This window comes from Frankia sp. CgMI4, assembly GCF_001756285.1.
GTDB lineage: Bacteria > Actinomycetota > Actinomycetes > Frankiales > Frankiaceae > Frankia > Frankia casuarinae.
Genome location: NZ_MAQZ01000043.1, coordinates 1 through 57,671, shown reverse-complemented (window position 1 = coordinate 57,671; position 57,671 = coordinate 1). Strand labels below are relative to the sequence as shown.

The following is a 57,671-nucleotide window of genomic DNA, read 5'->3' as shown; positions in this document are numbered from 1 at the left end:
AGTCCGAGTACCTCTCGAAGCAGCTTCGCAAGCGTGGTGTGCCGCACGAGGTGCTCAACGCCAAGCACCACGAGCGGGAGGCGGCCATCATCGCCGAGGCGGGCCGCAAGGGCGCCGTCACGGTGGCGACGAACATGGCCGGTCGTGGTACGGACATCATGCTCGGCGGTAACCCGGAGTTCATTGCCCAGGCCGAGCTGCGCCAGCGCGGCCTCTCGCCGATCGAGACCCCCGAGGACTATGAGGCGGCCTGGCAGGAGGCCCTGGAGAAGGCCAGGCAGTCGGTGAAGGCCGAGCACGAGGAGGTCGTCGACGCCGGCGGCCTGTACGTGCTCGGCACCGAGCGGCACGAGTCCCGGCGCATCGACAACCAGCTGCGTGGCCGGGCCGGCCGGCAGGGCGACCGCGGTGAGTCGCGCTTCTACCTCTCCCTCGGTGACGATCTCATGCGGTTGTTCAACGCGGCCGCGGTCGAGGGCATCATGGATCGGCTGAACATCCCCGAGGACGTCCCGATCGAATCGAAGATCGTGACTCGGGCGATCCGGTCGGCCCAGACCCAGGTCGAGGGGCAGAACTTCGAGATCCGCAAGAACGTCCTCAAGTACGACGAGGTCATGAACAAGCAGCGCACCGTGATCTATGAGGAGCGCCGCAAGGTTCTCGGCGGTGCCGATCTCCACGAGCAGGTGCGTCACTTCGTTGACGACACCGTCGAGGGATACGTGCGCGGCGCCACCGCCGACGGGTACCCGGAGGAGTGGGATCTCGACACGCTCTGGACGGCGCTCGGGCAGCTCTACCCGGTCGGTGTGGTGGCACCCGATGTCGATGATCGAGACGGGCTCACTGCCGATCACCTGCTCGAGGACATCCAGGTCGACGCGCAGGAGGCGTACGACCGGCGGGAACTCGACCTCGGCGACGGCCCCGACAGCGAACCGATCATGCGGGAGCTGGAGCGACGGGTCGTCCTCGCGGTCTTGGACCGCAAGTGGCGCGAGCACCTCTACGAGATGGACTACCTGCAGGAGGGCATCGGGCTGCGGGCGATGGGACAGCGGGACCCGCTGGTCGAGTACCAGCGTGAGGGTTTCGACATGTTCCAGACGATGATGGAGGGCATCAAGGAGGAGTCCGTCCGGCTGCTGTTCAACGTCGAGGTCCAGGTTGCGGGGCAGGAGGAGGCCGCCACGTCGGTGGGCGTCGAGYCGGCCGTGTCCGCTGCTYCCRCACCGCCGGCCGCAGCCGCGACCCTGCCCGCTCCGGCGGTGCCGACGATTCCGGACGGCGCCGGTCCCGTCGCGGACGCGCAGCCCGTTCGCCCCGCGGCGGCCCGTCAGACTCCGCCACCCCCTTCACCGGTTCCGTCCGCACCGCTGCCGGTCTTCGTCAAGGGGCTCGAGCCGCGGCGGCCGACCGGTGGCCTGCGCTACACCGCGCCGTCGGTCGACGGTGGATCCGGGCCGGTCACGACGGTGGATGGCAGGTCGGGACTGGGCCGCCCGGCTGGAGACGGTGCGCTCAGCGCCGCCCGCGGCGAGGCCGGCACGGCGCAGCCCGGTGCGGGCACGCGTCCCGCTCGCAATGCGCCCTGCCCGTGTGGGTCGGGCCGCAAGTACAAGCGCTGCCACGGCGACCCGGCGCGCCGCAACACCGAGTGATCCATCTCCGGGACCGGTGGCCGCACTAACCCACCTGCAGGGTCGTCACCCGCCAGCGTCCGCTGGACGACTCCATGCGCAGCGCGAGTGCGGCCACCCGGGCACCTCGGCTGATGACCGCCGAGACCTCGGCGACTCCGGGGCGCGGTTCGCTGACCCGTACGCTGCGGACCTGACCCCGCCTGCGATCCGTGGTCTGGGCGACRATGCGTTCGAGATCGTTCTGCAGGCGGGGCGTCGTCCATCCGGCGAGATGCGAGGCCGGGCGCACCCCGCCGAGCGTCTCGACGATCGCTCTGACGATGACCACCGCCGTTTCCCGGGGCGGTGGGTTCGTCCGGCTCCCGGCGGGGTGTCCCGGCCGCGGACCGGCTACCGGATCGAGACCCGGCACCGCGTGTGACGCCGCTGATCCCATGCCTGTGCCCGTGACCGTGCGCTCGGGCATGGCGAGGTGCCGAGGAGTCCGATCGACCGTCGTGCCACCGGGCTCGGTCTGGCCGTCCGCACCGCCACGGCCGCGTGGCGGCCCGCCGGGTCCCGACGGGCCGCCACGGCGGCGTCCGCCGCCTCCCGGGGCGGTCACGGGCCGGCCTGGACGATCGGCGGTGGTGCGTCCGGCCGGCCGCACCCGGGGTCGGGGCGGCCTTGTCGACGAGCCGGTCGGGGCGCCGGCCGACGAGGAGCCGGCCTCGTCGTCATAGGGCGGTTCGTGGGGGGTGATGGGAAGGCGGCGCATTCCGGGGGCCGGAACTGGACGCCGGGGCAGGGTCAGGGCGTAGGTGGCGGTCACGGCAGGCTCCGGAAGTGGTGGGCGGGGTCAGGGCCCGGGGGGTGGTTTCAGGCGTTGGCCGGGGAAGATCAGATTCGGGTCGTGGCCGATCAGGTCGGAGTTGGCGGCCCACCACCGTGGCCACTCGGCCGCGATCTGCTCCTGCGTCGCGTTCGGGCCGAGATGACGGGCCGCGATGGACCAGAGACTGTCGCCGCGGAGGACGACGATTTCCGCCGCCTCGACGCCGGGAGAGGTCCGGTCGGTACCCGGGAGGCTCATGGGCCTGCCCGTTCCACGAGGGGCCGGCGGCACGATCGGATCCCGGGCCGGTACCGATGCGATCGGRGCCGCCGGTCCGGACGATGTCGGGTTGGACGATGTCGGTCCGGACGATGTCGGGTTGAACGATGTCGGGTTGAACGGTGTCGGAGTGATGGCCGCGCCGGGCGCGGCCGGRCTGCTCGGGGAGGTGGTGGCGGGTCGGTCCAGGTCCGGCCAGCCGGCTGTGGTCGTGCGAGCCGTGGTGAGCCGAGTGAGGGCGCCGGGGTCAGGGGCGGTGTGCACCGGGTTTCCGCCGGCGGCGGAAACCGGGGCTGGGGGCGGCGTTGGCGAGCCGGCCGCCGAGGTGGTCTCGTGCAGGTCCACGACGGGGATCGCCTCACCGAGACCGGGAACCGAGATCGTTGGGGTGGGGCTGGTCGCCGGGACGGCACCGGCACCGGGTTCGGGAGAGGACGTGGAGCCGGCAGGGGAGACGGGGCCGGCAGGGGAGACGGGGCCGGTGGAGGAGACGGGGCCGGTGGAGGAGACGGGGGGTGTCGCGGGGGCGTGACCGGCGGAGGTGCCGGCCGGGGGGCGATCGAGGTCGGGGAAGCCGGCTATCGGGTTCGGGGGATGGCCGACGGTGGTGGGCCGGTCCAGATCGGGCAGTGCGGCGGTGGCGCCCGCACTGACACCGGTCCCCGCAGGTCCGGTGGCCGCGGAGGCCGGGACCGCGGCGATGATCGGCGCCACCCCGGTGACGAGTGTCACTCCGAGGCTGATCTCGAGCATCCGCCGGATCGTGCGGGGAACGATCCGGCGGGCCAGCGCCGCGCTGAGCCGGCCGACTCCGCCGGGGATAGCCGACAGCGCGCCGAGCAGAACCCCCAGGCACAGCCAGAGCAGGCACACCCAGGCGACGCCCCCGATGATCGTGGCCAGCGCCTGCTCGGGCGCGGCGGCGAACCATTCCGGGGCGGCCTCGACGCTCTCCGGCAGGTCGGCCAGCCGGGGGCCGAAAACGATCAATATGATCGCCGTGATTGCGGCCGCGGTCGCGCCGGCGAACCGCGCCAGCGTCTGTCGAGCCGCCCTCGCGATCATTGTGGGTGCTCCTGTCCGCCGGATGCTGTCGAACTCGTTCGTTTGCCTATGTTTGCTTGTGTAAACCCCTGAAATCTCGCTGTCAACCCTGCTTGTGTAGGGAGTGAGGGGCAACTGGGGGAAGTGGGCGAAATCTACCTTTATGGGAAGGGGTATCGATGCGATGGGAGGATCTGTTCGCCGACCTGGAGCTGCAGTGGGAGGCGAACGAGGCCGCCGAGCTCTCCGCCGAGCTCGCGGACCGCAGCCGACGGGAGGCTGYCTACCTGCGGTTGATCGATCGGATGCGACCCGTCGTCGGACACCCGACACGTTGCCGGGTGGTGGGTGGTCAGCGCGCTCCCGAGATCCTGCACGGCACCCTGGCGGCCCTCGGGATGGACTGGTTGCTCATCACCGAGCCCGGCGCGACGGAGGTTCTGGTACCGGTGCGGTCGCTGCTGGCCGTGGAGAACCTGCCGGTGGTCTCGGCCCAGCCGGGTCATGAGGGTCCGCTGGCGGCCAARCTGGATCTGCGGTACGTCCTGCGCGGGCTCGTCCGGGACCGCTCGGCGTGYACGCTCATGCTGGTGGACGGGGTGACCCTGCACGGGACGCCGGTGCGGGTCGGCTCGGACTTCCTGGAGGTGGCCGAACACGCCGTCGGCGAGTTCGCCCGGCGCGGCCAGATCCGCTCCGGCTGGACCATCCCCCTCGACGCGATCGCCTACGTTCGTCGGATCCACTGACCTCGCCGCGCCTACTGTGCCTAGTCCTCGGGCGGAGCCTCGTTACGGCYCATCGGATTGGCTGCGACGAAGGCCCGGGTCTGTTCATAGGCGCGCTGGATGTACGCCTCCAGCTCGGTGCGCTCCACCCGCCACTGGCCCCTCCCCCCGATCTTGATGGCGGGGAGCTCGCCCGAGCGGACAAGCGCGTAGGTCTGACTGGAGGAGATGTTGAGGATGTCCGCCACATCGCTGAGTTGAAGGAAGCGGTCGTTCATCAAAGTCCTCCTTCTGAGGGCGGATGTCTCTCCTCATGTGTGTATCAGAGATACCACCGCTCATCGCGTCCGGATGCGTGTGCTTGTGGATAAGTGCACGCGGATACCRCCAAAAGCCCGTGCTCGCAGGTACTGGACTGGTCCGCCACCCGCGCCTGCATGGCCCAGATGTCGACGGATCCCGTTCGGTCCGCAGCCGATTCCTCGCTGGTTTGGCTGGGCTCAGGGCCGACGACCGCGTACGCTCTGCGACCGGAAGGTGCGAACATGTACCAATGGTCCGGCTAGGAGAAGAGGGAGGTCTCCCGGTGACCGAGCTCGCCGCGGCACCGGCCCGCCCGGAGGCGTCCCCGCCACCGACATCACCCCCGGCCCGTCGGTTGACCCGCCGACGGTGGCGCGACTCCCGGCTGCTCGTCGGGGTGTTGCTCGTGCTCGTCTCGGTGGTCGTCGGGGCGCGGCTGTTCGCCAGCGCGGACGCGACCCGCCAGTGGGTGGTCGCCAAGGTGGACCTGCCGGCCGGGCACATCATCGTTGCCGGGGATCTCGCCACGGTATCGGCCAGGCTCGACGAGAGGACCTCGGGTCATTACTACCCGGGAAGCCGTCTCGACGACCTGATCGGCGCCACCCTGGCGCGGCCGGTGGACACCGGCGAGCTGGTGAGCGGACCCGACTTCGCCGGCCAGAACACCCAGCCGACGCGGCTGGTGCCGATCATTGTGAAGGCCGGGCGGCTGCCGACCCTCGGACCGGGTGACCATGTGGACGTCTTCGTGTTCCAGAGCGGCGCCGCAGCGCCGAGCACTACCGGGGGCGATCAGCAGGCCGGCCGGAGCACACCGGCCGCGCCCGCGGGTGCGGGGGCCGAGGCGCTGGTCCTGCACGACGTCGAGTTCGTCAGCCTCGAGAAGCTGACCAGCGGGGACCGTTCGCTGACGCTGCGCGTGCCGGTGGACAACGCCATCCAGGCCGTCGCGGCCTCGCAGAGCGAGCGGGTCGACGTCGTGAAGCTTGAGCGCGACTCCCGCGGTGAGGTCGGCTCGACGGGACCGACCACTGTGCCGGGGTACGGCCGGTGAGCCTGCCGATCCTCACCGCTGTCACCGATGCGATGGTCGAGGCCGGCCTGGTCTCGGCCTTCGATCGTCGCGACCTCGGGGTTACGGTGGTGCGCCGCTGCGTCGACCTGCCGGACCTGCTGGCCGCGGCGACCACCGGCGCGGCCCGGGCCGCCCTGCTGTCCGCGGACCTGCGCCGGCTCGACCGGGATGCGCTGACCCGCCTGGCCATGGCGGGCATCGCGGTGGTCGGGCTGACCGCCCCCGGCGACGAGGACGGCGACCGGCGGCTGCGGCAACTCGGCGTGGCCGCGGTCATCCCCTCGGACGCCACCGCGGAGGTCATCGCGGGAGCGGTCGTCGAGGCATCCCGGGCGCTGGCGACGAACGCGGCCGCGCCGGCGACCTGGGCGTCCGGTTCGTACAGYGAACCACTCGTCGGGTTCGGGCCGCTCGCCCCGGCCATCGACGTCACCGACGGTGTGGGGCCGATCGAACCGGGCGACGGCCGGGTGGGCCGGGTGATTGCGGTATGGGGTCCGGCCGGCGCGCCGGGACGCACCACGATCGCGCTGTGCCTGGCCGCCGAACTCGCCGGGCTGGGGACCTCCACCCTGCTGGTGGACGCCGACTCCTACGGCGGCGCGGTCGGGCAGCTCGTCGGCCTGCTCGAGGAGGCCCCCGGTCTGGCCGCGGCGGCCCGGTCGGCCAACCAGGGGCTGCTGGACGTGCCCCGGCTCGCCGTACTGTGCCGGGATCTGGGCGGCGGCCTGCGAGTGCTGCCCGGCATCTCCCGCCCCTCGCGGTGGCCCGAGCTACGCCCGGCATCCGTTGAGACCGTGCTGTCGATGGCCCGGCGTCTGGCGTCCTTCGTCGTCGTGGACTGCGGGTTCTGCCTGGAGACGGACGAGGAACTGTCGTTCGACACCTCCGCGCCCCGGCGTAACGGAGCGACGCTAGCCGTGCTGGGCGCGGCCGACGTCGTGCTGGCGGTGGCGTCCGCCGAACCGGTCGGTCTGGTCCGGTTCGTGCGGGGACTGTCCGACCTGCGGGAGACCGTCCCCGCCGTCGACCCGCTTGTCGTGGTGAACCGGCTGCGCGCCTCGGTTGTGGGCGCGGACCCGGCCCGCGAGGTCAGTCGGGCGATTCTGCGCCACACCGGGACCGAGCCGGTGGCCCTGGTGCCCTACGACCTCGCCGGGCTGGACGCCGCCCAGGTGGCCGGACAGCTCCTGCGTGACATCGCTCCGACCTCCCCGGCCCGGCTGGCGATCAGGGAGCTGGCTGGCCGGCTGCTTGGCCGCCCGGCGGCTCCCCGCCGTCGGCGGGGGAGCCTGCGGCGCCAGGCCCGGTGATCTTGGTGGGCGGGTGGGCCGTCCCGACGTACGAGCCAGAGCCGCATCCCCTGCTGGGCCTGCCGCTGGGCCTGCTGCCGTTCGGCTGATCGCTCGCGCGGTGTCGGCAACTCACGGTTACGCCCTTGGCGTAACCGTGACATAAAGTATTCGCACCATCATCCCGGCGTAGTGGGAGCGGTTACGGCGAGCAATTTAGGGGCATCGCTATGTGGAGGGACTTCGGTCAAGTCGTGAGAGGGATCTTGCTGATAGCTTTCGATCTTATAAGATTTACTACATAGAGTAACTTTCTTAATTCATAGAGTCTGAGATGCGAGAGAAGTCGCACAAGAAAGTCGCGCAACGTAGCATCGTATATGTATCTGTGAGCGGTCTCTTTCGGCAACGTTACGTTAGTGGGAGCATGCCTCGCCAGCGCCACACGAGTCGTACCTTGATCTCCTATGGGCGCGACGAGAGGTACGTGATGCTCGTTCGAGACGGCTGGGGGTGTGTCGGGTGAGCCGAGAGTACGCGAAGGCCGTGGGCGCCCGGTTGCGGGCGATTCGGATACAGCAGGGTCTGTCGCTGCAGGGAGTGGAGCAGAAGTCGCGGGGGCGGTGGAAGACCGCTGCCGTTGGTTCCTATGAGCGCGGTGACCGCATGATCAGCGTGCATCAGCTCTCCGAACTCGCGGGATTCTACGGAGTCCCGGTCTCGGCGCTGTTGCCCAACGAGGATCAGCTGCCGCCGCGGGAGCGTCGCCCACGTACGGTGCTCAACCTGGAGAAGCTGAGCGAGGCTCCGCCGGACTCCTCTGCTCTCGTTCGTCGGTGGGTCGCCCAGATCCAGCGCCAACGGGACGACTACGCCGGCCGCGTGCTGTCCATCCGGGATGGCGACGTGCGTGCGCTCGCCCTGCTCCACGACACGACCCCCCAGGAGTTCGCCGAGCGGCTGCGGACCTGGGGAGTGCTGGAGACCAGTTTCCCCGAAGAGAGTAGCGAGGAGCCGCCGGAGTAGTCCGGTGGACTGCCCGGGCGCTTCGAGCGCCGAGAGCAGCAAGGTACGGTCAACGCGGACCGTGGACTGCTACTGGCCCATCCCCGGCCGTCCCGACGCGGCGGGCACGCCGTTCGTGGGCGGCCCGGCCCAGGTGCGACCGGGCGGCCCACATGGCAGCGAGCATGCCGGGCGGCGGGCATCCCAGCGCGATGCGTCTCCCTTCCCGGTCGCCGCGCCGGGAGGTGGACTATGACCAGGAAACGGGCCCCACGCAGAGGTCTGGTCCTGGGGGCCGGTGGAGTGCTCGGCTCCGCCTGGATGATCGGCGCGATGCGGGCGGTCGAGACCGCGACCGGCCGCGACCTGAGCGGAGCCGACCTGGTGGTCGGCACGTCCGCCGGCTCGGTGGTCGCGGCCCTGCTCGGTCTGGGGATCGGCATCGACGTGATGGCCAATTCCGAGCGGGGGATCTACGAGGCGGGTGATCCCGTTCTTGACTACCGCGACCTCGGTGCCTCCCTACCCCCGCGCCCCCGGATGCGCATGGGCTCACCGAGGCTGCTGACGGCCAGCGCCCGGCACCCCCGGCGGTCCTCGCCGATGGTCACGCTGGCGGCGATGCTTCCACAGGGCCGTGGGAAGATCTCCGCGGTCGGCGATCTGGTGACCGCGGCGATGGACCGCAAGGGCCTCGATCCGACCGAATGGCCGACCAGGCCCGCGCTGCGGGTGGTGGCCATGAACTTCGACACCGGTGAGCGCGTGCTGTTCGGCGTGGCCGATGCGCCTCGGGCGACCTTGTCCGAGGCGGTGATGGCGTCGTGTGCCATTCCCGGCTGGTACGCCCCGGTCACGGTGGACGGCCAGCGGTTCGTCGACGGCGGAACCCGATCGCCCGCATCAGTCGATCTTCTTGCCGACGCGGGCCTCGCGGAGATCCTGGTGCTCGCCCCGGCCTGCTCGTTCCAACTCGACCGACCCCGTGGCACGGTGGCCCGGGTCGAACGCCAGGTCCGCCGGGCCGCCACCCGCCGGCTGATGCGGGAGGTMGAGATGGTGGAGGCGGCGGGCACCCGGGTGACGGTGCTCTGCCCAGGTCCGGAGGACCTCGAGGTCATCGGCGGAAACGTGATGGATCTGACCCGGCGGGCCCAGGTGTTCGAGACGGCGCTGCGTACGACGGGCGAGGCCCTACATGTCGCCGCCCGTTCCGCCCGTTCCGGCGTGGCCGGGGCCACCGACGACGGGGCCACCGACGACGCCGAGGCGAGGGGGGGCCGGCTCGGGCTCGGCCTGGCTGGCTGACCGGGTTCTCGTGGCTGACTGGGTTCTCGTGGCTGACTGGGTTCTCGTGGCTGACCGGGTCCTCGTGGCCGGCTCGCCCCGGTTGGTTGCACACTGAGCGGGTGCGCATCTATCTCCCGTCCACGCTGGCCGTCGCCCGATCGGTCTGGGAATCCGCGCGCATCCCCCCAGGCACCGGATTCGCGGTCACCCCCGCGACGCGTGAGTGGTACGCCCAGTCGGAGTCCGAGGAGGAGTTGGAGTACGCGGCGCTGCACGACGCCGGCCGGGCGAGCCTGCGACTGCTGGACGCCGACCCGTCCGCGCCGCGCCGGCGCGTGGTCTTCGTGGCCGATGTCGYGGACGGCGAGGTGCGGGTACGCGACGATCTTGAGYGGGGTGCCGTCGAGGTGGACTTCCCGGTGCCGTGGTCGGCCGCGCAGGCCATCCATGTCGACGACGGAGACGACGAGGAGGTCGTCGCGGCGGTCGCGGCGGCGGCGAAGTGCATCGTCGAGGCCGATCTCGGTGGGGATGACGCCGCCTTCACCGTGGACAGCGTCGAGGGCTTCGAACTGCTGTGGTTCGCGCCTCAGGAGCTTCCCGATCTTCTCTGACCCCGGCGGAGACGCGGATGTTGAGTGCGCGGGGGTGACCCCCGCGCGGTGGAGGTCACCCCCGCACGGGGGAGGAGACCACGCACGTTGACGGCTCGTTGGGGCATGCTGTCTGGACTGGTGACCAGCTGGCGTGAAATGTTCCCGACGGGCGGCCCTCGTGGTTGTCTTTCCAGGCTCCTCCCTGGGGTGCTGTTCGTCGTCTGACGTCCGTGAACGGTGATTTCCCACCCAGGGAGATCGACGTGGCCAACGGTTGAACCTCCCCGGGTGCGGCCGATGTCGGGCGTTGCGAATAATGCTGGGGAGCCTTGCGGCGGCGACCGGGTCACCACCTGGATGGCGCCGAGGGGGCTCCACTTTCCACAACCTTCGTACCGAGATGTCACCCCCGCTGGCAGGTGTGATCTCGACCGACCCACCGCGGTAAGGAGGCTGGCAGCCCATGCTGTACCTCGCCGGGCAGATCCTGGCGTACGTGCTGGTGGCGATGCTCATTGGTGCGGCGCTGGCATGGGTCTTCCTGATCGCGCCGCTGCGCCGGCAGGCCCGCAACGCCGACGCCGACGCCGCGCGAAATCGGGYGGGATCGGGGGAGACACCGGCCGGCACCGGACCGGACCTCGACGAATCCCGCCCCGGCGCGGTCCCGTCGGCCGATCGGGCGGCAGCCGCGAACGACGTGAACCGGGTAAACGCCGGGCCGGCGGGCACCGGCGACGCCGACACGGGTGTCCCCGATTCGGGCGCCCGCGGCACGGGCACAGGGCAGGCCGCCGAGCTGATCGCCCGGTTGCGCCGGCAGCGTGACGACGTCGCCCTGGAGAAGGCGGATCTAACTGCCCGGCTCGCTGTCGCCGAACAGCGTGCCGCGGAGTCCGAACGGCGAATCGCCGAGGCGGAGCGCCATGCTGTGATCGCAGGCGCCCGGGTCGAGGAGATCGAAACGGCGCTGCGGGCCCGGGCGTACGCCGTGACACCCGGCGCGGCCCAGGCCCTCCCGGCCGGTTCGGGTGCCGCCGGTTCGGGTGCCGCCGGTTCGGGTGCCGCCGGCCCGGTGCCGGCGGGCTCTCCGGGGGCGGGCGGTGATCCCGTCGGCCCCTCGGCTGCGCAGCTCGCCCATGAGGCCGAGCTGCTGCGCAGACAGCTCGTCGAGGCCGAGGGCCGGGCGGCCAAGTTCTCCTCCCGGCTGGCCATGGCCCGTACGGAGGCGGAGGACGCGCAACGCCAGGTGGCCACCATGACCACCCGGCTGGATCGGCACCAGGCCGAATGGGCGGCCGAACGGCTCAGTCTGCTGGGGCGGATCGCGAAATCCGAGGCGCTTCTGGGCCAGGCCTCCTCCGACGAGGAAGCCGGTGCCGAGCATCCCGAGGCCGCCCCCACTGCCGAGGCCGCCCCCACTGCCGAGGCCGCCCCCACTGCCGAGGCGGTCGGGGTTGCTGCCGCGGGCGGCGTGGTCCCGTCGAACCTCGCGGTCACCCCGAACGACGCGGGGCCGTCGAAGAGCGCGCTGCCCGCGCACGGCCTGGCCCTGTCGCCCGAGCCGAACGTCTCGGGGGCGACGGTCCAGGCGAGCGGCGTTGCCACGAAGAACYGGCCACCGGCCCTGGGCGGACCGCCGTCGAGTGGTCAGGGGAGTGGCGGCGGCGTGAAGAGCACCGGTGGCAGGAGCACCGGTGGAACGAACGGGGCCAGCGGCCAGCCGGGCACGGGTAGCCGGGTCGTGCTGGAACCCGCGCCGCGGTGGAACGGTCTCCTCGATCCCGTGCGGTCGGGCGGCGACAACCTCAAGGAGATTGTCGGCGTGGGCCCGGTGATCGAGGCCCGGCTGCGGGCGTTGGGCATCACAACCTTCAGCCAGCTGGCCGAAATGGGTGATACCGACGTCGAGCGGCTCGCTYACCGGCTGGATGGCTTCGGTGACCGCATCGTCTCCGACGATTGGGTCGGCCAGGCCCAGGATCTGCAGGCCCGGCACTACGGCGGCGTCTACTGACCGGACCGCCCTCCACCCCGCTCGGTCACAGTCCGGAGATGAGTCCCTCGATCTCAGCCTCCAGGATCCGGCGGTCGGTGACGTCGCAGTAGAGCCAGACATGGCCGCGGTAGCCGTCGGCCGCGGTCAGCGGGATGTGGCTACGCTCGAACACCCGTCCGTCGGCGAACATCACCGTCTCCCGGCGTAGCGTCCGCCGTCGGCGGAGCAGGATGTCCAGGCGCGTCGCGAATCCGGATGGATCGTCCACCAGCCCGGGCCGGGGACGCAGCTGCAGCCGGCAGTCCGTTCCGACCAGGTCGACGGGCAGGTCCRCCAGATCGAACAGATCGCAGTACACCTGGTTCACCGCCACCACACGCCCGTCCCGGTCGGCGATGAGCACGGCGGTCGTCAGTTCGGCGAGCAGGGTCGTCAGCCAGCGTTCCCGGTCCCGGCATGCCTCCTCGATCCGTCGGGCCTCGGAGAACAGGCAGCCACAGGTGTGGTTCGAGCCCCTGGCGCGTCCGAAGGGACGCAGGTCGTCGTTCTCGCTGCGATGCAGGGCCACGGCCGCGCGCCACTCCGCTCCAGGCGGGAGCGTCCCGCGGGGAAACCCGACCGTGGGCCGATCCTCGGTGGATTCACGGGATGTCGCCCGGCCTGGCGTCGGTTCGCCGGGAACCGGCCGGCGGGGAAGCGGAACAGACCATTCCCAGCCCCGATCGCCCCGATCGGACTGGTCCGGCAGATCACAGGGGTCCGGTCCGTCGAACGGGTCCGGTCCGTCGAACGGGTCCGGTCCGTCGAACACGCCGAACCYGTCGAGATCGCCCGCGGGCACCCCATCGGCGGCGAGGGCCTGGAGGCCGAGGAGATCATGACCGAGCAGGTGTCCGTCGAGGAGGTCGGGATCGAGAGCTGCGAGTTCGAAAGCCGCCTCGCGACGGTGAAGGCGGTCGAGTTCGGCCTGCTCGTCGTCAAGGTGTTCGAGATCGGCCGCTTCGTGAGGCGCCGGTTCGCGGGAGGCGACGTCGGGTTCGGCTCGTTCCCGGACAGCGACGTCGTCGGTATCGGGCTGGTCCGCGGACGATGGGCCGATCGGGGAGCGACGCCCCTGGACCCGCGGCGAGGACACTGGCACACCCTTCATCGGCACACCCGTCACCGGCCCGGCGGCGTTCTCGAACGCACTGGCCGACGGCACGGTGAGGGTGCCGACGATCCGTCGTCTACCGTCCCCTGCCGAGGTCACCACCGTCTGCATGACCGCGTCGCAGGGTGGTTCGCCCGGTCGGATCAACCGGACCTGGATCGAAAACCCGTCGCCGTGCGTGACGAGGTGCCGCCATCGGCTGCCGACGTTCGCTACGTCGCCGGGATGGACAATGCGTTGCCATCCCCGTCCGACCGCCTCGTCGCGGGTAACGCCGGTCAACTCGGACCACAGCCGGTTCACAAAGAGATACCGGCCTGCCGTATCGGTGGCGAATACCGCGACCGGGCAGTTTTCGACAATCCGCCAGAACATTTTCCAAGCGGTCGTGTCGAACATGTCTGACGATCGGGGATCCCGGGCGCCACTCATCGTGATGCCCCTTTCCCCCCCGGGGGATCGTGCCGGGGATGCGTCGGGGGCAACGCCGCCCTGGTGGCCGAATGAGGTTCTCGCGAGCGGCTGACGACCGCGCTGGTTGTTGGCTGACYGGACACGGAAGGGACCCCCGAGGCAGGCGTTGGTGGGACGCTGGATGAGACCGGCGGGGTGGGGGGGTTCCGCCTGTCGACCCAGCGATGCGATATCGACTACAGGGATGTTCGGGTTAGGGACCGCCGAAAGGCTATCGCCTCGGCGTCGTTTCGAGGGAGAAATCGCGCGGGCGTTTCCGGGGCGGTTGGTGCACCGTCGGTGCAGTCGATATGCGCGCAGAGCGAGGATGAATGTCCGGTCCGCGGCCGCTTTTTGACTGCGGAGAGTAGCAGTCTTGGTGGTCAAGGTGGGACCCTGTACGGGCTGTGGCCTACCTGAGTCCTACCCGCTCCACACCCTCGGTGGGGGTTGTGCGAACGTTGTTGCGTCTGCCCCCGACGTCGGGGGTTGCTTACCAGTGACCTTCTTTCTACGCTTCGTGGCAATTGTTGGGGCGGGAAGAGACGAAAGTCGGAGGAGCAGCGGTTTTCGTGGYGGTGGCACGCGGCAGTTGGCTGGACGCGACATCGTTCGTGGAGGACGAGGTCAGAGAGCTTGTCCGGCGGCGTTCTCTCGATCCCGTGCGGGACCCGGCGCAGGTGCGTCAGCTCGTTCACGAGGTGCTCGCCGACTATGAGGAACGGGCTCTCGTCAGCGACCTTCCCCCGGTCGTCGACCGGGACGTCACCGCCCGGCTGGTCTATGACGCGGTTGCCGGGTTCGGGCCGCTGCAACRCCACCTCGACGACCCGACTGTGGAGGAGGTCTGGATCAACGAGCCGGGCCGGGTATTCGTCGCCCGGGCCGGTCGCAGCGAGCTGACGACGACCATTCTGACCGCCGATCAGGTCCAGGACCTCGTCGAGCGGATGCTGAAGTCCTCGGGCCGGCGGGTGGACCTCTCGACCCCGTTCGTCGACGCCATGCTTCCGGATGGTTCCCGGCTGCACGTGGTCATCCCCGATGTCACCCGGGTGCACTGGTCGATCAACATCCGTAAGTTTGTGCTGTCCGCGTCGAGCCTGGACGAACTGGTCGGTCTTGGGACGATCACGCTGGCAGCGGCCGCCTTTCTGGACGCCGCGGTCGTCRCCGGCCTCAACATCATCGTTGCGGGCGGCACCCAGGCCGGCAAGACGACCATGCTCAACTGTCTCGGCTCGGCCATCCCGGCCCGGGAACGGGTGATCAGCTGCGAGGAGGTGTTCGAGCTGAAGCTGCGGGCCGCCGACTGGGTGGCGATGCAGACCCGGCAGGCCAACCTGGAGGGCAGCGGGGAAATCCGGCYGCGCCGRCTGGTCAAGGAGGCYCTGCGGATGCGCCCGGACCGGCTCCTGGTCGGCGAGGTTCGCCAAGAGGAGGCGCTCGACCTGCTGATCGCGCTCAACTCCGGGCTGCCCGGTATGTGCAGCCTGCACGCGAACTCGGCTCGCGAGGCCGTGACGAAGCTGTGCACCCTGCCCCTGCTCGCCGGCGAGAACGTCAGCCATGCCTTCGTGGTGCCCACCGTCGCCGCCAGCGTGGACCTCGTCGTCCATCTGGAGAAGGACGTCTCGGGCCGGCGCCGCGTCACCGAGGTCGTCGCGCTGCCCGGCCGGACGGAGGGGGATGTCATCGAGATTGCCCAGATCTACCGCTCGCGCGCGGAYGGACTGGTCCGCGCCGACGGCTTCCCGCCACATCCCGAACGGTTCGCCCGCGCCGGCTACGACCTGCCCGCCCTGCTGGCCCAGAGCGACCATGATTACCATCATCATCGGCCCGGCGGGGGCTGGCCCGAGATCGCCGCGGAGCGCTGATGGGCATCTTCCTCGGCCTGCTGTTCGGTCTGGGTCTGTTCCTTATCGTCACCAGCGGCCGGCCGCGGTTCCCGGCCTGGTCGGCGACGGCGCGCTGGGAACGGTCGACGAGCGACCTGCTCGCCCAGGCGGGCATCCGCGGCGTGACCCCGCGCCAGTTCGTCATGATTAGCCTGGGTCTGGGCCTGTTGGTCGRCCTGGTCGTCCTGGCATTCACCGAGACCGTGTCGCTGGCCGGCGCCTTCGTCGTGTTTGCGAGTCTGCTGCCCCGAGCTCTCGTGGTCCGTCGGCGGCATGCCCGCAGGCATGATCTGCGGGAGCTGTGGCCGGACGTCGTCGACAACCTGTCCAGCGCGGTGCGGGCCGGGATGTCGCTGCCCGAGGGCCTGGCCGCGGTGGGGGTGCGGGGGCCGGTGCAGCTGCGACCGGCCTTCACCCGGTTCGGCGAGGACTACAGCGCCACCGGGTCGTTCTCGGCCTGCCTGGACCGCCTCGCCGACGAGCTCGCCGATCCGGTGGCCGACCGCATCATCGAGTCGCTGCGGATGGCCCGGGAGGTCGGCGGGACCGACCTCGGCCGGCTGTTGCGCACGCTGTCCACCTTCCTGCGGGAGGACGCCCGCACCCGCGCCGAGCTTGAGACGCGGCAGAGTTGGACGGTGAACGCCGCCCGACTCGCGCTCGCCGCCCCCTGGATCGTGCTGCTCCTGCTGGCCACCCGGGGGCAGAACGTGCGGGCCTACGACAGCCCGACCGGGGTCCTGGTGCTCGTGGTGGGCGGCGCCGTGTCGGCCCTCGCCTACCTGCTCATGAAGCGGATCGGCCGGTTGCCGGAGGAGGGCCGGGTGCTGCGCGGGGGAGCGGCAGCCGGCCGGGGGGCGGGATTGTGRCCACGGTCGCCAGCGGTGCGCTGATCGGGTTCCTCGTCGGGCTGGGCCTGGTCATCATCGTTTACCGCTCCCCCCGGGCCCGGCGCATCCACCTCGCTGACCGAATCGATCCCTACCTGCGGGACACCCCCACACCCTCGAGGCTGCTCGACGACCGGCCGCGGGGGGTGCCGCGGCCGGGCCTCGCCGCGGTCGAGGCGCTCGCGCGCCCGTTACTCGCGGACGCCGCCGGTCGACTCGACCGTTTCCTGGGGGGCCGGGCCGCCCTGCAACGCCGGCTGACCCAGGCCGGCGGACGGACCAGCATCGAGGAGTTCCGCGTCCAGCAGGTCATCTGCGCGGCCAGCGGGGCGCTGATCGGCGCCTTCCTGCTGGCGCTGCGCGCGCTGCTCGGCGTCGGCCCGCCGGCCCTGGTCAGTGTCGCCTTGATCGTCGCTGGCACGGCCGGTGGGGTGGTGGCCCGGGACTACTGGCTGTCGCGGGCGATCTCCGAACGCGAGGACCGGATGCTGCTGGAGTTCCCGACGATCGCGGAGCTGCTGGCGCTCGCGGTGACCGCGGGGGAGTCGGCCATCGGGGCGCTGGAGCGGGTCAGCCGGTTGACCCACGGCGAGCTTGGGCGCGAGCTGCGGCTTGCGCTGGCCGACGCCCGCGCCGGGGCCACCCTCGTGCAGGCGTTGGAGGGCATCGCGGCGCGTACGGCGTTGGCGCCCCTAGTGCGGTTCGTCGACGGGATGGCGGTCGCGATCGAACGGGGGACGCCGCTGGCGGACATCCTGCGCGCGCAGGCCGTCGACGCGCGTGAGGCGGGCAAGCGGCAGCTGCTGGAGGCCGGTGGCCGCAAGGAGATCGCGATGATGATCCCGGTCGTGTTCCTCGTCCTGCCGACGACCGTGATTTTTGCCTTCTACCCGGCCCTGGTGAGTTTCACCGTGATCGCGCAGTGAGTGTCCGGGGGCGCGCAGGTGGCCGCCCGCGGGGTGGACGCGTCCGTCCGGCGAGGTCGGATCAGCCAGCCTGAAGGAGGAGACATGGGACGAACAGGGCAGGCCGTGAAAGCGAGATGGCGGGCCTGGCGGTCAGCCGTCGCATCGGGCAGCCGCCATGATCGCGACCGGGGGGACGTCCCCGGCTGGGTCATGATAACCGTCATGACGGCGGCGCTGGTGGTCGCGATCGCCACCCTGGCGACGCCCGCCCTGCAGAACCTGTTCACCTCGGCCATCAACTCGGTGTCGGGTATCGGCGGTGGCGGCTGAGCTCGCGGCCGCCGCGGGGCCGGACGGGATCGACGGCGGCCCCAGGGGAACCGGGCACCGACCGGACGCGGTCGAGGACGGCGTCGAGGACGCCTCGGACGCCTCGGACGCCTCGGACGCGGCTGACGCGGCTGACGGCGGATCGGCCGTCGTCGAGTTCATCCTGGTGGGGACGTTGTTGCTCTTCCTGATCCTGGGGATCATCCAGGTCGGCCTGGTGCTGCACATCCGCAACACGCTCGCGGCGGACRCCGCGGAGGGAGCCAGGCACRCGGCCAACCTCGGCGTACCGGCGAGCGAGGGCGGTCCCTACGCCCAGGCCCTCATCGCGCGGACCATCCCGGGACGGTCCGACGCCGTCTGCACCGGGGCGCAGGTCGATGGGCCGGGTGGCACGCCGCTCGCGGAGGTCACCTGCCGGGTTGCCGTGCCGCTCGTCCTGGTCCCACTGGGCGACGGCATCACGATCACGGTGAAGGGCCATGCGCTCAAGGAACTGCCGTGACGAGGGGTGGCGTGGCGGGAGATCGGGTCGCGCGGGCGATCCTGCACTCCCTGCCGCGGGCGATCATGATGATCAGGACAGGTTGTGTGGCTTTCGTGCGCCGCGTCGGTCGCATAGGCCGCGTTGTCGGGCCCGGACAGGAAGGCCGGGCGACCAGGGCCGACGACGGTTCGGCGATGATCGAATTCGTTGGATTGTCCGTCGTGCTGCTCATCCCGTTCGTCTACCTGTTCCTGTGCGTCTTCGCGGTGCAGCGCGCGGCGTTCGGGGTGACCCAGGCCGCCCGGGAGGCCGGGCGGGCGTTCGCCACCGCGGACAGTGAGACGCAGGGCATGGACCGGGCGCGGCTCGCCGCGCAGCTCGCCCTCGCCGACCAGGGCGTCCCCGGCGCGCCACAGGTCCGGTTCGCTCCCGAGGGCGCCGACTGTGGTGCGGGGGATCCCGGAGACGGCGCGGCAACCCTGGAGCCGGGCGCGTCGTTCGTCGTCTGTGTCCGTACGGTCGTGRCGCTGCCGGGAACCGGCGCCTTGTTCTCCGGCATTACCGATGTCACGGTTAACGGCCAGTTCACCGTAGTGATTGATCAGTTCCGCGCCGACAGGCGGGAAACCCAGCCCTAGCAGGGGTTTCGTACGTTCACGGGGTTACGCGGGATCGCAAGGTTTTACGGGGTCCGGTGGACTTTTTGGCGGCGAAGGACTTGTCCKGCTCGGGGAGCAACTCGGCTCGGCGCGCCAGGTCGGCGAATTTGGGGGAGCAGAGTCCGGTCTGCGGTCCCTGAAGCGTGACTGGCTCCCCAAAACTCGGCCGCCACGCGATGTACACCACGTCCGTGGACTCCACTGATGTCGATCCGCGCGGACACCTSGCCGTTCTTGCTGGGCTGGCTATCGGCGTCTGCCGGCCCACTGCTGTATGAGGGCTGCGGCGGCCTCGTGGTCGATGGTAACTCGGTTGCTGAGTACGGCGTGCGCGGCGGCGAGTTTCCTGACGAGCTTGTCGATGAATGCATGTGTGTCATCGCGGCTGAGGTTTMCTTCGGTGATGATTTTTGTGTAGCGGACGGTGTCGACGATGGCGGACTTCACCCGTTCGTGGGAGAGGTAGGTGTCGAGGTCTGACTGCCATCCCTCGGTGGCCGGACCGTTGACAACGGAGGTCCACCCATGGACGAGTGCGGCTGACTCGTCGGGCTGGTAGCTCATCTTGTGCAGGTGGACCGCAAGATCATAGACCGGATCGCCCCACAGGGCGAGTTCCCAGTCGAGGAAGTAGRCTTGGCCATCCGAGATGATGATGTTCTTGCGGTGGATGTCGGTATGGAGAAGGCGGAAAGGCCGCGGGTGCAGCGTCGTCCATCGACTGTTGATCTCGGTGAGCGCGTCGATGGGGATGCCGAACTCGGCGTACAGATCGCCGAAGTCGGGAAGGAACCGGGAATGCACGCCTGCGGTGACAGCGGACAGGCGGCGGGCGAAGTCGGCGGTCCGCCCGTCCGCCGGCCAGCCTGGCGGCGATTGCGGCAGGCGTTCGCGCGGGACGAGGCCGAGCTGCCCGAAGAGTTCCACGACGTCGCCGATGAYGTGGTCGGGGACACGGGTGCCGCGTGGTGCGGTGTTGTCGAGGAGCTGACCGGGAAGGAATTCCACGATCTGATAGCGGGGCTGCATGCGGGCGTAGAGCAGACGGGGCGCGTGGGTCACGGTCCCGCGGATGGCGCGCAGCACGTCCCCTTCCGGCCAGATCATCAGGTCCATGATGTCGCTGCCCGGAATCGGGATACGAACAATCACGTCTCCGGCCGGCGTGTCCATCCGGATGTTGTGATTGTAGAAACCCGACGCGGCATCGGGGCGCCCGACCGCCTGCCGGTACAGTTCGTCGGGCCGCCACGTGTGCCCGTTGAGCAGGTCGGCGACGAAGTCCTCGACGCGGGCGTCAAGATCGGTAAGCGTGCCGAACGGCTGGATTCCTGCCCGTGCCCGGCTCGCGGCGGCGGTCACCTGCCCGTCATCGATGCCGAGGATGGACAGTGCGTGCGCCGAGCAGAGGATGATTGTCGGGTAGACGTCGGCTGCTTCCAGCTCGCGGACGCTCCACTGGAGCGAGGAAACCGCTTCGTCGAGCTGACCCCGGCGAGCATGGACCAGGGCGCGGTAGAACTCGGCGCGGGCTCGACCGGAGCGATACCCGACCCCATCGAGGGCGGCGCACGCGGACCGTAGGGAGGTCTCGGCCTCGTCGAGCTGACCGCATCGGAGCTGCCCGATGGCGAGAGCGGTWTACGCCTTGCCGAGCTCGTGATGGGCGCCGATCTCGCGTTGGATCTCGATCGCCTGGCCTGCCTCGACGATGGCCTCGGCAGGGTGGGTATAGGCGAGGAGTTCGGCCCGGTTGGTCTGGATGTTGGCCAACCCGAGAACGCTATCGGCTGCGGCGTAGTGGGCGGCGGCCTCGTCGAGATAGCGGGCGGCGGCGTCGAACTCGAACGCGAACCGGTGGGCGAGGTGACGCATCCGGGCCACGTCTCCGTGAAACTCGGTGTCCTGCCCCGGAGCGGACGCACTCAGGTCGGTGGCGAGTGCTTCCGCGTCTCGGAACCGGCCCTGGGCCATGTGAAGGTCGGCGGCCCACAGGCCCGCGGTCAGCCGGGATGCCCCCGTGGCGTGGTCCCAGACCTGGGTGTAGGCGTCGAGCGCGGCCCGGGTCTCACCGGCGATGCGTCGACCATGTCCGGCGGCCACGGCGAGCCGCGCGCCGACCATTGTGTCGATGGCCAGAGCGGTGACCGGTTCGGGAACCAGCGCCGTGACCGTGGCCGCGTCGCCGAGGCGAATCGCCGCCTCAGCCTGCAGGCACCGCAGCGCTTCGGGCAGGTTGTCGTGGTCGGGTTGGTCGTTGAGCCGGGCGCGCAGGTCCTCGGTGATGCCTTGGGCTGCGCTGTGTCCCCCACGGCGAACCGCGTGGTCGGCATAGCCGAGGATGCTCTCGCCGCTGATCTGCCGACCCCGCAGGGCGTGATACGCGGCCTCCCGCAGGGCGCGGGCGGCATGAGCGCCGCTGTCCTGGCCGGTCGCCTGGTCGGCCCGGTTCTCCCACAGTCCCTGTAGCAGGGCGTGGATGTCGGTGGTAGTGCCCGGAGAAAGCCGTTCCCGCAGGGCTGCGGCMATGAGCTGATGAAACCGCAGCGCGGTGTTCGCCGGGTATACGAATGAATATGCGGTGAGGGATTCCCAGGCGATGCGATGTCCYGGGAGATGGAACGTGGCCGTCAGCATCCGAAAAATATCATAGTCGAAGATTCGCGCCGGGCTCAGGACCTCCAGTGATCGAATCTCTTCCGGGGCGACATGCTGAAGAAAGCGCGCCAAGATCTCCTGYTGGGACACGAGGGCACCGCTGACCCGCCCACCGGTCTGCAGGTGCGTGTCCACCGCCAGGTTCAGATAGAATGGGAGACCTGCGCTGGCGTCCGCAATTGTCTGGCGCTGGAACGGATCGGTGATCCCACCGGTGTCGAGGAGTTCCAGCCGGGCTTCCATGGGCAGGCCGCCGATGTCGCATATCTCGATGAGGCCGTCCCAGTCGGGATCCGTCAGTTCCCACCGCAACGGTTCCCGGCTGGCGATGACCACCAGGCCGCGGTCGAGCTGTGCCACGAGATCACGTAGCCAGGCATCCGCGAGTTGCGCCCGTCCGGTGCGTACCGGGCTCGGCACCAGTGCCTCGTGGCTGTCAAGGATGATCACATACTGTCTGTCCTGGCTGGCAGCCCGAAGGTCTTCAGCGAACAGAAACGTGACGGCGTCGGCGAGCTCACTGTTCGGCAGGTCGTCGAGTGTCGCCAGGGTGGGATCGCGCCGCACCCGCAGGCGGCGGCGTATGTCGCAGCCGCCACGCTCCAACAGCTTGATAAGGCCGCGGGCCGTACCGAAAATCGGAATTCCGGTCATCGTGTCGGCGATATCCGCGAGAATGGAACTCTCGTCGACGAATGCCAGTTCCGAACGGTTCAACCGCAGATGTGGGTGTAGCCGCTGCCACAGCACTGCGTAGGCGATGTCGAAGCGATCGAAGTGTACCCCTTGCGACCCCAGTTCGTTGCGTAGCACCGCCAGCGCGTCTTCCTGCTGGCGCAACGAGTGCACCTGCAGATCGAGTGATGCCGTTCGATACCGGGTTGCCGCCCGGTCCTTCAACTCGCGCAGTAGTCGTGACTTACCTATACCGCCCACGCCGATGGCGTTGAAGACCCGTGGACCGTCACCTAGATGGGTCAGCTCTTCGGCGAAAGCCGCCAGCACCGGTTCGCGGTCCAYGAAACGCCGCTGCAGTGCGGCGACCCGATGAAACCGTGGCGCAGGCGCCATGTAAACCTCCGACCATCACAGACCGCGATACCGTCGAGGACGATGCAATCATAGTCGAGCTTGACGACGCACGATGGACCAGCACATCGTGCTGCGGCGCGATCCGATCCTTCCGACCCGCACCCGGGGGGCGAGCCCGGGTGCGGGACCGCGACCACGGTTCCGCACCCGGGTAGGCGTGCGCCGTGGGATCCGGTCGGCTAGTCGTTCTCGAGCGGAATCTCGTCGAGCGGGATGTTCAGGTAGGACGAGGAGCCGTCGGTGGACGAGATCTCGATTTTGCTGTTGGTGACGGTGGCGTCGCCGAAGAACCTGTCCTTGGTGTCCACGACCAGCTGTATCTGGTGGCCCGGCGTGATGCGGTAGTCGGCCGGCTGTAGGTGGATGTCGATCGTTTGCGTCTCTCCCTCGCGGTCGTTGAGCAGGGTGAAGGGCGCGCTGGTGATGATTTTTGCCTTACCGGTACCCGGGTCGACGTCGAACAGGTGCGCCACGAGCGTCGCGCTCTTCGCGGACGGGGTGACCGTGAGATGCGCCGAGACGGTTCCGGTGATCTGACTCGGTGCGGTGAGCGGTTCGGTCGACCACACCGCGGCGTCCTCGCGGGAGATCTCCGAGGTCTCGTACACGATCGGAGCCCCCAGTCTTTCGAGGACGCCGGTCTTTACCAGGGCCGGGGCTATCAGTGCTGGGGTGTCCGTGCCGGCCCGGAAGGTGTGGCTCCACCCGGAGTTGGGCTGAGGCGTCAGTGAGCCGTCCGATGTCCCCGGCAGCGGCGCGTTCAGGTAGTAGCGTCGCGGCGGCAGCGTGTACGAGTCCCAGTCGGCGAGCTTCTTGATCGTGAACAGGTTGTGCATGTACTCGGTGTGCACGTCGCCGTCGTTCTCCACGCCGTTCTCCTCGTCGRCAACGAAGCGGTCCAGCCAGCGGAAGGTCGTCGCTGTCGGACGACTGATGCCGCCGAGAAATCCCTTGATCTCGTCGCCGCCGTGATCTCCGATCAGTACCAGGAGACGTTTGGGACCGATCAATGCGTTGAAGAACTCCACCRCCGCGGGTACCGAGAAGATGGTCTCGTGCCAGTAGGTGCCGAGGAAGATGGGGACCCTCCTGGCGTTGAGCTCGTTCAGATAGGTAACCGGTGAACGGACCGCGCTGAACTCCAGCAGCCGTTCGATATTCCGATTCGCCCGGAAGTCGTCGAAGATTTCCCTGACTTCGGCGGAGAGGTTCTCCTCGCCGAACAGCTTGGCGAGCTCCTCGAACGCCAGCAGGTGTCGTGTCTCGTTCTCGTACAGCGATCGGCCCAGATCGGCCCAGGCGCTCTGCGCGCACACGGCCCGCACCCGGTCGTCATGCGCCGCGATGATCAGGCTCTGGCCGGCGCCGTAGGACGACCCCGCGAACCCGATCCGATCCTGATCCGCGCGGTCGGGATAGGTGTTCAGTACCCAGTCGATCACGGCCGAGCCGTCCGCCCGGTCCCGCGGACCGGCGACGTCTATCTTCCCTGTGGAGTCGGCGATCCCACGCTCGCTGTACGCGACCGCCAGATATCCCTTGAGCGCGAAGTTCAGGAGCATCCCCGGATACGACTTCCATCCCGTCGGCGCCAGCGGAGCCGGCATGATGACAACCGGGTGCGGCCCCGGCTTGAGGGGGACCAGCACGCCGGCGTSGAGTTGGACGTCGGCATCGGCTCCGGGGATCCTGGTCGCCGTGAAGGTCCCCGCCCCCCGCAGTTCCCCGAACTTTGCCACGGTCGCCGGCGGGAGATTCTTGAAGTCGCCGCTCTCGAGATTCTCGAGAGCGGCGATCTCCGCGTCGAGCAGTGTTCTGTCATTGGGCGCGAAATCGAACACGTTCGTGGTCTTGGCAGCCGTGGTCACTTGGATGATCCCCTTCTGGGTATGGGAAAAGGAGCCTGCCGGCGAACCTGGCCGACGGACGCGCGATCGTCCGCGGCCGTGACGAGGTGAGATCCGGATATCGGATCCGTGGTGCGGAAGTCTCCCGGTGCACGGGTTCGGAGCCTAGAGGTGTACGCGATCGTCAGGGGTGAGGTGAGTACTTTGTCCGCGCGCCGTACGGCAAGATGGTTTTGACCCGCACGCGGCTGCTGGTTACGAGCGAAGCCCTGCAGCCAGGACAGCGAGAGTACGAACAGCGCCAGCACGCCCACAGCGGCGAGCCACCGCCCGAGGCCCGCGGGCGAGCGGAAGCCGATGGCGAAGGCCACGCCGAACACCAGCGCCGTCGAGACGAGATTGCGAGCACGCTCGCCACGACGTGTCCCACGATCAGTGCGCCGCCGTTGACGTCCATCGAGCGGAACCGGTCGATGACTCCGGTAGTAAGGCGGATCAGTGCCGCATGACCGTATTCTCCCGCAATGGGGCTGCTATTCTTCCACAATAGGGTTGCTAATAGGGTTGCTGGGGCAGTGGGTTTCCGGCCTCGCCTGTTCGGCCTTCCGGCAGGAGCGTCAGCAAGGAGAACGCGTGCCCGTGACCAAACATGTGCCTGTGACCAGCGGCGGGACGGGGTAGGCCGGAGCAACGGGGTCGGCCGGAGCAACGGGGTCGGCCGGAGCAACGGGGTCGGCCGGAGCAACGGGGTCGGCCGGAGTAACGGGGTCGGCCGGAGTAACGGGGTCGACCGGAGTAACGGGGTCGACCGGAACACCGGACGGAGTCGTCCGCCCGGACGGAGTCGTCCGCCCGGACGGAGTCGTCCGCCCGGACGGAGTCGTCCGCCCGGACGGGACCAACCGCGCGGACGGCGGGACCATTCTCGTGCTGACGTTGGGGTATCTCATGGTCGCGGCGATGCTGGTGGTCGTTGTGACCGACGTGTCCGCCGTCTACCTCGCTCGTCGGTCGGTGGCCTCGGCCGCCGACGGCGCCGCGCTGGCCGCTGCCCAGCGCATCGACGAGAACGCGATCTACACCACCACCGACGCCTTCGAGCGCCTGCCCCTCGCCGACATCGCCACGACCGTCGATCAGTACCAGCGCCGGGCCGATCCGAGTGGCCGCACGATCCTCACCTCCACCCTCGTCGACGCGACGACGGTGGAGGTGGAGGGCACGCGTGTGGTCGACCTTCCGGTCGTCGGCTCCCTCGGGGTGGGTCCGGTCACGGTACGTGCCGGAGCGCAGGCACAGTCGGTGGTCCGCCAGCCCGCTGCACCATGACGCCGGCCGGCGCCGGAACGCCGAACCGCGCCGGTTGCGTGCGCGTCACCCGTTGGCTTTCCTCCGACCCCTGATGCAACCAGGTCGAGGTGGCGTCCATGAGATCGTCGAGACCGTGGCCGGTGCGGCGCTCGGCCAGATCCGACACGTCCCGGACCAGCCGGGCCACCCATTCGGCCGGCCGCCCGGCGGACAGCGCCACCGCCTGAGCGGCGTGCTGGGCTGCCTCGTCGCGATCCGGGACCTCCCGGGCCAGCGCGGCCCGGGCCTGCGCCATCCGCACCGAGACCACCATGCCCGTCTGGCCGCTGCCGGTGATCAACGTCGAGGCGCGTTCCAGGTGAGGCGTGGCCTCGTCGGCCGCGCCGACGGTGGTCAGGGCCTCGGCGCAGGCCAAGGCCAGATCCGCCGGGGAGTAAGTGTCGAGCGAGAAACCCGGCGAGCCGTGGGCGGTGTCGTCGAGCCGTTCCATCGTCTGCCAGGCTCTGGCGACGGCGTCCCGGACGCCTGCCCGGTCGCCGGTCGCCGCACAGGCGCTGGTGACGACCTTCCCGGCGATGAGGGCCCGGGTGGAGCTGTGCCCCGCGATCCGCGCCGCCGCCCCGGCGATCTGCAAGGACACCGCCGGGCTGTGTGGGCGGACCACCCGGGCGCGCAGGGCCAGGGCGCGGGCGGCGAGTGGCCCGTCCCCGGCCGCCCGGGCGAGCGCCGCGGCCCGGTCGGCCCGCGCAGCGGCGTCGGAGTGTTTGCCGCGGTCGTAGGCGGTGGCAGCAGCCACCGTCGTGACCGCCGCGTGCAGCCGCATCCACTCCAGCGCCGGCCGGCCGCGCAGCCGGTGCTCCCGGGGCACGGTCTGTGTCGTGCGCTCCAGCGAGACCAGGGCGGACGTGGTAGTGATCAGATCAGACGTCTCGTAGGCCCTGACCGTCGCGGTCAGGGCTGCCATGCAGGCTTCGTGCAGGCCGGACGCGTCGCCGCGCAGACTCACGGAGCCCACCGCCGCGAGGCCGGTGGCAACCAGGACAGAGCGTCGGTCTGCGACCTCCGGGACCTCCGACACGATGGGACCCTCCGTGCTCCTGCGGGAATGATCGCGGCCTTCCGCTGGCACGCGACGGGGCGGTGAGTCGCCGCCGCTAACGGCGTGATCCGATCGCTCGGACGACGGATCCGGTTATTCACGGCGGCCTTCCTCCTCTTCCCGTGGTAGTGGTCGGTTTCCCGTGGTAGGGGTCGGTCCTTGAGTCTTCGTCCCGTCCCGGCGACATCGACCGGTGCACACGCGCGCACCGGTCGATGCGTCCGAGCTCTCCGCATCCGGGCTCTCCATGGCCGACACCCATATGGTCGCGGGGCCGCACTGTCCCGACGAAACCCGGCGTTCACGTATTCGTGCGCGAAGCGCCGCCTTCGAAGGTATCGTTTGGGGGCCGCGGACGCGTCGAGTTGTGCGCACTCGGCGATGTGGTACGTGTCTCTTCAGGGATTGGTATCGGTTGTTGTCGGAGGTTGTTGTCGGACGGCTGAACCGCCTGACCGCCCGGGGCCGCCGTAACGATTGTCCGCAGTGCGGGCGTCGGTTGGCCGAAATGCTCGTGGCATCCCGCGAATGTTTCATCCTCGTGTCGTCGAGCCATTGCATGTTTCGCCACGATGATGTTTCCCGGTCGAGGCGTCGTCGGGATGCCGTCGGGATGCCGTCGGGAGGTCGCGGGGATGCCGTCGGGGCTCGGCGCGACGCCGATGCGAACTCGGCCGGCTCCCGTCCGGGCGGACAAGATCCGTTGTGGCGGTGGCCCCGGGCGCCGCCGGTAAGGTGAACAGCATGGCCGTCGACCTGTCCGAGGAGATCAAACAGCTGGATGCCACGTTGACCGGCATCGAGACGGTTCTCGACGTGGAGGGGTTGCGCCGTCGCGCCGAGGATCTGGAGCGTCAGGCCGCGGACCCCGACCTCTGGTCCGATCAGGACCGGGCCCAGGCTGTCACCCGCCGGTTGTCGTCGACGCGCGGGGACATCGCCAGGGTGGAGGGGCTGCGTCGCCGTCTTGACGACATCGCCGCCGCCGCGGACCTCGGCGATGAGGATCTGCTCGCCGAGGCCGCAGCCGATCTTCCCAGGCTGTCCAGTGACATCGCCGGTCTCGAGGTTCGGACCCTGYTGTCCGGCGAGTACGACGAGCGGGACGCGATCGTGCAGCTCTCGGCCGGGGCCGGCGGGGTGGACGCGGCCGACTGGACGGCGATGTTGCTTCGGATGTACCTGCGGTGGGCCGAGCGGCACGGCTACGCCACGGAGGTCTTCGACACCTCCGAGGCCGAGGAGGCGGGTCTGAAGTCGGCAACTTTCCAGGTCAAGGCGCCCTATGCGTACGGGACGCTGCGCAGTGAGCACGGGGTGCACCGGCTCGTCCGGATTTCGCCGTTCGACAACCAGAACCGGCGGCAGACCTCCTTCGCCGGGGTCGAGGTCACCCCGGTCGTCGAGCTGTCCGACCACGTCGACATCGACGACAAGGATCTGCGTATCGATATTTTCCGTTCGTCCGGTCCGGGTGGGCAGGGGGTCAACACCACCGACTCCGCGGTCCGCATCACGCATCTGCCCACGGGCATCGTGGTGACGTGTCAGAACGAGCGCAGCCAGCTCCAGAACAAGGCCGCCGCGATGATCGTGTTGCAGGCGAAGCTCCTGGAGCGGCGGCGGGCCGAGGAGGCGGCGGAGAAACAGCGCATCACCGGCGGGCCACAGGACGTCTCCTTCGGATCGCAGATCCGTAACTATGTCCTCCACCCGTACCAGATGGTGAAGGATCTGCGTACCGACACCGAGACCTCGAACACCAGCGGTGTTCTCGACGGCGAGCTCGATGATTTCATCGACGCGGAGATCCGGTGGCGGCGGTCGGTTGAGAACCAGGCGTGAGAGGGTTCTTCGGAGCTTTTGTCGACGCCTGGGATGTGTCTGGTTCCGGACTGAGCGGGCAAGCCTCGCCGCACCGTCCGGGCGCTCGTGGCCCGGCGAGACGATGAGCGCCCGGCGCCCGGCGCCCGGCGCTCCGGTTCCGGAGGTTCGGAGTTCCGGAGGTTCGGAGTTCCGGGGGTTCGGGGGTCTGGAGATCCCCCGTTTCCGGGACGGCATCCGAATGTCGCCTGCCTCTCGGGGAACGGACGGTGAAAAGACAAAGATCCGGCCGTGGTGGGAACGTCGGTGTGACGTAGGCCCGGCCGGCGGCTCGGCCCGGCCCGGCGTCGGGGAAGGACTCCACCGGATCTCCTGACGCCATTGGCATGCCGGGTATACACGTGTAGAGTTCCGGGTAGTTCGCGGACCGTTCGATTTTTTAGTTTCGGTGTCTTGATCTGGTCCGCCTACTGCTTCACCCGATGGGATGTACGCCCGTGTCACCTGGTCGTTCACAATTGCGAACCGCTGTCGCGGAGGGAGTGCGGTCTGTGTCCCTGCACACGAATGCACGCATGTATATGTGTGGAAATAACGGTGCAAATCCGGGCAAGATGGCCAGTCTCGCCGGTACGGGAACGCCGTGACCTCCCTGGCGCCTGCGGCGTCCGGCGCCGCAGGCGGCGTGTTCRAGGGTGCGCCCACGATGCCCCTGCCCGTCCTTATGTACCAYGGCGTCGGTGATTCGGTGAGTGCGGACTTCCGACGCTGGGAGGTCCCTCCCGGTGCCTTCGCCGAGCAGCTCGAGGCCCTCGTCGAAAGCGGCTACCACCTCACCGGTCTCACTGACGCGCTGGCACATCCCACCCGCCGCCAGGTGGTGATTACCTTTGAGAACGGCTTCGAGGACTTCGTCACCACCGCGGTGCCCGCTCTGCGGGCGATCGGGGCCAGCGCTACCCTGTATGTGCCGACCGCCTTCGTCGGCCGGCGCGCCACCTGGCTGGATGGCTACACCGAGCGCAACCTCCCCCTGTTGGWCTGGTCCGACCTCGCCGCGCTCGCCGGGGAGGGCATCGAGCTTGGCTCGCACGGTCACCGTCATCTGGAGCTCGACGTGGTGCCGACCGCTCTGGCGCGGTACGACGTCACCGCCAGCCGGCGGCTGATCGAGGAGAGAACCGGCCGGCGTCCGGACAGCTTCTGCTACCCCTTCGGTTATCACTGTGYGGCGGTGCGCCATGTCGTCGCGGCCGCCGGGTTCGAATCAGCCTGTGAGGTCGGATACCGCATTCATCAACCGACGTTGTCCCGGTTCGCCATCAGCCGATTGATCGTCAATCGGGCCGCTGGGGCGGCCGACATCCTTCGGCTCGTTTCCCAGGGGCATCGCGACGCCCTGCTCAGCGTCCGGCGAGGACTGCAGTCGGGGTGGCGGACATATCGAGCGGCGCGCTGGCGGCTCGGCCGAGGCGCCTGACGACGGGGGCGCGGGAAACTGGAGTCCGGGGCCCGGCGGTTACCGCGTGCTCTCTCACACGACCGCGAGCCGATAGCCCCGCTTGATGACGGTCTCGACCGCGCAGCCGGCCGGTCCCAGCGCGGTGCGTAACCGGGCGACGGTCATCTCGACCGCGTGTTCGTCGGTCAGCCCGGCCGTGCCCGTCCGGCGCAGCAGCTCGGCTCGGGACAGCACCCGGCCGGGACGCTCGGTCAGCGCGTCGAGGACTGCCGCGGTCCTGGGTGCGAGCATCACCGGCTCGCCGTTGACGATCACTGCCCCGCCCTGGACCCGCAGCACGTGCCCCGCGGCCTCGACGGTCCGCACCCGGCGACGCGGGAGCTCGTCGGACAGCGTGCGCACGAGTGCTCCGAGCCGGAACCGGTCCGGGGTCACCGTCGCCACGCCCTGCCGTTCGAGGGGGGCGGCACAGACCGGACCYACGCACGCGGGCAGTACCTCGCCACGCAGCGCGGTCAGCAGTTCGTCGAACTGTCCCATCTCCCGGGCGATCCGTAGCAGGCTCACCACGGCGGGCGCGCTGGTGAAGGTGACCGCGGAGACCCCGCCGGTGACGATGAGCTCGACCATCCGGCGGACCGGCCGCAGATCGTCCGGTGGTTCCCACCGGTACACCGGTATCTCGACGACCTCGGCACCCGCCGCGCGCAGTCCCTCGACCATGTCTGGCAATGGCTCGCCGTGTAGCTGCACCGCGATGCGCAGCCCGGCCAGGTTCTCCGTGAGCAGATGGGCGACGAGCTCGGCGCCGGATTCCGAGCGGGGCGACCAGCACTCGGTCAGCCCCGCGGCCCGGACGGCGCCGGTGACCTTCGGCCCGCGGGTGAACAGCCGGGCGCCGTCCAGCCGGTCGCGCAGCCGCTCGCCGAGCCCCCAGCCCTCGGCGGCCTCCACCCAGCCGCGGAAGCCGATTGCCGTCGTGGCGATCACCGCGTCCAGCGGCCGGGTGAGGCACTCCCGGGTCGCGGCGAGCAGCAGGCTGTCGTCGGCAAGCGGCACTATGCGCAGGGCCGGGGCATGGACCACCCGGGCTCCGCGCCGTTCGAGGAGGTTCGCGAGCTCGTCGCGGCGACGCGCGGCCGTGACCCCGACGGTGAAGCCGAGCAGCGGTGGCAGCGCGGCGCTGACGGCCGGCTCCCTCGATGTCGCCGACGCCGGGAACATCCCGGGTGCGCTGGTGGTTTCGGGCGGGCTGGTGGTTTCGGGCGGGCTGGTGGTTTCGGGTGTTCCGGCGGTCCCGGGTGCGCCGGACCGGTCGCCAGCGTCGGGCCGCCCTGGACTACGGATTGTCACAAGGCTACCTCCTGGGCTGGGGTCCCGCGCCGATCCCCCGGTCACCGCAGGATCGGACACGGCCATGTCCACGCGCTTGCCGGTGTGCAACGCCGGTGTTAACCGGCACCGTTGCGTATTCACGACGTCCGCATCGAGCGTTCGTCGGGCATCTCACATCCCGTCGTGTCGTGGAGTGCATGCCTTGTAGCCGGACCGACCTGACTTCGAGTCAGCGTTGACATCCTGGGTTCGTACGGTTCTGGCCGTAGCGGGTGCCCGTTCGGACCGGCACCCATCGGTTCGGACGTGCGGGTGGTGCGCGGATGTCTTCTCGATCACTGGTGGTCGTCGGCCACGGCATGGTGGGGCATCGGTTGTTGGCGGCGCTGCGGGACCGCGACGTCGAGGGGCGATGGGATGTCACGGTCCTCGCGGAGGAACCTCGGCCCGCCTATGACCGGGTGGGCCTCTCGGCGTACTTCACCGGGGCCACCGCGGAGGACCTCAGCCTCGTCGAGGACGGATTCCTTGAGCACCCCCGGCTGCGAGTGCGTCTCGGTGAACCGGTCGTCGCCGTCGATCGGGCCGCCCGGACGGTGACCACCGGTGCCGGCCGCACCTACCGGTACGACGCGCTGGTGCTTGCGACCGGTTCCTACCCGTTCGTCCCACCGGTACCCGGCCGGGAGGCCACCGGCTGCCACGTCTACCGCACGATCGAGGACCTGGATGCGATCTCCGCCTCGGCGCGCGGCAGCCGGACCGGGACCGGTGTGGTCGTCGGTGGCGGCCTGCTCGGCCTGGAGGCGGCGAACGCGCTGCGTAGCCTGGGGTTGGCCACCCACGTCGTCGAGTTCGCGCCCCGGCTGATGCCGGCCCAGGTCGACGAGGCCGGCGGGCAGACACTGCGAGCCCACATCACCGGGCTCGGGATCGGCGTCCACACCGACACGGCCACCGAGCGGATCGAGGCCGATGCCGACGGGCGGGTCGCCCGAATGGTCTTCGCCCGTCACCCCGAGGGGCTGGCCGGCCTCGACACCGACGTCGTCGTGTTCTCGGCGGGGATCCGCCCGCGGGACGCTCTGGCCCGCGAGTGCGGACTCGACGTCGGGGATCGCGGTGGCATCGTCGTCGACGAGGGCTGCCGCACCAGCGACGAGCACATCTATGCCGTCGGCGAGTGCGCCCTGGCGGCCGGACGGGTGTACGGGCTGGTCGCGCCCGGATACGCGATGGCCGAGGTCGTCGCGGACCGTCTGCTTGGCGGCGACGCGACCTTCACCGGCGCCGACATGTCGACCAAGCTCAAGTTGCTCGGCGTCGATGTCGCGAGCTTCGGGGACGCCTTCGGGACGACTCCCGGTGCGCTGCCTATCACGTTCGCCGACCCGGTGGCCAAGGTCTACAAGAAGCTGGTGCTCTCCGACGACGCGCGTAGCGTCCTCGGTGGCATCCTTGTCGGCGACGCGGGGGAGTACGGAACGCTGCGGGCCATGGTCGGCTCCGCCGGGGTCGTGCCGGACGATCCCGCGCGGCTCATCCTGCCGGCCGGCGACGTCGCCGGGGCCGGCGGCTCCGGGGCCGGGGTGGCGCTCTCCGCCGGGGCGCAGATCTGCTCGTGCAACAACGTCACCCACGGTCAGATCTGCGCCGCGATCAGCGCGAATGGCCTTACMGACGTCGCTGGGATCAAGGGGTGCACCAACGCGGGCACGAGCTGTGGCAGCTGCGTGCCGATGCTCAGGACGATCCTCGGCCAGCAGCTCGCCGCCGCGGGCCTCGAAGTGTCGAAGGCGCTGTGCGAGCACTTCGACGTCAGCCGGGCCGAACTGTTCGAGATCGTCCGGGTGCGGGGGATCACGACGTTCTCGCAGCTGATCGCCGAGCACGGTYGGGGCCGGGGCTGCGAGGTCTGCCGGCCGGTGGTGGCCTCGATTCTTGCCTCCCTCTACAACGGGTACGTCCTAGTCGGCGAGCAGGCCGCCTTGCAGGACACCAACGACCACCTGCTCGCGAACATGCAGAAGGACGGCACGTACTCGGTCGTCCCCCGGCTGCCCGGCGGCGAGGTCACGCCCGAGACGCTCATCCTGATTGGCGAGGTGGCCCGGGACTTCAACCTCTATACGAAGATCACCGGCGGGCAGCGCATCGACCTCTTCGGCGCCCGGGCCGAGCAGCTGCCGAAGATCTGGAAGCGGCTGACCGACGCCGGACTCGAGTCCGGACACGCCTACGGCAAGGCGTTGCGGACGGTGAAGTCCTGCGTCGGGGAGACCTGGTGCCGCTACGGCGTACAGGACTCCACCACGTTGGCCGTCGACCTGGAGCTACGCTACCGCGGCCTGCGATCCCCTCWCAAGATCAAAATGGCGGTCTCCGGCTGTGCCCGGGAATGCGCGGAGGCGCGGTCCAAGGACGTCGGGGTGATCGCCACCGAGCAGGGCTGGAACCTGTACCTGGGCGGCAACGGCGGTCATCGGCCCCGGCACGCGGAGCTGTTCGCCTCCGACCTCGACACCGAGACGCTCGTCCGCTACATCGACCGTTTTCTGATGTTCTATGTGCGCACCGCCGATCGCCTCCAGCGCACCGCGCCGTGGGTGGAGAGCCTCGACGGCGGCCTTGGGCATGTCCGCGAGGTCATCGTCGACGACTCGCTGGGCATCTGCGCCGAGCTTGACACGGCCATGGCTTACCACGTCGCGACCTATCAGGACGAGTGGAAGACGACGCTGGCCGATCCGGTCGCACTGCGCCGGTTCGCCTCGTTCGTCAACGCCCCCGAGGGGGCCGACCCCGACGTCATCCACGTCCTCGAACGCGGCCAGCCCCGGCCGGCCCGCCCGGCCGAGCGGGCGGCCCTCATCGCCGGTGCCACGCTACCCGTGGTGGCTGACCGTTTCCTTGCCTATCCAGGCTCCTTGCCTATCCAGAGGGACGAAACGGACACAAAAGCCTCTGGATAGGCAAGTAGGCGCATCACGGACGATTTGGAGGCCGCCATGATCTGGACCGACATCTGTGCCCTGGACGATCTGACTCCCGATCGCGGCGTGGCCGCGCTCGTCAACGGCGCCCAAGTGGCCATCTTCCGGCTGAGCGACGGTCCCGTGCTCGCCGTCGGCAACGCCGACCCGATCGGCCTGGCCAACGTGCTCTCCCGGGGTCTCGTCGGCTCCCGCGGAGACCGGGCCGTGGTCTTCTCGCCGTTGCACAAGCAGGCGTTCGACCTGGCGACGGGGGAGTGCCTCGATGCCGAGGGGGTGCGCATCCCCGTCTACCCGGTGCAGGTGCAGGACGGTCGGGTGCTGGTCGGCCCCGTCGCGGCGGCCCGGCCGGTCAGCTGAGGCGATCAGTCGGGCGATCAGCCGAAACGGTCGGCTACGGTGATCGGCCCCGAACGGGCTGGTCAGGCCGCACACTGGGAGAAAGCCGACGCGGGAGGGGACGAAGATGACCGGTGCGCAGACAGCCCCGGGCGGATGGGTGGCCCTTGTCGGTGGCGGTCCCGGGCGGGCGGATCTGATCACCGTACGCGGTCTACGGCTGCTCCAAGCTGCGGATGTCGTGGTGGTCGACCGGCTGGCTCCCCGTGAACTGCTGGACGAGGTGCGACCCGGTACCGAGATCATCGATGCGGGCAAGGCGCCGCACGGTCACAACCTGACCCAGGACGAGATCAACGCGGTGGTCGTCGATCGGGGACTGCGCGGGTTCGGTGTCGTCCGRCTCAAGGGCGGCGATCCGTTCGTCTTCGGTCGTGGCGGCGAGGAGGCTCTGGCCTGCKCCGCGGCCGGCCTGCCCTGCGAGATCGTCCCCGGGGTGACGAGCGCCGTCGCGGTCCCCGCGCTCGCCGGGATCCCGGTGACCCACCGGGGCATCACCCAGGACGTGGCCGTCGTCAGCGGCCACATCGATCCTTCGCATCCCGGTTCCACTGCCGACTGGGACGCGCTCGCTACCGGTCCGGGCACGGTCGTCGTGCTGATGGGCGTCGGGGCACTCTTTGAGATCAGTCACGAGCTGGTGAAGCGGGGCCGCCGGCCGGAGACTCCGACCGCGGTGATCCACGCTGGCGGGACAGCCGATGAGACGATTATCATCGGGCCCCTGGTGGATATCGCCCAGCTCGCGGCCGAAGCCGCGATCAGTTCTCCCGCGGTCATCGTAATCGGAGATGTGGTTACGCTACGTGATCGACTTGCAGGCGTGATAGGTACCGTCGGGGCGGTCCCAGCGTGGCCGGGCTCAGGAGACGTGACGGGCGGCGAGGACCGCCAGTAGCATCACGATTGCGATCAGTGCGACGATCACCTGCGGTGACATCTGGAAGAAGTTCTGGCGCAGATACTCGCGCGAGGCGCGGCAGGTGGGACACCGRCCTTCGACCACTAGTCCGGCGCAGCGCGCGCAGACGAGATCCTCGCTGCCCATGGCGCCTCCTTCCCACCCGTGACGGATGCCATGATCGGGCGATCGTCGCACTTCCCCGGGATGGGGGACAACACCCGGACGTTCCGGATGGAGCACGACCGCTGGCGACGCGCACGATCGACTTCCACGTTACGCCCGCGCACGGTGGCGTGCCGCTCCGTCAAAGGTCGATCGGGCGGGCGGCGACCCGTCCGGGCTGTTCCCGGAGATTCCGGTCGGGCGTAACCTGCGGTCCCCGACCTTCGTCACGCCCTACCATACGGCTACTGAAAGTCATAGGCGTGCGGGAAGGCGCAATGATTGTTTTGAGTTCCGTGAGCAAGCGGTACCCGAACGGCGACCGGCCGGCGCTGGTCGATGTCACCGCGGAGATCGGTGTCGGTGAGTTCGTCTTCCTCGTGGGTCCGTCCGGATCGGGTAAGACCACATTGCTGCGATTGCTGCTGCGGGAGGAACGAGCGACGTCCGGCCGGGTGCTGGTGGCTGGCCGTGACGTCGCGCGGATCCCGGACCGCGGGGTGCCCCAGTTGCGCCGGCTGGTCGGCTGTGTCTTCCAGGACTTTCGCCTGCTACCGAATCGGACCGTAACGGCGAACATCGCGTTCGCCCTTGACGTGGTCGGCCGTCCTCGGCATGTCGTGCGCAGCGTCGTGCCGGAGGCACTCGACCTGGTCGGCCTCGCGGAGAAGGCGGACCGGTATCCCGACGAACTCTCCGGAGGCGAACAGCAGCGGGTCGCGATCGCCCGGGCGTTCGTTGGCCGTCCACGGATCCTGCTGGCCGACGAGCCGACCGGCAACCTCGATCCGAACACCAGCATCGAGATCGTGAACCTGCTCGACACTGTTCATCAGGCCGGCACCACCGTCGTGATGGCCACCCACAACGCGTCGCTCGTCAACGCGATGCGCCGCCGGGTGCTCGAGCTGAGCGACGGCGCGCTGATCCGGGACGAGGCTCGCGGACGTTACAACCAGGATGATCTGGCGGTGCCGATGATTCCCCGGCCCCGGCCCAGGGTGCCGRCCGACCGGGTCCGCTGATGCGACCGGGTCTGCTGGCGTCGCTGCTGTGGACGGGCCTGCGCCGCAACCTGGCGATGACCTGTGCCATGATCATAACTGTCACGATCTGCCTGGCGTTGCTGGGGTCGGGCCTGCTCCTGCGGGCGCAGGTGCACACCATCGACGACTTCCTGCTCGACCAGATCGAGGTCGTCGTTGATCTCTCCGATGGCATCACCCCGGGCGAGCGGTCTGCCMTCGATGCCGAGATCGCGGCGGATCCACTGGTCGCCGACGTGCGGTACGAAAGCAAACAGCAGGTGTACGACCGTTTCCGCCGGGACTTCCGTGGATCGCCCGACGTCCTCGCCGGTGTCGGACCCGACGACCTGCCCGCGGCGCTACGACTCACGCTTACCGATCCGCGAGCGGCCCGCGACATCGTCGTCACCTACACCGGCCTCGACGGGGTGGAAGCTGTTCGCGACCAGCGCGGCCTGCTTGACCCGTTGTRCCGGTTCCTCGACGCCTTCACAGCGGGCGCTTTCGCCCTCGCCGGCGTGCAGGCCCTGGCGTCCTTCGCCCTCATCTACACGATGATCCGGATCTCGGCGCACGCCCGGCGACGGGAGACTTCGATCATGAAGATGGTCGGTGCTTCCAACGGAACAATCCGGGCTCCGTTCGTCTTGGAGATCGCGGCGGTGGGGCTGGTTGGCGGGCTGCTCGCCACGGGCGTGCTTGCGTTGGCGAAGATCTACCTGGTGGACGGCCGGTTCGCGAAGCAGACGATGTTCCCCCTGTTCGGTTGGTCGGYGGTCTGGGAGACCGCGGCCGTCGTGCTGGGGGTCGGTGTGCTCGCCGCCGCCGTGATGGCTTCGGTGGCGCTCCGCCGTCATCTGCGGGTCTGAGGCGTCATCCGTCGCTCGGCCCCGGTTCGCTTCGATTCGAACTGGACATCATCCTCGATGAATACTTCCTTGAGATAATCTTCGGGTGACACCTCATATTGGCGTCCCTCCGGGCTCGTCCAGGTGAAATGTCCAGGCCTGGGCTGGCACACGGACCATCCCTTCTGCGTGGATTGATCGGGAGATGATGTGCCCGGCCGCCCCGGTCTTCTYGTAGCTCCTTGCTTGGCGTCACGCCTAGGCCGCTTTTCACCCGAGTGTTTCAGCCGGTGATGCCTCCGGCATTTTGGCCCGAGGTTCCGCTCGCTCGTCTGGCCACCTCGACGATGCGGCCTGGTATGATCAAGATCGCAGTGAATGGAAGGCTGCTCGCATCCCGGAAAGACACATGTAGGGTTTCGAGTTCGAACATGACGAGCCAGGGCGGCCGAGGGAAAGCGACGCCGGCTGACCTCCAGAACTCGTCCTTCCGGCGGATCCATCAGTATCCGCCGCCATGTGCATCGGGGGTTCTCGGCCATCTCGCGAACGAGTCCGGCCGGTATCGGGCCATAACCGGGAAGTTCCGCCGGCCGTTCCGACATACCCAGCAGACAGGAAGCCGACACGACCACCTGCATCTCGATACTGACACGGTCACGATCCCGCCCCATCAGCAGGTCGTAGAAAACGTCGGCCCGACGCTGCTCGAGCCCGCGACCGTCCTGCGCACCGCCCGCTCTCCTCGCCAGAAGGTCCACTCGTCGAAACGCCGCGAGCATGCGGTCCGCCGGAAGCGAGGCCGAGATGCGGCCCATACCATCCGGCTCGGCCCGCACTGTCACCCGACGCGCCTTCGTCGCCCTGCGGCGACGCTGTTCCGCGCCCTGAGGGTCTACCAGCACCACACGCCGTCGAACGGCGGCCGCGAACGCTGCGTGGCTCGGCCGCCCACCCCGGCGCAGAACCGTCTCCGCCACGTCCGCGGCCTGGTCGTCCGACAGGTTGGCCGTCAGTCGTTCCAGCACGGTCAGCCGCTGGGAATCTAGCTCACCATGTTCCAGAGCAGTCAGCGCTGCCGGCATGCGGCGGACGACGCCGACCGCGAAACCCAACTGTTTGTTTCCCGCCGCTGATGACATTCTCAGCTCGGCGGCCAGTTCGTCTCCCGCGAACTCGTGAAATCCCCTGGCAACCCCGCTCTCATCCTCTTCCGTGGGCGGCCGTAGCTGCGCGAACCTCGCTCTMACGAGCAGCCGTGCCGCCTCCCAGCGCGCGATCTCCCGACCGATCTCCACATCTGCCCGGAGGCATCCGTCCGCGTCGAGTTCAGCTACACGATGACCATAAACCATCGATGAGTCCAGATGACGGGAAAGAGAACCACGGTCGTCGACTCCGGTGTCGCGGGGGCCCAGGGCCTCTGCTTCCTCGCGCGGGCTGGACTCGCCTGAACTGGACWCGCCCGGACTGGACTGTGAGCCGGGCCGAAGCGATGAACCGGGTCTGGTCACTGGATGCATCATGCCGCCTGTCATGGGCGCGTAGAGGGAGCGGTTGGATCTGCCGGCAGGAATCGCCGCCGATCCGCCTGAACACTCTGGTCATCGAACGTGTGTTCGAGTATAGTACTCGCTGGCACCGTTCATCAAGTCCATCGTCATCAAGTCCATCGTCTCGACGGCCGAGCAAGCTCGACAGCCGAGCAAGGAGGTGGAAGGTGCTGAACGCCCAGGTCGCGCCGCCGCGGCGRCTCCTCCGCGGGGCGCGCTGACGGCGCTCGTCGCCCTACGGAGCGCTCGGCGACGTCACCCGGGCCACGTCGGCGACCGACGATGGCGCTCACATGATCGATACCATGGGTGTCCTCGCGGTGGAGCCGGCGTGTCACCGACGCGGGAGGCAGGACGTAGGTTCGGAGAAGATTTCGCGAACGGTGTGGGAAGAGGGACAGGACAGTGCMGAGGGAGACGGGGCGCAGACTGATCGCGCAGAACAAGCGCGCCCGGCATGACTACGACATCCTCGACACCTACGAGGCTGGGCTGGTGCTCCGTGGCACCGAGGTGAAGGCGCTGCGGGCCGGGYGGGCCTCGCTCGTCGACGGGTTCGCCCAGATCAGCGATGGTGAGATCTGGCTGCACAACGTGCACATCCCCGAGTACACCGAGGGGACCTGGACGAACCACGCTCCCCGCCGCAAGCGCAAGATGCTGCTGCACCGGGCGGAGATCGAAAAGCTGGTCGGTAAGACCCAGGAGGGTGGGCTCACGCTGGTCCCGCTCTCGCTCTACTGGAAGGACGGGCGGGCGAAGATCGAAATTGCGCTGGCGCGTGGCCGCAAGTCCTACGACAAACGGCACGCGATCGCGGAGCGGGACGCGGCCCGGGAGATCGGCCGGGCGATGGGCCGCCGAGCCAAGGGGCGCTACCTCTGATAGCCAGCCGTCCATGACACCGTCCGTGGTGCCGCCGATGTTCCTGTCGACGTTTCTGTCGATGTTCCCGTCGTCGTTATTTCGTCGTCGTGCCGCGGATTCGCCGGTTCCGGCAGCATCCGGGTCGCCGTGACCGCCTCCGACGGCGACCGGCTGGCGCAGTTCGAGGCCCTGCTGAGCGCCCAGGGTAAGGCGGTGCTGGCGGCGGCGGTCGCGGCATTTGCCGAGGATGAGCGTGCCGGTGGAGGCGCGGCCCGGGAACTGGCTGTCGGTGCCCGCCTGCGCGCCGAGGGCGTGTCCCCCGCGCTCCTCGCCGCCGCGTTCACTCAGGCGGAGCTGAGGCGGCGCGCGATGGTCAAGTTTGCTCGGGCCGATCGGATGTTCTTCACCCGAGCCGGGTTGGAACAAGCGTCCTCGCAGGCGGCGGCCGAGCATCGGGCCGCGCGGTTCGCCGGTCTGTGCCGGCTCGCCGACCTGTGCWCGGGGATCGGCGGGGACGCGTTGGCCCTCGCGCGGGGCCGGGAGATCATGCTCGTCGACCGGGATCCGGTTCATCTGCGGATGGCCGCGCTCAACGTCGCCGTCCACGCGGTCGAGGGCACGACGGTGCTGCCCACGACGGTGCTGCCCACGACCGCGCCGCCCACGGGATCGACCGTGCCGACGGGATGCCTCGAGACGCGCCTGTCCGACGTGCGGGAGGTGGACCTCTCCGGATGCGACGCCGTGTTCGTCGATCCGGCCCGGCGTGCCGGCGACCGTCGGTTGGTGTCGCGGGCGAGCGAGCCGCCGCTGGCCTGGTGCTTCGGGCTTGCCGACAAGGTTGCGGCCGTCGCGGTGAAGGCCGCGCCAGGGCTGGCGACGGAGCTGGTTCCCCCCGGCTGGGAGATCGAGTTCGTGGCCGACGGACGGGATCTCAAGGAGGCCGTACTGTTTTCACCGGCCCTCGCGACCGCCCCGCGTCGCGCCACTGTGCTGCCCGGGCCGGGCGGCTCGGCGTCCCTGCGGGCCAGGGGAGCGCCGGTGAGCCTCACCGGGACCCCGGATCCAGTCGTCCCGGCGGATACAGGTCGGGCGGGTCGGGTGGGTCGGGTGGGTCGGGTCGGCGAGCTAGCCGGTCGGGTAGCGGCTCCGGGCCGGTTCCTCCACGATCCGAGCCCGGCGGTCACTCGGGCGGGCCTGATCGGCGAGCTCGGGCGGCGCCTCGGAGCCTGGCAGATTGATCCGATGATCGCCTTCCTGACCTCCGACGAGGCAGTGACGACCCCCTTCGCCCGCCTGCTGTGCATCGAGGCCGAGCTGCCCTTCGACGTGCGCCGGATCGCGGACCTGTTGCGGTCTCGTGAGATCGGGTCGCTGGACGTCCGGCGACGCGGTCTCGCCGGCGACGTCGAGGAGATCCGTCGCCGGTTGCTACCCCGCCGTCGTGATCTGATTCCCGGTGGACCGGCCGTCACCGTGGTGATGACGAGGCTGCGTGGAGCTCCCTGGGCCTTCGTCTGCACCCCGGTATCGGATGTCGGGGGTATCGGATGTCGGGGCGGTKGCGACCGACTCTCATGACCGACCGACTCTCATGACCGACCGATCCCGGTGGACGCCATCGGGGGCGAAACAGGAGTGACGTTCATGCGTGTTGCCTTCGTCGGACTGGGCACGATGGGATTTCCCATGGCCGGTCACCTGGTTCGGGCCGGGTTCTCCACCACCGCGTTCAATCGCACGGCCGCGACCGCGGCACGCTGGGCCGAGGAACATTCCGGCCGGATCGCGCCGTCGCCCGCCGCCGCGGCGACCGAGGTCGACGTCGTCTGCCTCTGCGTCGGTGCCGATGACGACGTCCGCGAGGWCGTCCTCGGTGCCGACGGGGTGCTGGGAGCGCTTCGGCCCGGTGCGATCATCRTCGATCACACGACGACCTCCGCGGAACTCGCGGAGGAGATCGCGGCGCGCACCGCCGAGGTCGGCGTCGGTTTCGTCGATGCCCCGGTCTCCGGCGGGGAGGCGGGTGCCATGGCCGGCCGGCTGAGCATCATGTGCGGTGGGGATCCTGAGACGATCGAGCGGGCCAGGCCGGTGCTCGCCGCCTACGGCGCGACCATCACGAGGATCGGGCCGGTCGGTAGCGGACAACTCACCAAGATGGTCAATCAGATTCTGGTGGCGGGAGCCGTCGAAGGGGCGGCCGAGGCCATCAACTTTGCTATTGCCGCCGGTCTGGACACCGATCTGGTGCTTTCCGCCGTGGCYGGCGGCGCCGCCAACTCGTGGTACCTGGCGAATCGTGGTCAGACCATGGTGCGCGACGAGTTCGATTTCGGGTTTGCGGTCGACTGGATGCGCAAGGATCTGCGGATCTGCCTTGCCGAGGCGGGCCGGCGTGGTATCCCGCTGCCGATGATCGAGCTGGCTGAGCGGGATCTCGCAGCTGCCCAGGCGGACGGCGAGGGCGGTCTCGACACGACGGTCGTCATCCGGCAGCGGCGCCGTGCGACCAGGCCGGGCGGCGCGGGTGGCGAAGTCTCTCCGGCTTCCTGATCATGGCGCCGCAACGGTGCCGGTCACGGTGGCGATCAGGCAGCCGGCGACGGTACCGGTCGCCAGGACGAGCGGGACGATCCGGCCGAGATGGAGCAGGCACAGGCCCCCGATCAGGGCTCCGGCGAACATGGCGACGGGGCCGGCGAACCGCCGCGTCCGCCGCGCCCCACCGCGGCCCGTTCCTCCGCCGAGCCGGGAGTCGATGATGATCCCGGTCAACGTGCTGGTCAGCACATTCGTCGGGATGTCCGGAACGGCCATCCGCCGAGCMGTCGCGTGCTGCAGGCCCATCGCGAGGGCCAGCGGGAGGATGACGGCATAGGGCCGGGCCCCGGGGATCTCGGGGATCTCGGGTTCCGTACCGAGTCCCTGGGTGACCAGCGTRGCGATCAGCGCGCCGGCCATCAGCCCGGTCTGCGCGGCCATCGCGATGATCAACCACGAGAAGCGGCGACCGCCGATTATGGTCACCGTGCCGATCCGTCCGGCGATGACGGCTCCGGCCAGGAAGCCAGCCAGGGCCAGCGCCGACAGGTCGGCGGACAGGCCCGGGGCCCCGGCCAGCGCAAAGGCCAGCAGGACGACGTTTCCGGTCATGTTGGCCACGAACACCCGGCCGAGTCCGAGAAAACTGACCGCGTCGACGAGACCGCTGAGGATCGCCAACGCCACCAGCAGAGTCGGYAGCCGCCGACGCTGGTCGGGGGACGGTCGCATGGGCACAGTTTCACCGAGCGACGGCCCGTGCGGCGGAAGGCGGGAACTCCCGGCGCCTCTGATTTCGGCGGCTCTGATCTGATCTTCTGATCTGATCAGAGCCGCAACGGACGGACCGGAGCCGCGGCGAGCGCGGGAGTGCTCCGCCAGTCGACCCCGGGAACGTCGATGTAGAGCTCGATCTCGTTGCCATCCGGGTCGAGGATGTACAAGCTGTGGGTGACCGTGTGATCCGACGCGCCGACGACGGTCACATCCGCGTCGTGCAGACGGGCGAGCACCGCGCGCAGCTCGTCGTCGCTGTCGCCAACCTTCAGCCCGAAGTGGTACAATCCCACCCGCCGGCCCTGGGGTATGGCCGCCGCGTCCTCGCCGACCTCGATGAGGAGCAGCTCGTGGTGGGTGCGTCCGGAGGAGAACGCGGCGGCCGGGGCCCGCAGTGGGTTGCCGTCCGCGCCCGCCGGGTCGGGAAAGATCTGCCGCCAGCCGAGTACGTCCCGGTAGAAGGCGCTGGAACGCTCGATGTCCCGGACGTAGAGGACGAGATGTCCCAGTTCCTTGATCTCCACGGTGATCTCCCGAGGCGCTGGTCGTCTGGTAGCCGTTATCCATACAACAACTCCGTACAACGACGTTGCCCGCGACGGCATGCCCACGGGGCCGGGCCGCTGTGACGCGCGGCCGCCACGCCCGCCACAGCCGCCACATCGGAAACCCGTTGGTACGCGGGGTGCCCGACGTGGGAACATGGAGCCGGCGTCCGAGCGTTGGACGCAGTGACGCGCGCGATGGGTCGGGTTGGCAGGAGCGTCTGTTGGCTGGTGCCGGCGTCTGCGTCTGCGTCTGCGTCTGCGTCTGCGGTACACTGAAACGTCGTAACTGATCAGAACTTGGGGGTGACCGGCTTCGACTCCGGACGTCGAGGCAGGGGAAGCGGGCCGAGGATGAGCGGTTATCTCGTTAACGATCCGTTCAGAACAACAGCTGCCAACAAGACGCAGCCCACTACCCCCACTTACGCGCTCGCCGCTTAAGAGGGACTAGGTAGTCGTCAGTCTGGGAGAGCCTCCGGCCCAGAATCTGACGTCGCTAGGAGGATCACCGGCTGACCTGGTCGCGGGGTCGGTCGGGACATCAAACAGCGACTGAGCCTATGTCGGCTTGCCTGCGTGTCCGACGAGGCTGAGAAACAAGTAGCAGGATGCGCCCGGAGAAGCCCTGTGTCGGGGCCGGAGGACGCGGGTTCGATTCCCGCCACCTCCACGAGAGGCCCGGCCTTTGGCCGGGCCTTTTTCGTGCCCTGACCAGCATCGACGCCAGCCGGCCGCACCACGCGGGGTCCGGCCGGAGGCTCGCTGGGCGATGGCTGGGCGACGCGCCTACGGCGAGGGATCGCCGCGGCGACCGCCTCGGCCGCGGCTTGGCCCGTCGACCGAAGCATGTGCGCGTAGATCTTCCCCGTGATCGCTGGCGAAGAGTGACGAAGCCTCTTCGAGATGATCGTGATATCGAGGCCTGCGGCCAGCTGGATGCTGGCGCTTCCGTGGCGCAGATCGTGGAGACGACGGCGGGGGAGCAGCCCTCGGCCAAGCTCGGTCCCCGCATCGAGGACGACCGACAGCGGCTCGGCGAGTGTGAGGAGATACCGGCCGCCTACCCGGTGCGCGCCCACGACCCGCACCGTGTGGCCGGCGTCCTCCCGGCCGACGTAGACGTTCCAGTCGCCGGCGGCCTTCCGGTAGAGGTTCCCGATCGCTACCTCGGTCGCACCGACGGCCGCGGCGACCTTCACTGTGCCCAGCAGGCCGGCCCGCTTCGCGATGACGTGCATGTGCCGGGTCACGTATTCCGGGTCCAGGTGGCGCCCGTCTGGCCGCGTGAAGATCAGGTCGCGGAGCTGCGTCGGGACGCCGTGTTCGTTCGGCAGCGTGCCGTTGTTCCACGCCAGGCCAACATCGGCGCGCTCCTGCTCCTGGGCGACCTGCCAGGCGAGCAGGCTGTCGACTGTGCCCGCGTCGACATCGACCTTGTTCTTGCTGCCTGACGTCTTCGGTGGCCCGACGTGCGTCTCCTTGCCCGACCGGGTGATCTGCTGGCGAATCCGTAGGACCCCGGTGAGCACGTCGAGGTCGGGCCAGGTCAGCCCGCACAGCTCGCCGCGGCGCAGCCCATGCAGTGCGGCGAGCTCGTAGAGCGCGAAGAGCCGCTCGCCGGCCGCCTCGTCGAGGAAGACGCCGACGTCTTCCGCCTCCCAGGGCTCAACCTCGGGTGCCGCGTGCTCGGGCAGTTCGACAGTCACGGCGGGGTTGAAGGGGATCATCCGCTGGCGTAGCGCGTGGTTCAGCGCCGCCCGCAGCATGTCGCGGATGTCGCCGAGCGTCGCCCGCAGCATGTCGCGGATGTCGCCGAGCGTCGCCGGCCCGACGGGGTTAYGCCGGGTCGGGTTGGTCTCCTCGATCCGGCGGAACATCGTGTCGATGTGATGGGACTGGAGTCCGGCGAGCGGCAGGTCGCCGAGGTACGGGACGAGGTAGAGCCGGATGAACTGCTCGTAGCGCGCCCGGGTGGACGGCCGCAGCTTTCGTTTCGATGGCAGCCACTGCTCGGCCAGGTAGGTCCTGACGGTGAGGCCGCCGGCGTGGCGCTGCCCGGCGCGGACCGTCCCGATCGCCTCGTCGGCAGCCTTCTCCGCCGCCGTCTTCGACGGCTCCCTGCCTTTCAGCTCCTTTTTGCCGACGAGGGTCTGCAGTTCTTTGGGCACGTAGACGCGCCATTCCCAGAACCCATGGCCCCGCTGTGACAGCTTCGGGCACTGCCCGTACGGATATGCCGTCCGGGTCTCGGGGTCGCGGCACCCACACAGATGCTTGACCGTCGGCTTCACTCGCCTTCCTCCGGCTCGGAGAGGAGTACACGCAGCCAGTCGGAGCCGCTCGGTGCTGGACCCCCACCCACGTTCTCAGGCATGCCTGGATCGAGGCTGTCGACATCGGCGAGGCTGGGCGGCAGCGGCGGCGGGGTCAGGCCGGTCGCCCGGATGGCGTCCCGAAGCCGCTTCAGGTACTGAGCCGCCCGGCGAGCAGTCTTCTCCGCAATGAAACGTTCGCTGGTCGCGCTTTCGAGTGCGCGGCTGGCAGCCATTCTCGCAGCGTGATATTCACCGTCCGACACGCCGCCGGGCACCATGCGGGCTCTCGCGCTCRCCACCCTCTCAGCGACGCGCTCAGCCTCACCTCGCGCGGCGATGGTGTAGTTGATCTCGGCTGCGTGCCTACGAAAGATCTCCTGCGTGCTGACCTGAGCCCACGGCGGTAGGCCATCCGGCGACGCATCGCCAGCGAACCACCGCGCCGCGTCCCAGGTAGGGACCACTCGGCCGGRCATAGCCTCGACGGTCTCGACGTGGCCGAGCGGATACAGCAGTTGCAGGGGCGGGACCCCGAGCACCGCGGCGAGAACGACCAGCTCGGCGACGGTCACGCCCGGCCGTCGCTCGTTTTCCGTGTTCGCGATCAGCGATCTGCTGATCTGGAGTCCCAGTTCCGAGCAGCGGTCGGCCACCTGCTGCGCGCTCAGTCCAAGGCGGGTCCGTTGGCGCCGGATCTCAGCGCCGATCACTCGGGCCTGCCTCTCCGACCAGTCGGGGTTGTGCATACAGGCACAGTAGGCGATCGCGCCCGGTCCTAGTTGACATGTGGCGATCGTACGGGTAGTTCTGGGTCTGTACTCACAGATGCTCATAATTTGATCCAATTTGACCGGGGAGGCTGCGCGTGGGAGCACAGGATGCCGGGGCGGGAGAGATGGGGCAGCGGGGTCGGCTGAGTGTGGCCGAGATCCGGGCGCGCAGGGGCAGTGGAGCGCTGAGCAGTTGCGTGCGCTGCCGGTCATCGTGGACGTCGAGACGGCGGCGTCGATCCTCGACATGGGGCTGACCAAGGCCAGGGCCATGGTCCGCGCCGGTACCTGGCCGACCCGCGTCATCCACAACGGCGATCGCTGGCTGGTCCCCGTTCGGCCCTTGCTGGAGCTGCTCGGTATCGAGCCGACCGCCGCGTGACCTCGGCCAGGCCCTCGACGGCCGGCTGGTCTACCTGGGAGGTCGAGGACCGAGCGCTGTGGGAGATCGGCCTCGACGTGGTCTCCAGCGCGCCTGCCACCCGCTGGCGCAGGCGCCGGCCGCGCGGCACCGACGGCACGGCCAGCCGGTGAGCACCGCCGACGAGGACGAAATCGTTCACGCCGAGCGGGTCGTGCTCGGCGCGCTGATGTACGCCGACCCCACGACGATGGTCGACGCGATCGCCCGGCTCGACCAAGGCGCGGACTTCCGGTTGCCATCCCACCGGGTGATCTACCGGGTGATCGTCGAGCTCTGGGCGGCCGACGTCCCACCCGACCCGAGCGCCGTGTGGGCGGAGGTCGGACGCCGCGCGGCAGCGGATCGGGCCACGCCCCATCACGGTCTTCAGAGCACCGATCTGACGGACATGGTCGCCGTGGTCCCCAACCTGGCGATGGTGCCGTACTACGTCGCCAAGGTGGYGGCTGCAGGCGACCGGCGCCGGACGGCCGAGGCGCTCGCGCTCGCCGCCGAGCGGATCGGGAAGGGCGCTGACGTCGACCAGGTCGCCGGCGACGTCGTCAAGGTGCTCGCCTCGCGGGGCCGCCCTGCTCGTTCGGGCCGGCGCGCCCGCGTGACGTGGGCAGACACGATCGACCCTGAGCCGGTCGTGTGGRCCTGGACGGACGAGGGCGAGGGGCGGATCCCGGCGGGTGCTCTGTCGCTCGCCGCGGGCCGAGAGGGCACCGGGAAGTCCTMGTTCGGGTTGTGGATCACCGCTCAGGTCAGCCGTGGCCTGCTCCCGGGCTCGTTCTACGGCACGCCACGGCCGGCGCTCTATGCCGCCGTCGAGGACTCCTGGAAACACACCCTCGTCCCGCGTCTGATCGCGGCCGGTGCCGACCGCTCCAAGGTCGCCCGGTTCGACGTGGTCCAGGACGACGACGCCGAGGTCGCGCTCTCCCTGCCGGTCGACAACGACCTACTCGAAGAGACGATCACCGATCTCGGTGCCGCGCTCGTCGTGATCGACCCGCTGATGTCGGCGCTCGACGCCACACTCGACAGCCACCGAACCCGGGAGGTTCGCCGCGCGCTGGACCCGCTGGCCGGGATCGCGGACCGCACGGGCGCCGTCATCCTGGGAATCGCCCACTTCAACAAGTCGAGCGGCACCGATGTAGCCCAGCTCATCACCGGCTCCGGGGCCTTCAAGGACGTTCCCCGGGCCGTGTTCGGCTTCGCCCGGGACGACTCGGAGGACGCCTCGGCTGCCGGCGGTCGTGTCATGACGCAGGTGAAGAACTCGCTCGGCAGGGACGATCTCCCCTCGCTCACCTACGGCATCGCGAGCGCGGTCGTCGAAACCGGGCGCGGCACGTCTCACGTCGGCCGGCTCCACTTCACCGGACGCACCGACCGGACCGTCGCCGACGTGCTCAGCTCCTCCAGTGCACCCGACCCCGACGCCGAAGCCGACCGCGCGGAAGCCGCCGACTGGCTACGCGACTACCTGACCGGGCACGGTGGCGAGGCGTCGCCGAGGGACATCGAGAAGGCCGGCCGAGCCGACGGGTTCAGCACCGATCAGCTCAAGCGCGCGAAGCGCAAGGCCGGAGTCCGATCCGAGAAATCCAGCATGGCGGGCCCCTGGGTGTGGCGAATCGACGTCACAGACAGCAACCGGCAGCGGTCCGGCGGGAGTATCCCCGAAGAGCGCGGCGACGAAGCGCGCACCGAAGGGAGCACCTGCGCGGCATCGAATGGTGACCACGCAGAGTGGTCGGTTTTCGGGCCGGTCGCCTCATGACCGGCGGTCCCGTCTCGGCCGGCGGGTGGTCGCCGGCCGGCCAGACGGCCTACGCCTCGGCGGCCCTCGCCAGAGGGCGAGCGACCATGAACCATTCCGCGGACATCCGCCGGTCGTTGACCTCGACGATGCGGCCGGACTCATCGCGCGTGACGCAGATGATCCGAAAGACGGGTACGCCAGCGGGAATCCCGAGGATCGCGGCTTCGTCGCCGGTCGGCATCCGCGCGCCGTAGAGATCCTCCCAGGACAGGTGGAGTCCCATGTCCTGCTCCATGCGGTCGAAGATCCCGCCTGGCCCGCTGTTGATCGCTTCGAGGACGGTCCCGTGTGCCAGGTCGGCGGGGATGTAGGACGTGGCGATCTGGAGGACTTCACCCCCTGCTGGCCCCATCCGCCGGTCGCGGATGACGACTTCGGCGTTCGCGTCGGGTAGGCGGAGTATCCGCGCGATGTCGGCGGGGGCCGGGCCGCGCGACAGCGACGGCGGGACGAGCGCGACCCAGTCGACCGCGGCGGGGTCGAAGTAGTAGCCGCGTTCGTCACGGTAGACAGCGCGGTCTCGAATGACGTGCTGGGTGTCGAGGRCTGGGCGGCGCCGGACGAACGTCCCGAAGGGTGGCCGCCGGTCGATGAGCCCCTCGACTTCGAGCGGAGCGAGCGCTTGGCGCACGGTCGGYCGCGACGTCCCCCACTGCTCGGCGAGCGCCTTCTCAGGCGGGAGCTTCGCGCCTGGCGGCAAGGTGCCGTCCGCGATCTGACGGCGCAGGTCCGCCTCGATCCTCCGGTAGATCCGCTCCTCGGGCGCCATGGCCAGACCGTACTGGGAGACGGTCTTGACAGTCACTACCAGAGTGACGGTATTGACTGTCTATACAGTTCCCTCTACCGTGGGAGACGCCAGCCCAGGACATGTCGGCGCAGGAGGGCCCGTGACGGACAAGACGCCCAGCCCGCCGATCGTGGTGGAGCGCTGCGAGTGTGGCGCCTTGGTCGCCGAGCACCGCGGCGACGGGTGGCGTGAGGCGGGGGCCTGCGGATCGCTGGTCGCGTTCGCCCCGGCTGCCCTGGCAGGCGTCGACTCGGTGGTCTGCCTTGGCATCGACGGCGCGCCGTGCGGCCATCTGGGCGCTGAGCACAGCGACGTCGACGAGGTGGGCGGCTGCYGCTGGTGCGGCTGCACCCGCAGCTACGACCACGGCAAGCCGGGCGACGACGACCCGGAGGGCACTATCTCCGAGGTCGTCATCGGTGGCGCCCGCTGGACGTGGCGACATGAAGGCGCCGGTATCTGGACCCGGGTCGACAGCGCCGAGCGGCACACCACCGCCCAGCTGAGGGCGCTCGGCGCGACCGCCCAGTGGACCGCCAGCGAGACGGCCCGATGAGCGCCAAGCTGCCCGGGCCGCACCGGGAACCGGCCGACCTCGACCGCCGAGTCCTGGCCGCGCAGCTGCGCGCCCTCGCCGACAACTACGACGCCGCGATCACCGCCACCGAGCAGGTGATCCACGGCGGCGACACACCGCCCGACGCCGACCTCGACGACCTGCGGCAACACCGATCAGCCCTGATCGGCTCGTGGCACCGCCTGCGCGCCGAGGCCGACAACCTCACGGGCGATGCCCGATGAACCGCCGTGGCTGTGGCCGGCGCAGGCACGGAGCGGGGTGGCGGAAGTGAGCACCCGCGAGCCGGCCAGCGGCCTGGCGGACGAGCGGGCATCGCTGGCCGTCGCCCGGACGAACGTCGCCGCCGAGGTCGCCTTCCTCGTCCGGACCGCTGCCCGGCGACTCGTCGCCGACGACCCGGACCTGTCCAGACAGACGGCTGCCGCGATCAGCGAAGGGCGCGCCGTGCTGGCGGACCTCGACCTGCGGGTCGCCGCGCTCGACCGCAAGGAGGAATCCCAGTGATCACGTTTCACCGGCCGGGCTGGCTTGAGCGCACTGCTCGCCGGGCGCTGCCGTTCCTCCTCGGCGCCGGCGCGTTCGCCGTTGCCGGCGTCCACACGGTCGCCGCGTCGCCGAGTGGGCCGGCCAGCCGCTGTGGGCTGCGGTCGTCATCACCGGCACCGGCGAGGCCATGGCCGTCGCCGCCGTCCTCGAGGTCCGCCACCGCCGCCGGACCGGCGGCGGTCTGTTCTGGCCAGTTCTCGTCACGATCGCCGCGTTCGGCTTCTCCGCCGCCTGCAACCTGACCGCCGCCCTGGTCCGCAGCGACGGCGGCAGGCTCGCCGGCCATCCGGGAGCGTGGCGTCCGGCGATGGCGGTGTGGCCGGTCGTCGCCTTCGCGCTCGTGACGCTGATGAAGGCCACGGGCGGACACGGCGACGACGAGGCCCAGCCCGACATCCCGGCCGCGCCAGCCCCGGCGGTTGTCGGGGCTGACCGTGTGCTCGACCCGGCCGTCGATGACCCTCGCGGGCACGGTGGCGAGCACACCGGCACGCCGATCGTCCGGCCACGGATGAGCACACCGGGGCAGCCGCGTGCGCGCGTTGCCGGGCCGACCAGCGCGGCGCGTGAGCCGCTTGGACCCGTCCCCACTCGTCTGGAGACGGTATCCCCCGCCGCACCCCCTTACACGGCGGAACAAAACCATTCGAACGCTGTCCGTTATGCCCCGGGGTGGCGGACGGCTGTCCGGCGGCCCGCCCGCCCACCCCCACCGGTCGCGGCGTGACGGCCTTCCCGGCGGTTGGCCCGATGGTCGGGGTGACAGGCGGATCGGCACCTTCGGTGCTCATCTCTTCCGGCACGGCCACCGGCCCGGCCGGTTCGCGCCGGCCGCCGCCGGGGTCCCAGTCGTCAAACGGCAGCATCGTGTCGATGCTCACGGCTCACCCCGCCCAGGGGCTGACCTCCCAGCAGGTGACACAGGGGGTCCCGCACCGGCCGGACCGATATCACCATCGGTGAGCAGGCCCCGCCCGGCATACCGCCATACCCCGACGGCCACCGTGTTCGGGTCCCCGTCCGGACGGCCGAACGCATCCACCAGCCCCCGACCGGACAGCGCCCCGCCGATCAGCCGTGCGTAGACCCGCCGCGCGCCGCGCAACGCGCCGAACGTCGTGCTGTACTTCCTGCTTTTCGTGATCCAGTGTCCACCCCAGCCAAACGCGTGGGACCAACGCAGCAACCCCGGCAACCGGCCCGGAAGCCGTCCGGCCGCCTCGTCGAGTGCCGCCGCGAACGTTTCATCGGTGCCAAGCTGCCAGCAGGTTTCCACCATCCGCCGCGCATGCGCGTGCAGGGGGAGCCGGGCGAGATGGGCGAGGCTACGCACCGGCCGGTCCAGCAGCCCCCCGGCCGTGACGGACTTCGTCAGGTATTTCGCCAGATAGTTAGCGATCTTCCCCGAGGTGGTGGGTCCATCCAACGCGACCGGCCGAATATCGACCTGCACCCCCCAGCGCACCGCCAGCGTTCCGGCCGGATCGTGCGGGTCGGGCGCTGTCACCGATACCTCTGCCACGACAGCCCGCAGACAGTCGGCAACCAGACGGGTGGTCGCCCACCCGGGCGGGGCCACGAGGTCATCCGGGTCCTCGCCGCGCCCGTCGACCCGGACGACGGCGTGCAGGTGGACCAGGCCCCGGGCCTGCATTTCCACGGCTTTCACGAAGGTGATCCGTACCTGACGGCGCAGACCGGCCACCGTCAGACCGACCGCCGCCGCTACGGCGGATTCGGTCGCGTCCCGGGTGGCCTTCCACAGCACCGGCGCGAGCGAGTTCCAGATGACCGCGCCCGGATAGTCGAAGCAGTCCGGGCACAGCGGCTGTCCGAGCGTGGGATCCCCGTCCCCGTGYCGGGCGTGGCAGCCCGCCGGCCGTCCATGCGGGCATTCGCYCCGCCGAGGCCGGCACGCCCGCGCCTCACCCCGCTTCCCCCGGGACCGGCGGGAGTGCACCGGCCCGAAACTCGGCGCGGTCAACGTCACGAACAGCGCCGGATGACCGCWGACCGTGTCGGGAACGCTCGTGCCACCGGCCAGCCCGGACAGCACGATCCGCCGGGCATCCCGCTTGTACGTCGCCGAACACGCCGGGCAGACCGACTCCCGCCGGTTGTTGCACCGCACATGCACCACCCCGCCGGGCAGACCCGCCGCCGAGAACGCCCGCCGCACCTCCCCGGACGTGACATCCACATGATCGGTGTGGCCCTTCAGGCGAATCGGAGAAACACAGCCACCGGCTACCGCAACCTGTACGGACTCCGCCACTTTCCGTGACTCCTTTCGGGTGTGGCAGAGCCACACCACCCACATGCGGGAATCAGATGGAGGGGGAACGCGCCGCGGTCATCGGCGTGAGATGGTCAGTCGGACCGCCGAAACTGCTCTTCCCAGCGCGCCCATGCTTGTTCAGCGGCTGGTGAGCCGTCGTCCGCGGTGACCGGCGGGGGAGCCGGGGGCAGCGCCGGGGGTGGCGGGGGTCGCCGCCATGCGCGCAGCGGAATCGTCGGGTCGTCCACGTCCCGGGGACCGGTGGGGGTGGTGCAGGGTGGGGAGGCTGCGCGGGGGTCGCAAGGGGGCATGGACGGCATCGAGGGCATCGAGGGCAGTTGTGGTCGCCACCCTTCCGCCGGTTCCATCGGGGTGGTGGGATGGACCGGAGCGTGCTGCGCGGCCATGGTCCGGATGTCGTCGTCGGTGAGCCATCCGGCGCGGACCCGGACGGGGGTCGGGTCTTCGTCCACCAGGACGTAGCCGACTCCGGGCAGGCCCCGGGGAACGCGGTCGCAAAGCGCGCCTCGATCCCGGGCACCTTCTCCCAACACCATGTTGATCTGTACTGGTTCTGTGAGCCGGAGCGCGACCCGGACGGGGAACAGGTCCCGGAACGGCAACACATCCTTGCCGGGGTCTTGCAGCGCACCGACGACGACGACCCCCGGTGCCCGGCCCTGGGAGAGCAACAGTTGCAGCGCAACCGCGATCCGCTTCTTGACTTCCGCATCGGATACGTAGGCCGTCAGGCTCGCGACCTCATCGATGATGATCACGATCAGGGGATCGTCCGGGGTGGGTGTGTGGGACCGGGCCACCCCGCGTAGCCGGCCCGTGCGCCGCTCCATGACCGTCACGRCATCTTCGAGGAGATCCGCGATCGTCGCCGCGGTTACGGCGAAACGCGCGAACAAAGGTTCCCCGAAGGCGAGTTCCATGCCGCCCTTCGGGTCACACGCCCAGACCTCCGCGACGCCCCCGCGGATCGACGGGGCAAGCGCCCGGATGATCGACCAGATGACCGAGCCTTTACCGGCCCCGGTGGCCCCGGCGATGAGCACATGCGACCCGCGCAGCGGCAGCAGCCAGGCCCGGCGGTCCTCCCGCACCCCGATCGGTAGGGCGTCCAGCTCACCGGCCGCACCGGCGGGCAGCAGATCCGCGCGGACTGCCCGGCCCAGCACCTCACGGCGCACCAACACCAGGCCGACCCGGTCCGCCCGGTCCAGATCCGGAGAGATCCGCACCTCCCGCAGCTTCAGCGTGGCCGTCAGCTTCCCCGCCGCCTGTTGGAGATCGTCCACGCTCAGGCCTGGTGACAGGACCAGCCGCAGATGCCAGCCCGCCGCGCCCCGCCGCGCCCGCCGTATCCGGGGAACACGCCCACCGCCCCCAGCAGACGGTGTTTCCACCCGGCAGGCATGGCAAGCGGCCGCCCAGCGTCGCCGCAGCCGCCCACCCAGCAGCCAGCCGACCACCGCCCGGCGCAGCACCGGCACGACCAGCACGACCAGCACCAGGCCGAGGAGCAGCCCCCGTCCCCAGAAGGAACCGAACCGGCCGATGATCGATTGCGGCACCATCAGCAGCACGAGCAGCRCCAGCACCTCACGGCGCCATCCCCAGATATGCCGCAGGCCGTACCGGACCAGCAGTTCCGGCACCGACGGCCGCAACGACAGCCGAAACTGATCTTTCCGCATCCGGCCGGGCCGGATCCGTAGCACCGACACACCTACTCCYTTGCGCGCACGAGCAGGACCGGCCGGGATGGCGGCACACGGTCAGGGCACCGCCACCCCCGAACCGGGTAGCCCTAGCTCTTGCTTGACACCCCGGTGATCGAGGYCGCTGAGTACGAGATGCCGTGACGGCCCTGCATCTGCCAGGAGCGGCCCACCAGGCCCGTCAGCCGTACCGGCGTCCCCGGCTGTACCGTCGGCGCCTCCCCCGCGATCCGGACCGTGATCACTTCCGCTGTGCCGTCCGCCATCGCGACTGCAACCGGCACGGTCCACAACGGCAGCCCATCCGCGTTCCCTCGCTGGCTGCCGGACTCTCGGTCTATCACCGGCGCAGCCGGACCCATTGCGGTTACCACGGAAAACGCCGTCACGTCCACGGGAATCACCCGCATCGCGTCACCCCTGATCATTGGTATCTTCTGGTGCCGCCCGTCAGCGGCCTGATCTCATGGTCTCCCGGGGTAGTGCGCCGAAATCTTCTAGGTTGTGCGTGAAAAGTGCGCCAGCCGGCCATCCGCTTTTCACGCAGTCCGCACGCACAACCAGCGCACCCGGCACACGGAAAAGCGGGGTACAGGAAAGCCTTGTACCCCGCCCGTGCCCCTCGTGCTAACGCTGGAGGAGCAGTTTGCATACCTGCACCGCGAGATCCCACATCAACGCATGTTCACGGTCACCCCGCAGGCTCGCCGGTGCGATCCGCAGCGCATCCGCCGCCCGCGCCCGCCGCGTACTGACGCGCAAACCCGCCGTTCCGGGGGAGAGCCCGAGCAGCAGCCGCACCGCCCGATCCTCCGGACTATCCAGCCCCGCCGCCGCGTTCCGGATCAGATCCTCAGCCGCGAGCATCCGCGCCGCCCACGGCGTCACCCCCGGCTCCAGCACATCCACCACCACGGGGGTATATGCCCCCAACCGTGCGGCCGTGGCGCCGTGACGGATCGTGGAGCACAGCCCCATCCACAGCATGTCCAAATCCGGCAGACTCTCCACGCTCACCAGGCATCACCGGCATCACCGGCATCACCGGCCGCGACGGTCACCGACACCGGACCAGGCCCCGGACGGTGCAGCACCTCCACGACCACCGTCGCCGCCAACGACAGCGCGCACATCCCCGCGCACCACGCCACCAGCGCCAGCACGAACAGCGCCTGATGACGCCGGGATATCTCTTCGGAGGCCAGCTCGACACGCCGCCGCATCACCACATCGCCTTTCCGACCAGCCGGATCACGGCAATGACGATCACGGCTACGAGGATGAACGGGATCGCGGCCGACGCCTCAGAAAACAGAAAAAGGCTCAGGTACAGGCACCAAAAGAAAGCTACCCACCAGCCGAACCCGAAGCTGGTCCGCACATAGTAACGGGGCATGGGAAAACCCTCCAGGAACGAAGACCGTGAAGCCGACCGCCTCACACACCCCATCCTGCGGACCAGGAATCCCACGTCCTAGGACAAGACGCGGCTTGTCCGCGGCTCTTTCACAGACCAGACCCAGACCAGCCACGGACGCAGTCCGCTCTACATGTCCCCAACCCGGACGGAACGCAGACGGAGCACAGACACGCACCGTGCATAGTCAGTGGCCGGACGGCACGCGGACGGAACCCGGACACCACGCGGACGCGCCAACACGAGACAAGAAAGGATCGCCATGCCCCCCGACGTGACAGAACTGACCACAGTCCTAACCCTCTGCTACCRCAACGGTATCCGGTTGCCCACCTACATGATCACCCCTGATGTACGCCGACAGCTAACAGACATGATCGTTCCGCCGCGAGTTGAGCCCGAGGAACCCGACGCGCTTCTCCGCAGGGCTTTCACCGCCCACGCGATCATCAAAGCCAGCGTTGCCGCCATCGGCGGGAGCGAAGCACGCGCGCTCCGCCTCCTCCTGGACCTCGACGGGAAAGAGAAACGCAGCGTCACCGACCGGCGCRCAGACGCTGCGGAGCCGTACGACATCACCGGGGGCAGCTTCCTGCGCCGCCATCAACGCACCGTCACAGAAGCACTAGCGGCGGAAATCTGGCGCAGGCTCACCGCCGCACAGCCCACCGCCGACCCCCAGGCCATCCCCATGCCCTGGACACCCAGCATCCCACCACCCCCGCATGCCTTCCCCACACCCCACATCCCCGCCAGCACACCACCCCCGCAACCAGCCCAACCGAGTCACCGGCGAGATCACCATCCCCGCCGTTGCCAGCCAGCCCCAAGCATCCCCACCACCGGTAGAGCACTACCGTCCCCGCCGTATACGAGAAGACCCCGAACCGGGCGCGAGGGGG

The 57,671-nt window shown here is 69.6% G+C and carries 53 protein-coding genes, 1 other RNA gene and 2 pseudogenes (1 of these 56 running past the window's edge); 34 read left to right on the top strand and 22 right to left on the bottom strand.

Annotated elements, in window-relative coordinates; genetic code table 11:
• Positions 1-1,664, top strand: the 3' portion of a protein-coding gene (secA, locus tag Manayef4_RS03480; protein ID WP_070130584.1) for a preprotein translocase subunit SecA. 1,321 nt of this gene lie to the left of the window's left edge; the window shows 1,664 of its 2,985 coding nt (coding positions 1,322-2,985); its start codon lies beyond the left edge, outside the window; its stop codon occupies positions 1,662-1,664.
• Between the two features lie 25 nt (positions 1,665-1,689).
• Here secA and Manayef4_RS26530 read toward each other — a convergent pair whose 3' ends face one another.
• Positions 1,690-2,082: an Rv3235 family protein gene (locus tag Manayef4_RS26530; RefSeq protein WP_330219003.1), complete on the bottom strand. Its 393-nt coding sequence runs from the start codon at positions 2,080-2,082 to the stop codon at positions 1,690-1,692.
• Between the two features lie 402 nt (positions 2,083-2,484).
• Positions 2,485-3,804, bottom strand: coding sequence for a LysM domain-containing protein (locus tag Manayef4_RS26450; protein WP_011435222.1), 1,320 nt, complete (start codon positions 3,802-3,804; stop codon positions 2,485-2,487).
• A gap of 158 nt (positions 3,805-3,962) precedes the next feature.
• Between Manayef4_RS26450 and Manayef4_RS03465 the strand changes: the two genes are divergently transcribed.
• Positions 3,963-4,532 carry a hypothetical protein gene (locus tag Manayef4_RS03465; RefSeq protein ID WP_070130583.1) on the top strand — a complete coding sequence of 190 codons (570 nt, stop codon included), beginning with the start codon at positions 3,963-3,965 and terminating at the stop codon, positions 4,530-4,532.
• Between the two features lie 20 nt (positions 4,533-4,552).
• Here the strand turns inward: Manayef4_RS03465 and Manayef4_RS03460 are convergent, their stop codons facing one another.
• Positions 4,553-4,789 carry a helix-turn-helix domain-containing protein gene (locus Manayef4_RS03460; protein ID WP_070130582.1) on the bottom strand — a complete coding sequence of 79 codons (237 nt, stop codon included), beginning with the start codon at positions 4,787-4,789 and terminating at the stop codon, positions 4,553-4,555.
• 308 nt (positions 4,790-5,097) lie between these two features.
• Here Manayef4_RS03460 and Manayef4_RS03455 point away from each other — a divergent pair, with 308 nt between their 5' ends.
• The 6 genes from Manayef4_RS03455 (at position 5,098) to Manayef4_RS03430 (ending at position 12,092) form a co-directional block, all read left to right on the top strand.
• Entirely contained in the window at positions 5,098-5,871 is a 774-nt protein-coding gene (locus Manayef4_RS03455) for an SAF domain-containing protein (RefSeq protein ID WP_011435225.1), read from the top strand.
• Positions 5,868-7,205, top strand: a complete 1,338-nt coding sequence (locus tag Manayef4_RS03450) for a chromosome partitioning protein (protein ID WP_011435226.1) — start codon at positions 5,868-5,870, stop codon at positions 7,203-7,205. Before Manayef4_RS03455 ends, Manayef4_RS03450 begins: the two co-directional genes overlap by 4 nt.
• 501 nt (positions 7,206-7,706) lie before the next feature.
• Positions 7,707-8,210 (top strand): transcriptional regulator, encoded by a 504-nt coding sequence (locus Manayef4_RS03445; RefSeq protein WP_011435227.1) that lies wholly within the window; start codon positions 7,707-7,709, stop codon positions 8,208-8,210.
• A 231-nt stretch (positions 8,211-8,441) separates the two neighbouring features.
• Positions 8,442-9,497, top strand: a complete 1,056-nt coding sequence (locus Manayef4_RS03440) for a patatin-like phospholipase family protein (RefSeq protein ID WP_011435228.1) — start codon at positions 8,442-8,444, stop codon at positions 9,495-9,497.
• Between the two features lie 101 nt (positions 9,498-9,598).
• Positions 9,599-10,093: a hypothetical protein gene (locus Manayef4_RS03435; RefSeq protein ID WP_070130642.1), complete on the top strand. Its 495-nt coding sequence runs from the start codon at positions 9,599-9,601 to the stop codon at positions 10,091-10,093.
• Between the two features lie 445 nt (positions 10,094-10,538).
• Entirely contained in the window at positions 10,539-12,092 is a 1,554-nt protein-coding gene (locus Manayef4_RS03430) for a hypothetical protein (protein WP_070130581.1), read from the top strand.
• 25 nt (positions 12,093-12,117) lie between these two features.
• On the opposite strand, the gene Manayef4_RS03425 is transcribed toward Manayef4_RS03430, so the two are convergent.
• Positions 12,118-13,659 carry a PAS domain-containing protein gene (locus Manayef4_RS03425; protein WP_070130580.1) on the bottom strand — a complete coding sequence of 514 codons (1,542 nt, stop codon included), beginning with the start codon at positions 13,657-13,659 and terminating at the stop codon, positions 12,118-12,120.
• A 593-nt stretch (positions 13,660-14,252) separates the two neighbouring features.
• Between Manayef4_RS03425 and Manayef4_RS03420 the strand changes: the two genes are divergently transcribed.
• The 6 genes from Manayef4_RS03420 (at position 14,253) to Manayef4_RS03395 (ending at position 18,834) form a co-directional block, all read left to right on the top strand.
• On the top strand, positions 14,253-15,560 hold the full coding sequence (locus tag Manayef4_RS03420) for an ATPase, T2SS/T4P/T4SS family (protein ID WP_070130579.1): 1,308 nt from the start codon (positions 14,253-14,255) through the stop codon (positions 15,558-15,560).
• Positions 15,560-16,474, top strand: coding sequence for a type II secretion system F family protein (locus tag Manayef4_RS03415; protein ID WP_070130578.1), 915 nt, complete (start codon positions 15,560-15,562; stop codon positions 16,472-16,474). The genes Manayef4_RS03420 and Manayef4_RS03415 overlap by 1 nt, the downstream gene beginning before the upstream one ends.
• Complete coding sequence (locus tag Manayef4_RS03410; RefSeq protein ID WP_070130577.1) at positions 16,447-17,397, top strand: type II secretion system F family protein; 951 nt, start codon at positions 16,447-16,449, stop codon at positions 17,395-17,397. The genes Manayef4_RS03415 and Manayef4_RS03410 overlap by 28 nt, the downstream gene beginning before the upstream one ends.
• Positions 17,398-17,481: 84 nt before the next feature.
• Complete coding sequence (locus tag Manayef4_RS26525) at positions 17,482-17,709, top strand: hypothetical protein (RefSeq protein WP_023839919.1); 228 nt, start codon at positions 17,482-17,484, stop codon at positions 17,707-17,709.
• On the top strand, positions 17,699-18,214 hold the full coding sequence (locus Manayef4_RS03400; RefSeq protein ID WP_083282253.1) for a TadE/TadG family type IV pilus assembly protein: 516 nt from the start codon (positions 17,699-17,701) through the stop codon (positions 18,212-18,214). Before Manayef4_RS26525 ends, Manayef4_RS03400 begins: the two co-directional genes overlap by 11 nt.
• Positions 18,215-18,390: 176 nt before the next feature.
• Entirely contained in the window at positions 18,391-18,834 is a 444-nt protein-coding gene (locus tag Manayef4_RS03395) for a hypothetical protein (protein WP_070130640.1), read from the top strand.
• A gap of 267 nt (positions 18,835-19,101) precedes the next feature.
• Here Manayef4_RS03395 and Manayef4_RS03390 read toward each other — a convergent pair whose 3' ends face one another.
• The 3 genes and pseudogenes from Manayef4_RS03390 to Manayef4_RS26520 all read right to left on the bottom strand — a co-directional run.
• Positions 19,102-22,584: an aminoglycoside phosphotransferase family protein gene (locus Manayef4_RS03390; RefSeq protein ID WP_070130576.1), complete on the bottom strand. Its 3,483-nt coding sequence runs from the start codon at positions 22,582-22,584 to the stop codon at positions 19,102-19,104.
• A 200-nt stretch (positions 22,585-22,784) separates the two neighbouring features.
• A complete protein-coding gene (locus Manayef4_RS03385) occupies positions 22,785-24,473 on the bottom strand; it encodes a CocE/NonD family hydrolase (protein WP_070130575.1) in 1,689 nt (562 codons plus the stop codon).
• Positions 24,474-24,724: 251 nt separating this feature from the next.
• Positions 24,725-24,933: pseudogene (locus Manayef4_RS26520) on the bottom strand (ABC transporter permease); the annotation flags it as partial.
• Between the two features lie 440 nt (positions 24,934-25,373).
• On the opposite strand from Manayef4_RS26520, the gene Manayef4_RS03380 reads away from it, so the two are divergent.
• Positions 25,374-25,781 carry a pilus assembly protein TadG-related protein gene (locus Manayef4_RS03380; RefSeq protein WP_049761044.1) on the top strand — a complete coding sequence of 136 codons (408 nt, stop codon included), beginning with the start codon at positions 25,374-25,376 and terminating at the stop codon, positions 25,779-25,781.
• Here the strand turns inward: Manayef4_RS03380 and Manayef4_RS03375 are convergent.
• Positions 25,723-26,841, bottom strand: a complete 1,119-nt coding sequence (locus tag Manayef4_RS03375) for a hypothetical protein (protein ID WP_011435242.1) — start codon at positions 26,839-26,841, stop codon at positions 25,723-25,725. The genes Manayef4_RS03380 and Manayef4_RS03375 overlap by 59 nt on opposite strands.
• A gap of 765 nt (positions 26,842-27,606) precedes the next feature.
• Here Manayef4_RS03375 and prfB point away from each other — a divergent pair.
• Both prfB and Manayef4_RS03365 read left to right on the top strand, forming a co-directional pair.
• Positions 27,607-28,707 carry a peptide chain release factor 2 gene (gene prfB / locus Manayef4_RS03370; protein WP_011435244.1) on the top strand — a complete coding sequence of 367 codons (1,101 nt, stop codon included), beginning with the start codon at positions 27,607-27,609 and terminating at the stop codon, positions 28,705-28,707.
• A 622-nt stretch (positions 28,708-29,329) separates the two neighbouring features.
• Complete coding sequence (locus Manayef4_RS03365; RefSeq protein ID WP_070130574.1) at positions 29,330-30,166, top strand: polysaccharide deacetylase family protein; 837 nt, start codon at positions 29,330-29,332, stop codon at positions 30,164-30,166.
• A gap of 54 nt (positions 30,167-30,220) precedes the next feature.
• On the opposite strand, the gene Manayef4_RS03360 is transcribed toward Manayef4_RS03365, so the two are convergent.
• Entirely contained in the window at positions 30,221-31,372 is a 1,152-nt protein-coding gene (locus Manayef4_RS03360; RefSeq protein ID WP_011435246.1) for a uroporphyrinogen-III synthase, read from the bottom strand.
• A 434-nt stretch (positions 31,373-31,806) separates the two neighbouring features.
• On the opposite strand from Manayef4_RS03360, the gene nirB reads away from it, so the two are divergent.
• The 3 genes from nirB (at position 31,807) to cobA (ending at position 35,773) form a co-directional block, all read left to right on the top strand.
• Positions 31,807-34,455 (top strand): nitrite reductase large subunit NirB, encoded by a 2,649-nt coding sequence (gene nirB, locus Manayef4_RS03355; protein ID WP_070130639.1) that lies wholly within the window; start codon positions 31,807-31,809, stop codon positions 34,453-34,455.
• 36 nt (positions 34,456-34,491) lie between these two features.
• A complete protein-coding gene (gene nirD, locus Manayef4_RS03350; RefSeq protein ID WP_011435248.1) occupies positions 34,492-34,836 on the top strand; it encodes a nitrite reductase small subunit NirD in 345 nt (114 codons plus the stop codon).
• A 106-nt stretch (positions 34,837-34,942) separates the two neighbouring features.
• A complete protein-coding gene (gene cobA, locus Manayef4_RS03345) occupies positions 34,943-35,773 on the top strand; it encodes a uroporphyrinogen-III C-methyltransferase (protein ID WP_070130573.1) in 831 nt (276 codons plus the stop codon).
• Here cobA and Manayef4_RS03340 read toward each other — a convergent pair.
• Positions 35,738-35,923 (bottom strand): hypothetical protein, encoded by a 186-nt coding sequence (locus Manayef4_RS03340; RefSeq protein ID WP_023839929.1) that lies wholly within the window; start codon positions 35,921-35,923, stop codon positions 35,738-35,740. The genes cobA and Manayef4_RS03340 overlap by 36 nt on opposite strands.
• A gap of 296 nt (positions 35,924-36,219) precedes the next feature.
• On the opposite strand from Manayef4_RS03340, the gene ftsE reads away from it, so the two are divergent.
• Together ftsE and ftsX are read left to right on the top strand one after the other, a co-directional pair.
• A complete protein-coding gene (gene ftsE, locus Manayef4_RS03335) occupies positions 36,220-36,966 on the top strand; it encodes a cell division ATP-binding protein FtsE (RefSeq protein WP_070130572.1) in 747 nt (248 codons plus the stop codon).
• Complete coding sequence (ftsX, locus tag Manayef4_RS03330) at positions 36,966-37,838, top strand: permease-like cell division protein FtsX (protein ID WP_070130571.1); 873 nt, start codon at positions 36,966-36,968, stop codon at positions 37,836-37,838. Before ftsE ends, ftsX begins: the two co-directional genes overlap by 1 nt.
• Here the strand turns inward: ftsX and Manayef4_RS22335 are convergent.
• The gene (locus Manayef4_RS22335) at positions 37,823-39,115 is read right to left on the bottom strand and encodes an HNH endonuclease signature motif containing protein (RefSeq protein WP_254665440.1); all 1,293 of its coding nucleotides are present in this window, start codon (positions 39,113-39,115) and stop codon (positions 37,823-37,825) included. The genes ftsX and Manayef4_RS22335 overlap by 16 nt on opposite strands.
• Positions 39,116-39,775: 660 nt before the next feature.
• Here Manayef4_RS22335 and smpB point away from each other — a divergent pair.
• The 3 genes from smpB to Manayef4_RS03310 all read left to right on the top strand — a co-directional run bounded on the left by smpB (position 39,776) and on the right by Manayef4_RS03310 (position 42,793).
• Positions 39,776-40,255, top strand: a complete 480-nt coding sequence (smpB, locus tag Manayef4_RS03320; protein WP_070130570.1) for an SsrA-binding protein SmpB — start codon at positions 39,776-39,778, stop codon at positions 40,253-40,255.
• A gap of 129 nt (positions 40,256-40,384) precedes the next feature.
• Positions 40,385-41,818, top strand: a complete 1,434-nt coding sequence (locus tag Manayef4_RS03315) for a hypothetical protein (protein WP_070130569.1) — start codon at positions 40,385-40,387, stop codon at positions 41,816-41,818.
• Between the two features lie 66 nt (positions 41,819-41,884).
• Complete coding sequence (locus Manayef4_RS03310; RefSeq protein WP_070130638.1) at positions 41,885-42,793, top strand: NAD(P)-dependent oxidoreductase; 909 nt, start codon at positions 41,885-41,887, stop codon at positions 42,791-42,793.
• Here the strand turns inward: Manayef4_RS03310 and Manayef4_RS03305 are convergent, their stop codons facing one another.
• Complete coding sequence (locus Manayef4_RS03305; protein WP_011435257.1) at positions 42,794-43,513, bottom strand: YoaK family protein; 720 nt, start codon at positions 43,511-43,513, stop codon at positions 42,794-42,796.
• A gap of 95 nt (positions 43,514-43,608) precedes the next feature.
• On the bottom strand, positions 43,609-44,082 hold the full coding sequence (locus tag Manayef4_RS03300) for a VOC family protein (RefSeq protein ID WP_023839931.1): 474 nt from the start codon (positions 44,080-44,082) through the stop codon (positions 43,609-43,611).
• Positions 44,083-44,405: 323 nt separating this feature from the next.
• Here Manayef4_RS03300 and ssrA point away from each other — a divergent pair.
• Both ssrA and Manayef4_RS25635 read left to right on the top strand, forming a co-directional pair.
• Positions 44,406-44,779, top strand: a transfer-messenger RNA (tmRNA) gene (gene ssrA / locus Manayef4_RS03295).
• Between the two features lie 277 nt (positions 44,780-45,056).
• The gene (locus Manayef4_RS25635) at positions 45,057-45,557 is read left to right on the top strand and encodes a hypothetical protein (protein ID WP_070982750.1); all 501 of its coding nucleotides are present in this window, start codon (positions 45,057-45,059) and stop codon (positions 45,555-45,557) included.
• Positions 45,558-46,001: 444 nt separating this feature from the next.
• Here Manayef4_RS25635 and Manayef4_RS25630 read toward each other — a convergent pair.
• Positions 46,002-46,274, bottom strand: a pseudogene (locus tag Manayef4_RS25630) (site-specific integrase); the annotation flags it as partial.
• Between the two features lie 119 nt (positions 46,275-46,393).
• Complete coding sequence (locus Manayef4_RS03280) at positions 46,394-47,131, bottom strand: helix-turn-helix transcriptional regulator (RefSeq protein ID WP_175443308.1); 738 nt, start codon at positions 47,129-47,131, stop codon at positions 46,394-46,396.
• A gap of 253 nt (positions 47,132-47,384) precedes the next feature.
• Between Manayef4_RS03280 and Manayef4_RS03275 the strand changes: the two genes are divergently transcribed.
• Genes Manayef4_RS03275 through Manayef4_RS03270 form a run of 3 tightly spaced genes read left to right on the top strand, consistent with a single transcriptional unit; the run spans position 47,385 to position 49,386 of the window.
• Positions 47,385-47,573 (top strand): hypothetical protein, encoded by a 189-nt coding sequence (locus tag Manayef4_RS03275; RefSeq protein WP_023839933.1) that lies wholly within the window; start codon positions 47,385-47,387, stop codon positions 47,571-47,573.
• Positions 47,570-47,725 (top strand): hypothetical protein, encoded by a 156-nt coding sequence (locus Manayef4_RS24745; protein ID WP_157493295.1) that lies wholly within the window; start codon positions 47,570-47,572, stop codon positions 47,723-47,725. The genes Manayef4_RS03275 and Manayef4_RS24745 overlap by 4 nt, the downstream gene beginning before the upstream one ends.
• Entirely contained in the window at positions 47,722-49,386 is a 1,665-nt protein-coding gene (locus Manayef4_RS03270; RefSeq protein WP_070130565.1) for an AAA family ATPase, read from the top strand. The genes Manayef4_RS24745 and Manayef4_RS03270 overlap by 4 nt, the downstream gene beginning before the upstream one ends.
• A gap of 49 nt (positions 49,387-49,435) precedes the next feature.
• Here Manayef4_RS03270 and Manayef4_RS03265 read toward each other — a convergent pair whose 3' ends face one another.
• A complete protein-coding gene (locus Manayef4_RS03265; protein ID WP_083282250.1) occupies positions 49,436-50,233 on the bottom strand; it encodes a GntR family transcriptional regulator in 798 nt (265 codons plus the stop codon).
• 85 nt (positions 50,234-50,318) lie between these two features.
• Here Manayef4_RS03265 and Manayef4_RS03260 point away from each other — a divergent pair, with 85 nt between their 5' ends.
• From Manayef4_RS03260 to Manayef4_RS23825, 4 genes are all read left to right on the top strand, one after another.
• Positions 50,319-50,774 carry a hypothetical protein gene (locus Manayef4_RS03260; protein ID WP_070130564.1) on the top strand — a complete coding sequence of 152 codons (456 nt, stop codon included), beginning with the start codon at positions 50,319-50,321 and terminating at the stop codon, positions 50,772-50,774.
• Complete coding sequence (locus tag Manayef4_RS03255) at positions 50,771-51,019, top strand: hypothetical protein (protein WP_023839937.1); 249 nt, start codon at positions 50,771-50,773, stop codon at positions 51,017-51,019. Before Manayef4_RS03260 ends, Manayef4_RS03255 begins: the two co-directional genes overlap by 4 nt.
• Positions 51,009-51,302 carry a hypothetical protein gene (locus Manayef4_RS03250; RefSeq protein WP_023839938.1) on the top strand — a complete coding sequence of 98 codons (294 nt, stop codon included), beginning with the start codon at positions 51,009-51,011 and terminating at the stop codon, positions 51,300-51,302. Before Manayef4_RS03255 ends, Manayef4_RS03250 begins: the two co-directional genes overlap by 11 nt.
• Positions 51,303-51,471: 169 nt before the next feature.
• Entirely contained in the window at positions 51,472-52,071 is a 600-nt protein-coding gene (locus tag Manayef4_RS23825) for a hypothetical protein (protein ID WP_023839939.1), read from the top strand.
• A 150-nt stretch (positions 52,072-52,221) separates the two neighbouring features.
• Here Manayef4_RS23825 and Manayef4_RS03240 read toward each other — a convergent pair whose 3' ends face one another.
• From Manayef4_RS03240 to Manayef4_RS03215, 6 genes are all read right to left on the bottom strand, one after another.
• A complete protein-coding gene (locus Manayef4_RS03240) occupies positions 52,222-53,619 on the bottom strand; it encodes a replication initiator (RefSeq protein ID WP_349257421.1) in 1,398 nt (465 codons plus the stop codon).
• 95 nt (positions 53,620-53,714) lie between these two features.
• Positions 53,715-55,358, bottom strand: coding sequence for an FtsK/SpoIIIE domain-containing protein (locus tag Manayef4_RS03235; RefSeq protein ID WP_070130563.1), 1,644 nt, complete (start codon positions 55,356-55,358; stop codon positions 53,715-53,717).
• Between the two features lie 621 nt (positions 55,359-55,979).
• A complete protein-coding gene (locus Manayef4_RS03225; protein ID WP_023839943.1) occupies positions 55,980-56,369 on the bottom strand; it encodes a hypothetical protein in 390 nt (129 codons plus the stop codon).
• Positions 56,366-56,575 carry a hypothetical protein gene (locus Manayef4_RS03220; protein ID WP_023839944.1) on the bottom strand — a complete coding sequence of 70 codons (210 nt, stop codon included), beginning with the start codon at positions 56,573-56,575 and terminating at the stop codon, positions 56,366-56,368. The genes Manayef4_RS03225 and Manayef4_RS03220 overlap by 4 nt, the downstream gene beginning before the upstream one ends.
• Positions 56,575-56,748, bottom strand: coding sequence for a hypothetical protein (locus Manayef4_RS24740; RefSeq protein ID WP_023839945.1), 174 nt, complete (start codon positions 56,746-56,748; stop codon positions 56,575-56,577). Before Manayef4_RS24740 ends, Manayef4_RS03220 begins: the two co-directional genes overlap by 1 nt.
• Before the next feature lie 385 nt (positions 56,749-57,133).
• On the bottom strand, positions 57,134-57,373 hold the full coding sequence (locus Manayef4_RS03215) for a hypothetical protein (RefSeq protein WP_035730701.1): 240 nt from the start codon (positions 57,371-57,373) through the stop codon (positions 57,134-57,136).
• Between the last annotated feature and the right edge of the window lie 298 nt (positions 57,374-57,671).

Excerpts from the sequence above, each read along its gene's own strand:
- Manayef4_RS26525 (WP_023839919.1), top strand. The coding sequence starts at position 17,482 with ATGGGACGAACAGGGCAGGCCGTGAAAGCGAGATGGCGGGCCTGGCGG.
- nirD (WP_011435248.1), top strand. The coding sequence starts at position 34,492 with ATGATCTGGACCGACATCTGTGCCCTGGACGATCTGACTCCCGATCGC.
- Manayef4_RS03255 (WP_023839937.1), top strand. The coding sequence starts at position 50,771 with ATGAGCGCCAAGCTGCCCGGGCCGCACCGGGAACCGGCCGACCTCGAC.
- Manayef4_RS03250 (WP_023839938.1), top strand. The coding sequence starts at position 51,009 with ATGCCCGATGAACCGCCGTGGCTGTGGCCGGCGCAGGCACGGAGCGGG.
- Manayef4_RS23825 (WP_023839939.1), top strand. The coding sequence starts at position 51,472 with ATGGCCGTCGCCGCCGTCCTCGAGGTCCGCCACCGCCGCCGGACCGGC.
- Manayef4_RS03220 (WP_023839944.1), bottom strand. The coding sequence starts at position 56,575 with ATGCGGCGGCGTGTCGAGCTGGCCTCCGAAGAGATATCCCGGCGTCAT.
- Manayef4_RS24740 (WP_023839945.1), bottom strand. The coding sequence starts at position 56,748 with ATGCCCCGTTACTATGTGCGGACCAGCTTCGGGTTCGGCTGGTGGGTA.